Genomic DNA, 57478 nt, shown 5'->3' on the forward strand with positions numbered 1-57478 from the left:
CCCAGGCAGAGCGGCGAGAAGATATCGATGGCACGCACGCCGGTCTTGAAACCGGTTTCGACGCGCTTGCGCGTCATCGACGGCGGAGCCGTATTTGAGATTGGGCGTGCTTCCAGACCCGCTGTCAGCGGCCCCAGCCCATCGATCGGCTCGCCGAGCGAGTTGATCGTGCGGCCGCACCAGCTGTCATCGGGTGCGATACGGAAGGCGCCCTTGCGGATGATGGTATCCTGGATGCCGATCGGCTCGCCGGGTTCGATCGGACAGACATAGGTGAGATCCGGTTCGACGCGGACGACCTCGCCGAGGTGGATGCCCGTCTGCGACCGATGCGCAACGAAATCGCCGAGACGCACCTGCCTGGAAAGGCCGGCAACCGTATAGTGTCCGGCAGCGATGGTGCGCACATGACCACCATGGGCCACGGCATTCTCCGCCATCGCATATTGGCCCGTCAGAAGGGCCATATGCGAAAGCTTCGGCGATATTGCGCCCTCCGGCAACCGATCCTCGACCATGACAAGCCCTCTTTACTGGCTGCCGCCGAGGGTCTTGATGGCATCGGTGAGCGTGCCTTCACTGCTGCTGGTGAGCGTGCTGATATTGTCGAAGGCGCGGCTGACCTCGATCAGATTGGTCATTTCCCGCATGCCGTTGACGTTGGAATTTTCGAGATAGCCCTGGGCGATGCCGATGTTTGAGCGGTCGATGACAGCCTGTGGGGTATCGGTCGGCAGGATGCCGCTGTTTTCATAGCGCAGGAAGCCCTTGCTGACATCGGCACTATAGAGACCGATCTGGCCCATGCTGCGGCCGTTCTGCATGATGGTCCCGTTCGACGCGACACTCGGCGGACCACCGGCGGGGTCGAGCTGGATCGGCGCACCGCCAGGATCGAGGACCGGGAAGCCGCGCGTCGAAACCAGCGCGCCGCTTTCAGTCATGGTGAAGCGGCCGTCGCGTGTCAGCACCAGGCCGGCCGGCGTGTTCATGCCGAAATAGGCATCACCCTTGACAGCGAAATCAAAGAGATTGCCGGTGTTCTGAAGTTCGCCATTGTCAGTGGAGAGATAGTCGTTGCCTTGCGAGACGAAGGCGACCTTGGCGTTGAGCTTGTTTTGCGTATTGCTGAGGACCTGATCGAACTTGACCTCGGTACCGCGGAAGCCCGTCGTATTCACGTTGGCCAAATTGTCGGCGATCGTCGTCAGACGCCGCTCGAGCGCCATCTGGGACGACAGCGCGACATAAATACCAGACTGCATTTTCAACGCCCTCCGGACATTGGAGAATAACGGGAAAGGAAACGCCGCCGGCGCTCCTACATTTCGTTAGCGGGGCATGGATGCCCTTACCCGTCATCCTGCAGGGCTTGGCTTGTGCGAAGCTGACAAGGCAAAAAGGATGTTCGGAGACCCATCGAACAGCCTCACGCAAGGCAGGTCCCCTAGTTCATCGTATGAAGCAACGTTCAGGTGTGGACCGACGATGAATATTATTATCGGATTTGTAGTGACCTGCGGCTGCATCATAGGCAGCTTCATGGCTATGGGCGGAGACGTAGGCGCGCTGTTCCAGCCCTTCGAATTTGTCATTATCGCAGGCGCCGGTCTCGGCGGCTTCATCATGGCCAATCCGATGAAGGTGGTGAAGGATTCGGGCAAGGCGCTCGGAGAGGCCTTCCGTCATGCGGTTCCCAAGGAGCGCGACTACCTCGACACGCTCGGCGTGCTCTATGCCCTGATGCGCGATCTGCGCACCAAGTCGCGCAACGAGATCGAAGCCCATATCGACAATCCCGACGAATCGACGATCTTCAAGGCCGCTCCGACGGTTCTGAAGAACAAGGATCTGACCGCCTTCATCTGCGATTATGTCCGCCTCATCATCATCGGCAACGCCCGCTCGCACGAGATCGAGGCGCTGATGGACGAAGAGCTCGACACGATGCAGCACGACAAGATGAAGCCCTATCATTCGATCACGATCATGGGCGATTCCTTCCCGGCGATCGGTATCGTCGCCGCCGTTCTCGGCGTCATCAAGGCGATGAGCCACATCAACGAATCACCGGAAGTGCTCGGCCACCTCATCGGCTCGGCGCTGGTCGGCACCTTCCTCGGCATCATCCTGTCCTATTCCGTTTGCGCACCGCTGGTTTCCCAGATCAAGGTCGTGCGCAACAAGCAGCATCGCCTCTACGTCATCGTGAAGCAGACGCTGCTTGCCTACATGAACGGATCGGTGCCGCAGGTCGCACTCGAATACGGCCGCAAGACCATCTCCTCCTATGAGCGCCCCTCGATCGACGCCGTCGAGCAGGAAATGATGAACCCCGGCGGTGAAAGCAAGGCAGCCTGACGATCATGAGCCAGCAATCCGCGCATAGGGCACAGACGATGGACCGCACCCTTTTTGCCAAGCTCACAGGCAATCTCGGCGATCAGGCGACGCTTGCGAAACTCGGCACCGCCTTCGCCCAGGTCTATGCCGAATTCCTGCCCGACATCATCAAGACCGAGACAGGCCTGGATATCAACGTCGCCTATGACGGCTGCCAGTCCGGCTCGATGAACGAGCTGATCGCCAAGCTGGGCGGCAACCACGCACTGGTCAACGGTTCGCTGCGCAACTGGGCCCCGAACTTCATTCTCGGCTGCGGCGCCGGCTTCATCATGACGCTGATGGAGCATATGCTTGGCGCGCGCGCCGAAGATATGGAAGCGCCGGTCGCGCGCCCGCTTTCGGTGATCGAACTCGATCTTTCCGTCATGGTGTTCGAAAAGATCGCCAAAGTGCTTCGCTCGGCGGTGAATGCTGCCGGCGGTTTCGAGCCCTACCTCGATCCGCCCTACAATATCGAGGATCGCCCGGTTGCCATCGGTGACAACGGTAACGACTTTGCCGCTGCGATCACGATGACGATCTCGCTCGGCAAATCGATTTCCCATATCGTCATCATCATACCGCAACGGGATCTGCTGCGCACCGTCGTCAGCACGCCTCGCGCCAAGAACCCGACCGCCGCTTCCCAGGCATGGTCGGAGCAGCTCAACGAGCAGGTCCGCCGCTCCCAGGTGACGCTTGAGGCGCGAATTCGGCTCGAATCGCTGACGCTCGACACCATTTCCAAGCTTGCGGTCGGCGATATCATTCCTTTCATGGACACGGGCGATGTCCGCGTCGAAGTCAGCGCCAACAGCAAAGACCTTTACATCTGCGAATTCGGCCGCTCTGGCGAAAATTATACGGTGCGCGTCAAGGACAACGTCAATTCCGACGACGAGCTTCTCAGACACTTGATGAATTGATCGGCTGGCGCGTGGCCCCGCACACGGCAGCTTGAGGCAAGTTTCAACTGGAATAGTGATTTCATGGCTACGAAGACGACACAGCAAAGCAGCGAGGAATCGCTGGAGATTTCAAACAGCGACGCCGCCTTGGATGAGGCCATCGATGGTCTGCGCGGCGTCCTGAAGAAAGACAATGAAGGCGGTCTGCCCGATTTCGAGGCCGACGCATTCGGCGCGCAAACAGGCACGGATCTCTCCACCTTCGGCGATTTCGGGGACGACAACTCCGCTCCAGCCTTCGATGACGGCGAGTTCGGCGGCGTGTCTGCGGCACCGGCTGCCCCCGGCAGCGCGCTCACTGCGAATATGGACCTGATCATGGATATCCCGATCGACGTCCAGATCGTGCTCGGCAGCAGCCGCATGCCGGTGTCCGGCCTGATGAACCTGGCCGAGGGCGCAATCATCGCACTGGACAAGAAGATCGGCGAACCGGTCGAAATTACCGTGAACGGCCGCAAGATCGGCCGGGGCGAGATTACCGTTCTGGAACATGACGACACCAGATTCGGCATCAAGCTCACTGAAATTTATAACGCGAAGAAAAGCTGAACCCGGCTCAGGATGAGCCCACTCCCCCTGGCGGGACGGAGACGAAGACCATGATGGACTTTGACGATTTCAGCGGCGCGATCGCCGAGAAACCGTTATCTCAGACTGAAAAGGCAGCCGCCGTCCTTCTCGCCATGGGCAAGCAAGTGGCGGGACGGCTGCTGAAATACTTCACGCAGGCCGAGCTGCAGATGATCATCGCCTCAGCGCAATCACTGCGGGTTATTCCGCCGGACGAGCTGGCACAGCTCGTCGCGGAATTCGAAGACCTCTTCACCGAGGGCGCCGGCCTCATGGACAACGCCAAGGCCATCGAGAGCATTCTCGAAGAGGGCCTGACACCGGACGAGGTCGACAGCCTGCTTGGCCGTCGCACGGCGTTCCAGGCCTACGAGACATCCATCTGGGATCGCCTGGGCGAGGCCGATCCGGTCTTCGTCGCCAAGTTCTTCCTGCGCGAGCATCCTCAGACGATCGCCTATGTGCTTTCCATGATGCCTTCGGCCTTCGGCGCGAAGATCCTGCTGCAGCTCCCCGAAGCCCAGCGCGCCGACATCATGAACCGCACCGTCAATATCAAGGACGTCAGCCCCAAGGCTGCCCAGATAATCGAAAACCGCGTTCTCGGGCTGATGGCTGAGATCGACGCCGAACGCAACGCGTCCGGTTCCACGAAGGTTGCCGATCTGATGAACGAACTCGACAAGCCGGTGGTCGATACGCTGCTGAGTTCGCTGGAATCGATCAACAAGGAATCGGTCGAGAAGGTTCGCCCGAAGATCTTCCTCTTCGACGATCTCACCCGTATGCCGCAGCCGAGCCGCGTCCTGCTGCTCAACGACATCGCCGCCGACATCCTGACGATGGCGCTGCGGGGATCCGGCAACGAGATCCGCGAGATCGTGCTGTCCTCGATCAGCCCGCGTCAGCGCCGCATGATCGAATCCGACCTGCAGATGGGCAATGCCGGCATAAACCCGCGCGAAATCGCGATTGCCCGGCGTGCCATCGCCCAGGAAGCCATTCGTCTGGCCAACTCCGGCCAGATCGAGCTCAAGACCAAGGAAAATACGCCTGTGGAAGAAGCGGCGTAAACGCGGCGCGACTCAGCTAAAACATCATAGACTGACAAGCTATGGGCCGCGCATGATGCGCGGCCTCTTTCCGTTTCGCAGAGGGCGGCTGCTTTGGCTGACGAAGACAAGGACAGTAAAACAGAAAAACCGACGGAGAAAAAACTCCGCGATACGATCGAGAAGGGCAATGTCCCTCACTCCAGGGAAGCAACGCTCTTTGCTTCCATGCTCGCGACCGTCATCTACGTTACCTTCTTTCTGCCCGAACGCATGGGCCGCATGGGCGAGGTTCTGCGCGATCTCTTCGAAAAGCCGGATCAATGGCAGCTGGAGACAGGCCCAGACGCCATCTCGCTGTTTACGCGCATAGGCTGGGAAGTCGGCAACATGGTGCTGCCGGCGGTCGTGCTCTTCTTCGTCTTCGGGATCGGCGCCTCGATTTTCCAGAACCTGCCTACCCCCGTTCTCGAACGAATCAGGCCACAGTTTTCACGCATATCGCCGGCGAAAGGTTTCACGCGCATCTTCAGCGCGACCGGCATGGTGGAATTCGGCAAATCCCTCGCAAAAATCGTGCTGGTCAGCATCGTCATGTTTTTCGTGCTGCGCAGCCAGTACTTCCATGCGATGGATTCGATGGTGTCCGACCCGCAGACCATCTTCGTGCGTCTGTCGACGATCGTTCAGCGCATCCTGATCATCGTGCTGATGGCGACCGTCGTCGTCGGTGTTGCCGACCTGTTGTGGAGCCGGCATCACTGGTTCGACCAATTGAAGATGACGAAGCAGGAGGTCAAGGACGAGCACAAGCAGTCGCAGGGCGACCCGATCGTCAAGTCTCGCCAGCGCTCGATCGCGCGCGACCGCGCCCGCCGCCGCATGATGAAGCAGGTGCCGCGCGCCACCCTCGTCATCGCCAACCCGACTCACTTCGCCGTCGCACTTCGCTATGTGCGCGAGGAAAACGACGCCCCTGTCGTCGTCGCCAAAGGCCAGGACCTGATTGCTCTGAAAATCAGGGAGATAGCCGAGGCCAACAATATTCCCGTTTTCGAAGACCCGCCGCTCGCGCGCTCCATGTTTGCGCAAGTCTCGGTTGATAGCGTCATACCGTCAGTATTTTACAAGGCTGTCGCAGAACTCATCCATCGGATCTATGCCGCACAGTCGAATAGAAAACGGGTACGATAAACCAAATGAAAAAATGCCCCTACTCTGCCCAGCGTGAACAAATACTAGCCGAAGCCATCAGCCCGGTCGCAAGCGAGCTGCGCCTCCTCGATGCCGCCGATCTGATCTCGCTGCTGCGCTTCGAACGATATGGCAACCTCGCTGACCTCGTCGCCTCGGCCGCCGAGCTCTATTTTCTTCCCGGCACGGTCAATTTCGGGCTCGGCGGCGACTACAAGCTCGATTGGGGCGGGCCGGCGGAAGTGACGCTCGATCTGGAGATCAAGCCGCGGGGCGTCACCATCTATGCCAAGCTTTCGCTGGCGGAGCACCATGCGGGCATCGAGATCAACCACATTGCCTTCGACAAGGCCTCCGTCGATCCCGACGAGAACACGGCGCTGCTCGCCCGCAGCCTAAGGGACGCGCGTTACGTCGTCCGCGGCGAGGCCGCACACGCATTCTGAGGAATTCCTTTTTCAAAGATCGGCAAAGTGATTCGCGAGAGCGGCGTGCATCCGGCAGAAACCGGAACGCCGCTCAATTCATTTGTTCAGCAAGGTGTCGCAGGTGATTTCGTCTTGCGGCAGTGCCCCAAGGCGCCGCTATCTCAGCTTATGTAGCCGAAGCGGATCGCCTTCGCGATGGCCTGGATGCGGTTGACGCTGTCGAGCTTGATCGTCGCCGATCCGAGATAAGCGTTGACGGTATGCACCGACAATCCAAGCTTGTCGGCAATCTCTTCGCTGATGCGCCCGTCGCCGGCAAGCTGCAGGCAGGCGATTTCGCGCTCGCTCAGCGCTTCGGCCGCCTGTGAACGGCGCTCGTCCAGCGACAGGAGCTGCATCATGATCTGGCAGCTGCGGCCGTGCAGCTCGACGATCATATCGCTCGAGAGATCCATGAACTTGGCCGTGAAGACGGTGTAGCCATTGCCGACGGCGCCGAGCCGCACGGGAAAGGCGGCGCCGGCAAAAGGCAGGAGATGCGGCTTCAGGCGCTGCGTGAAGACGGCAAAATCCGGCGTCTCGGCGGTGCTGTCGCTGTCGCGCCCGTTCCACATCAGCGGCAGCAGCGATTTGTCGATATGCTCGATCAGTGCTTCGCCATAGGCCTCCACAAAGGATTTGCCGACGACGGAGTTGGCCGAGCCCCAATTATCGAGTTCGCATACCAGGCGCTGCTTATGCGGCAGGCCGGAGCCGTGCAGGCGATAAACGGCAAAATGCTGCGCGTCGATCAGCTTTTGCATCGACACCAGCTTCGGGAACAGATCGGAGCGGCCGGAGATCCGCCCGGAACGGGTAAGCCGTGATTCGCCCGGCATATCCGTCGTCCTGTCTGGCTGATAGCGCATCCGGTCGGCCCTTAAACGAGATTATTGCGCACTGCAAAGGCGATAGCCTCCGAGCGGGTCTTGGTGGCGGTCTTGCGCATGACGCTGGTAATATAGTTGTTGATGGTATTGCGCGAGATCCCGAGGATCATCGCGATCTCATCGCTCGTCTTGCCTTCGGCGATCCAGAACAGGCATTCCAGCTCGCGCTCGGTCAGATCGAAATCGCGCTCCAGCTTGCCCTCGAAGCAACGCGTGGAACTGGCGAGATAGCCGGCCAGGAGGCCGACATCCCTCAACCGCTCGGGCAGAAGCACCGCCGCTTCGCTCGCCAGCAGCAGCAGGGAGAAGCGGGTGCGACCGACATTGAACGTCAAGGCATGATATTGCCGGCCCACACCGTCAGGCAGCGAGACATCATCGGGAAGCAGCGCCAGGCTTGGCTGAAACAGCGCCATGCACTTTTCAAGCTCGCCGATGCGGCCATAACCGCTTGTCAGCTCCGTTGCCAGACGCCGGACAAGATCGAAGGGCCAATCGGAGGAAATCACGAAGTCGAGCCCGCTTTCCTGGATGAGATCGGACCTGACAAGAAGATAATGGGAGGCGCCGGCGTAGCTCGCCAGGGCGTGAAGGCCGGCTTGAAGATAGGCAGGGCCTGAAACGGCATTCAGCTGCAGAATGAGCTGCTCGCGCGACATAGCTCCGGCGGACGCGATCGATCGCGCATCCCTATCGCCTTTGCTCATCTGCGATATCTGCATGTCCATACTTGCATTTCCTGCCGCTGTTGGACGATCGGCCGTCAACGAGAGCATTGTTCCGTCAGAACCCAATCCCTTCACCTCAGAGAATCGGCAGCGAATCTCGACGAGGCATCGAAGCCGGATCTTTCTCTACCGCGACTAAACACTTCCGGCGGATACGGATGGATGGGCGCATGTCTCATCCCTGAATTCGACACCCGCAATCGCACCGGCGCGCACTGCCGCAAGCACGATCTACGAATCATGAGCTAATTTCCCGCTCCGGAATCTACAAACTTAAAACATGCGAAACGCGGAAAACGATGGTCGATTCGCTCGGAATACACAGTTGTTACGCAATAGATACAGTATTTGTAAGTCGATTCTTTATACCCAGCAACCGTATATCCATTGAAATTCCATCTTACGAACACGTCAATTCGGCTAGCCGCGACTAATTGATCACAGGTGGCATCGACAATGATGCAAGTTCAAATGTCATCCCCTGGATAGAAAAAGGACCGGGAATTTCCCGGTCCTTTTGTCAGGCGGCCTGGTCGACGGCCCATTTCCTGAGGATCTTTGCAGCGCGTTCTTCGCTGATTTCCACCATGCGGGACAGGCGGCGCTCCGGCCCTTCCTTGACGCGGCGGTTGAAGGTTCCGCCATCGTCGCCCATCGTCAGCAGGTCGTCGGTGCTGTCGAAGCCGAAGTCCGAGCCGAAGCCGTCCATCAGTGCCGCGCCGGGGCCGCCGACCGCCGGCGCGAAATCCGGCAATTCCAGGCCCGCTGCTTCCGGAAGAGCCATGCTGCTGGACGAGCCGCCGAGCGAGCGGATCAGCGGACGGAAGCCCATCCAGACGATCAGGAAGGCGACCGCGACGAAGGCCAGCGAGTTGATGATGCCGGCCATGTTGCGGCTCAGCATATCGGTAATGCTAAAGCTGGAGGATGTGTCTTCAAGCAGCTGGTTGTCGAGGAAGTCCATCGCATTGACGGTAACGATGTCGCCGCGGGCCGGGTCGACACCCGCTGCCGTTGCGACGATCTTCTGCATTTCCGCAATATAGGCGTCGATCTTGGCCTGATCAGCGCCCTGGCCGACCATTTGCGCGATGCGGCCCTTATTGACCACCACGGCGACGGACAGTTTTTCGATCTTGTAGCTGGTGCGGGTCGTGGCCGTCGTCTTGCTGTTGATTTCGTAGTTGGTCTGTTCCTCGCGCTTGTCGGACTGATCGTTCGACGTCGGCGTGTTGCCGCCGGATTGCGGGGCCGCCTGCGGAATATTCTGCTCCACGGTCGCGGCGCTGTCGGGCTGGCTCTGCTGCGACTTCTGCGCTTCCTTCACGGTGCGGACGGAGCGTTCGACCTTCGAGTCCGGATCGTATGTGGTTTCCTGCACCTGCTGGCTGTCGGTATTCAGCTGTGCCGTCACGCTGGAGCGGAAATTATCCATGCCGAGGAAGGGCGCCAAGGCCTTGTCGATGTTGGATTCGACTTCGCTCTGCACGTTCTGCACGATGCCGAGATTGCGGCTGAGAGCGCCGTTGCCGGGATCGTCGCCCGATGCGAGCAACTGGCCCGTGGAGTCGAGGATCGTTACATCATCGACCTCCAGGCCGGGAACGGCTGACGCGACGAGGTGGCGGATAGCCGAAGCCGATTTGCGGGCAGCTTCCGCACTCGCGCGGATCATGACGGATGCCGTCGGCTTCTGATCCGCCTTCCGGAAATTGCCGACATCCTGCATGACGATATGGACGCGGGCGGCGCTGATGCCGGCGATCGAGGTGATGGTGCGGCTGATTTCGCCCTCGAGGGCACGGACGCGGGTGACTTCCTGCATGAAGGAGGTTAGACCGAGCGAACCGACATTGTCGAAGAGCTCATAGCCGGCCTTGCCGCTGGTGGGCAGGCCGCGTTCAGCAAGAAGCGCGCGGGCCTTGCCGGTCATGCCCGCCGGAACGGTCAGGCTGGAGCCATCCGTACCGACCTGGAAATTGATCTTGGCTTCCGCGAGCGCGATGCTGATCTGGTTGAGATCCGTCGCATCCAGGCCGACATACAATGTCTCCTGTGCGGGCTTATTGACATAGAGGGCTGCAAAAAGGATCAGCAGCATGGACACGGCGCCCACGCCCCCCAGGATCATCAGCCGCGTTCTCCCGAGATTCTGAAGATTCCGAAGCAGGGGAACTAATTGATTTAACAGATTCATTCTGTTCTCGCACGATTCGTCAAAGACCTGATGGCTTTGTGCTATGCGGCGAAAATAGAAATCGAAACTTGTGCGAACGTTTCGTCCGGCCAGAAGAGCCCAGGAAAAAGCCGGGAAGAAATGCAGGAGATTATATAAGAAAAACAGTATCTATTGCTGACGACGCGGTCAGAAGAAATCGAAATCGCCGGCAGCCTTTGCCATGGGTTGGGCCATGGTCTGCGAATGCGCGTGAAAACCGCCGCCGCCGAGCGCCTTTTGCATCTCCGTCAGCTTGACCAGGCTCAGCGCCGTCGCGAGATCCACCGTCCAGCCCTCGGGCATGGTGCCGGCAATGGTATCGATGAATTCGGCGATGCCGCGCGTCTTCTGCACGGCGAGATCAATACCCTGGACGACCTTCATGGCCTCCGGCGAGGCCAGTATATTGGCGTCGCTGATGTCAAGCAGCTGGGGCTCGATGCGTTCGATCAGATAGGCGATGTCATGCAATTCGGAAACGATGCGCAGAAGGATAGCCGGAAGCGTCTCCTCGATGGCAGCCGTCTCAACGCGCTGGAAGGGGGTCATGCGCTTGCCTCGTTGATCAGAAAAATTCGATCGTGTTGTCAACCGGCTTCGGAGCAATGACCGGACGCTGCTCCAGCGCCACGGTCTTCTGTGTCTCGGCGCCGGTCAGCGGATATTGCCTGGCCCTTCCGGAGATTGGCCAATATTCGATCTTGCGCCCGTGTTCGCCGCCGGTGCTGGAGCTGACGACCGGGATGCCTTCGTCTTTCAGAAATTGCATGGCAAAGACCGCGTTCTGCTCGCCGACATTGGAGAAGGTCGCGATCGTCTTGGCGCCACCGAAAACTTTCGCCTCGAGCCGGTCACGCCTTGCGCCCTTCTTCAGGAGGCCGTTGATCAGAAGTTCCATCAGGTGCACGCCGTAACGCGTCGCATCGCCGCCGCTCATCGGCGAGTTCGCCATTCCCGGAAGGAGGAAATGGTTCATCCCGCCAACGCCGGCGATGGGATCGCGCAGGCAAGCCGCCACGCAAGAGCCGAGAATGGTCGTCAGCACCACTTCGGGATCGCTGATGACCTTGTACTCGCCCTGAATAATATGCACGCGGCGGGCGCCACCTTCGACGATCATTTTAGAGCTCCGAAGACGGCCTCGATGGCAGCTTTCATCTTTTCGATGGTAAAGGGCTTGGCGAGCACGTTGTTGGCACCGAGCTGCGCCGCCTTCTGAACCAGCGCACGGTCGCCCTGCGCCGTCAGGATGATGAAGGCCGCCTTCTTGGTCGTCGGGTTGGTGCGCACCGCCTGCAGGAGGCCGAGCCCGTCCATCTTCGGCATGTTGAAATCGGAGATGACGAGATGATGCGGCTGCTGCTGCATGATCTTCATCCCCTGCTCACCGTCGCCGGCAGCCGTGATCTGCTTGAATCCGAGCTGCGTCAGCGCATCGCTCAGCAGCAGGCGGCTGGTGACCTGATCGTCAACGATCAGAACTTTGATTTTCTCCGCTAGAGACATTATTCGCTCCCTTCCTTTCGGGCGGCTGTGGCTTTCAAAATTTCCTCGCCAATGGCGTTCAGCGGAAACTGCTGTTCGACTGCACCAAGCTCGTGGGCGACCCTCGGCATACCGTAGACCACGCAGGTCTTCTCGTTCTGCCCGATGGTGCGCGCGCCGGCATGGCGCATCTTGAGGAGACCGGCGGCGCCGTCGCGCCCCATGCCGGTCAGGATCACGCCGACGGCATTGCGGCCTGCCAGTTCGGCAACCGAATCAAAAAGCACGTCGACGGAAGGGCGATGGCCGTTCACCGGCCCGCCGTCTACCAGACGGCAATGGGGGGCGGATGCATTGGCGACCCTGAGGTGCCTTTCGCCGCCCGGCGCCAGATAGATTTTGCCGATTTCGAGCCGCGCACCATCGGTCGCCTCCTGGACGACCGGGGCGCAGAGGCGATTCAGGCGCTCGGCGAAGCTGCGCGTGAAGGTCGGCGGCATATGCTGCGTGATGACCGTCGGCGGACAATTGACCGGGAACTTCTGCAAGACGTTGATCAGCGCCTCGACGCCGCCGGTGGAGGAACCGATCGCGACGATCTTGCGGCCCACACGGAAATCCGCGACGGCCGGCGGCTGCGCGCGCTGGGCGGCGGGCTTCACATATTGACGTTGAGAGCGGGCAGCCGCCTTTACCTTCTCTGCCAGATCGCCGAAGGGATGCGGCTCGCCCGGGGACGGCTTTCCGACGCAATCGAACGCACCGATTTCGAGCGCGGCAAGCGTCGCATCGGCGCCGCGATGGGTCATCGTGGAAACCATGATGACGGGCATGGGCCTGAGCGTCATGATCTTTTCCAGGAATTCGAGGCCGTTCATGTTCGGCATCTCGATATCGAGCGTGACGACATCCGGATTGAGCGCCTTGATGGCGGCGCGCGCTTCCATCGCATCGCCGGCCTGGCCGATGACATCGACCTCTGGATCGGCACGCAGGACGGCGGTGATCAGGCCGCGCATCGTCGGGGAGTCATCGACCACGAGAACACGAGCAGGAGAATTCATGGCTTCCTCCCCGCGGTCTTGCCGAGATAGCGATAGGTGGTGATGCCGATATTATCGAAGACGTGCTTGGCCTCGCCGGCGACCCGCTCGGAGTGGCCGATATAGAGATGGCCGGCATCCTGCAGCTGGCCGGCAAAGCGCGTCCAGATCTTCGTCTGCGTCGGCTCGTCGAAGTAGATGACGACGTTGCGGCAGAAGATGACGTCGAACAGGCCCTTGAAGGGCCATTGCCCGAGCAGGTTCAGCTCGTTGAAGGTAATGAGCCGCTTGACGCGATCGTCGATCTGGAATTTGCGGCGGCCCTGGACATTGACTTCCTGGAACCACTGCTTGCGCATGGCCGGAGAAACCGTTTCGAGAGAAGACTCGTCATAGGCACCAGCGCGGGCAAGCCCGAGGATCTTGGGGTCGATATCCGTTGCCAGGATCTTGAAATCGAAATCGGCGACATTCGGCATCAAGGCAAGCACCGTCAGCGCGATCGAGTAAGGCTCCTGCCCGTCAGAACAGGCGGCCGACCAGATGCGCACCCGGCCGCCAGCCTTGGCGCGCGCCAGGAGACCCGGCAGAACCTCGTCGCGCAGATGATCGAAATGATGGTTTTCGCGGAAGAAGCGGGTGAAATTGGTCGTCAGATGCGACAGCATCTCGCGACGCGCCGCACTTCCCGCGGGCGAAGACACCAGCTGGCAGTAGTCGCGGAAGCCGGAGAGCCCCAGCGCGCGGATATGCTTCGACAGCCTGGAATAGACGAGCGATGCCTTGCTCTCATTGAGAGAAATGCCCGCATCCGAATAGATCATGGCGGCGATTTCCGAGAGGTCGCGGCGCGTCAGCGGATATTCGCCGCTCGCCAGCACCTCATCGGGAGACGCCTTGAAATCCGTTGCTCCCATCACGCTCATGCAGCCTCGCTTTCGCTTTCAGGGAACAGGGCTTCCAGTTCGATCAGACAGATCATGCGGCGGTCGATCGCCACGATGCCGCGGGCAAACTGCCGCTCGTGATCGGAGGAGACTTCCGGCGTTGGCTGGATGCTGTCGTCGGTGATCGTCAGAATGTCCGATACGGCGTCAACAAGAAGACCGACCACCTTGCGCTTCACTTGCGCGACGATGATCACATGCCGAGCCGTCGGTTCCGCACGCTTCATGCCGAGCCGGGCGGAGAGATCGATGATCGGCAGCACGGCGCCGCGCAGGTTGATGACGCCGAGCATGTAACCGGGCGCATGCGGCATGGCCGTTGCCGGGGTCCAGCCGCGGATTTCACGAACCGACATGATGTCGACGCAGAATTCCTGGTCGCCGATGCGGAAGGCGATCAGCTCGCGATTGCCCTGGCTCAGGCTCTTGACGGCATAGGACATCAACTCACCCCACCGCCGCATAAGACATTTCAGGCTTCAGCGACTGGCCGCGCGAAGCGCCGACCACTGCATCGACGTCAAGGATCAGCGCCACGCGTCCATCGCCGAGGATGGTTGCCGCCGCAATGCCCGGGACATGCGTGTAGTTGGCCTCGAGGCTCTTGATGACGACTTGGCGCTGGCCCTGAATGGCATCGACCATGAGGGCGCGCTGACCGCCGCCTTCCGATTCCACCAGCAGCGCGACGCCTTCGACCGGATTGGCCTGCGTGGCACGGAAATTCAGGATGCGGCCGACATCGACCAGCGGGCAGAAGCTGTTGCGGATCGAGATCAGACGATGGTTCGCACCGAAGGAGTGGATAGCGGACGCTTCGGGCTGCAGCGTTTCGACGATCGCCGTCAGCGGCACGACGAGCGTCTGGCCGGCAACGGTGACCACCATGCCGTCGAGGACTGCGAGCGTCAGCGGCAGGCTCATCGTGAAGACAGAACCCTGCCCCGGCTTGGAGCTGATGTTGATGCGGCCGCCGAGCGCCTGGATCGAGCGCTTGACCACGTCCATGCCGACGCCTCGGCCTGAGATGTCAGAGATCTTGTCGGCGGTCGAGAAGCCCGGCAGGAAGATCAGGTTGTCGACTTCCTCATCCGAAAGATTGGCATCGGCTGCGATCAGGTCGTTATCGATCGCCTTCTGGCGGACTTTCTCGCGGTTGATGCCGGCCCCATCGTCGGCAAGCTCGATGAGGATGCGGCCGGAGCGATGCTTTGCCGTCAGGCGAACGGTGCCTTCCGGGTTCTTGCCGAGTGCCGCGCGTTTTTCCGGCGTTTCGACGCCATGGTCGACCGCATTGCGGATCATGTGGGTGAGCGGCTCGGCAAGCTTGTCGATGACGGTCTTGTCGACTTCGGTGTTCTCGCCCTCGGTGATCAGGCGGATCGACTTGCCGGTCATGTCGGCGATTTCGCGGACGATACGCGACATACGCTGGAAGACCGGCTTCACCGGCTGGGCGCGGATCGCCATGACGCTGTCCTGAATCTCGCGGGTGAGCTGCTGCAGCTCTTCGAGACCCATGTTGATGGAGGATGCGCCGTTGTTGTCGTTCTCGATGACGCTCTGGGAGAGCATCGCCTGATTGATGACAAGCTCGCCGACAAGGTTGATCAGGCGGTCGACACGATCGAGATCGACACGGATGGTCTGGCCGGCGGCGGCAGCGGCGGCACTGTTCTGCGCCGCGGCTGCATTGGAAGCGGCAGCGGCGGCAAGGGCGGCTTCCTTCTTTTCGACGCGTGCGGCAGCGGAGGCGAGCTGCGTGACGTTGCTTGCGGTTTCCGCAGCAGCCACGGCGGCAGCGACGTCGTTTCTCGGCGCGGATGTCTCCTCTATGGTTTCGGCAGCCGGTGCGGCGCCGTCATCGAGGATCGAGAGATCGAAGGGCACCGGTATCATCGGCAATTCTTCGCCACTCGAAGACCCGCCGCTTCCAGCCAGCTGGACATCGAGATCGCAGTCCCATTCAGCAAATTCGAAGACGGTGCGAATGGCGTCTTCGCCCTTGTCCGTCTTAATGGAGATCGCCCATTTGAAATAGGCGCCTTCGGGATCGAGATCGATAAGACCCGGCAGCGCATCCATATCGCAGAAGATATTCATCTCGCCGAGCCGCGAGAGATCGCGCAGCAGCAGCGTCGCATCATTGCCCTTGGCGTAGAGATCGGACCGCGGCTTGAAATTGACTTCATATTCCGGCCTGGCATCGACGGCAGGCTCATCGCTGCCGAAATCGTCGTCGAAGCTGAAGGGAATCGGCTGGAAACCGCTTTCGTCCGTGGGCGCAGGCGCGGCCACGACGGGCTTCGAAGCAACATCGGCAACCGCCGCTGCCGACGGCGCGGGAATATCGCCATTTGCCAGCGCTTCCAGTTCCTTGACGAGGCCGCGGCTGCGCGCCGGATCGACACTGCCGCCATCACGGGCGGCGTTGGTGAGATCCGCCAGCACGTCGGCCGCCTTGAGCATGACCTTCAGGACATCCTGGGTCGGCTCCAGCTTGTTGGATCGAACGCAATCGAGTGTGGTCTCGAAGACGTGGGCGAATGCGACCAGGTCGTCCAGACCGAAGGCCCCTGCCCCACCCTTGATGGAATGAACGGCGCGGAATACGGCATTGACGGTTTCCGGGTCACGGTCGCCATCATTCAATTTCAGGAGACCGGATTCCAGTTCAGCGAGCTGCTCTTCGCACTCCTGGAAGAAAATCTCTTTGATTTCGTTCATATCCATAAGGGGCGGATCCTGTTTAGGCGGTTACGCGCTCGATGGCATCGATCAGCTTGGCGGGATCGAACGGCTTGACGATCCAGCCGGTCGCGCCGGCCTGGCGGGCACGGTTCTTCTTTTCCGCATCACTCTCCGTCGTCAGCACGAGGATCGGCACGGCGCGGTATCTGTCGTTGCGGCGAACGCCCTCGATGAAGCCAAAGCCGTCAAGGCGCGGCATATTGATGTCGGTGACGATGACATCGGGATTGGCTTCTTCCAGAATTTCCAGGCCTTCGACACCGTCTTCGGCCTGAATGGTCTCGAAACCCGCATTGTTGAGAGTGACGAGAAGCATGTTTCGAATGGTCCGTGAATCATCCACGGTCAGCACTTTTTTCTTCATTGCCGGATCTCCTTGGCAAGCAGATGGGAGATATCCACCCCGATCACCTGCATCGTTTTTTGAAATGCATCCGACACCTTGGAGAAGGTGAAGGAGAGCTTGTCCTCATCCCAGGTCTTGGCGGCGGCCATGATGACCTGCACGCACAAGGTCCCGATCCTTTCGACGCCGGACGCATCGATCGCGACATTGCTGCCGCGCAACCCCATCAACGTGCCGCGAAGGGCGGAGGCCTCGTTGAGGTCCAGCACCGCGGCCAGACTGATTGTCTTTTCGCCTTTCCTGCTCGGCATCGCGTCATTCCCCGTTGTCTGAAATCAGGCCCGTCGGCCCGCATATGCATGAAACTGAAAGATCAATAGGCATTGCGATCGCCTCCCGCTGCGGTCCTGCGAAGCGGGAAGCCGAAATCGGCCATCTCCTCGTCATTCTGCGCAGCGCCGAATTCCTCGCGGGCGGGGAGCTGTCGCTGCTGCGCGGCTCTGACCGGCACGCCAGCGACGGCATGCCGCCGCTCGCGCTCGATGCGGAACTCGCGGATGGTTCGGCCGAGCTCGACGACGACGGTATGCAGGTGATCGGCATCTTGCTCGGAGCGGCTGGCATTGCTGCCGGCGGCGGCCGCCCGCTCGCTGTGGCCGCCGATATCCGATGTCAGCGCCTGAAGGCCGGCGACCTGTTCGTCGCTCGCAGCCGCAATTCCGGAAATGGCTTCGTTGATATCCGTCACCTGGCGCACAATGCTGCCGATCGCGTCCTGGGTGCGGCCGACCATCTGGACGCCCGCATCTACCTGCGCCTTGGTTCCCGTCACCAGCACCTTGATCTCGCGGGCCGCATCGGCGGAACGCTGGGCAAGCGCGCGAACTTCCTGCGCGACGACGGCAAAGCCGCGGCCACTGTCGCCGGCGCGGGCTGCCTCGATGCCGGCATTGAGTGCGAGAAGATTGGTCTGGAAGGCAATCTCATCGATGACGCCGATGATCTGGCCGATCTTTTCGGCTGACGTTTCGATATCGGCCATAGCGGAGATCGCCTGCCCGACGATCCTTCCGCTGTCTTCCGCCGCGATGCGGGTCGATGCCGTCACGCGCTCGGCAGAACGGGTGTTGGCCGCATTGCCGCGCACCTGATCGGCTAGCTCTGCAAGCTGCTTTGCGGAGGCCGCAAGTCCTCGCGACTGTTCGGACGATTTTTCAGCCAAGGATTTCGCGGAGCGGGAAATGGCGCCGCTCGTCGCTTCAGCCGCCTCCACACCACCGGACAGGGCCGAAAACTGCTGCTGAATGTCCTCCAGCGCCGCATTCAAAGCTTCCGCGACCTCGGCATAGGCTTCAGGACAATCCATTGGCACCCGGGTCGTCAGATCGCGATCGGCAAGGCCATTGGCAAGCTCGGTAATAAAAGCCGCAGCCTCGGCGCGATCGGTAGCCCGCTGTTCGGCCAGTGCCCGCTGGTGACCGACCCGCAATTCGTTGAACCGCAACGAGACAGCAATTTCGACATCGACCATCACCAGGCGCACGACCGATGTCACGAGTTCGCCCAATTCACGGGCGCGACGCTTGGCTCCGGGCAGGATGGCTCGGCTGCCCATGTCTTCGAGAAGGCCGGCAAGAAGATGCTCCAGCACGACCCCATGGCCCGCAACGTGCCAGCGTGGATCGAGCCCCATCTTGCTTTCGCTGTCGGACAGAACCTTGACGCGCTCGGCATAAAGGCTGTCGAAGCGTGCATCCGTCAGCACATCCCAATGGGAGGATTGCAGATCCTGAAGGCGTTCGAGCTGGCTTTCGCTCGAAAAATTGCGCGCGGCGTCCGGATAGGCCTGAAAGCGGTGGAAAAGATCGCGCAGGCCGGCTTTCAGATGCGCTTCGAGCATTGGCCGGTGACGGCGCAAGGTTTCGCATTGCCCGGCATCGAGACCAGCAAAACGCAAACGGTCGCGAAGGCTGCCAGCCTGCGCCCTGCGTGCCTGATCTGACGGCGAATCCTGCGCCAAAGTCGTCCCTGCCGAACTGCCGCGCATTCAAGCGCCGGCGAAACCGCTGATGATCCGCGCCAGGCGCAATGAGGAGGCGAGGAAAGGCAGCCGTAGCCGTCGATCATGTGATCGAGGCACCGAAGCTCGCTCGTTCATCAAAGTCTATTGCGGACCTGTTTGATGACATGGATACCGGATCGGACCCGGTACGACGGGGCGGCTTCATGCCTGCTGAGAACGAGTCACAATTTTCCCATTCCGACGTTCAGGCTCAATATTTATGGTTAATTCCTTGCCCGAAGGTTAATGACGGAAGAAGGCATGTCTCCTACTGATCTATACTAAATTAGCGATTACTTTCAGATATAGTTTGTCGCCGTGGAAGAACATCGATCGCAAGTCACGAGCAAGCTTCATCCCTTACTACCCAAGGGATAGACACTTCCGATGTCGCTACGGAGAGAGCAATGATTGTTCTTGGTTTGACCGCCTCGCTGATGGCCAGCTTGACGCTTGCGGCCTTCATGCTTCTGTCCCGCATCGAAGCGGCGCGCGGCAAAGCTACCCCTCGCATTCTCTAGGAGCTTTAACGGACATCTGATATCCGAAATCGGACATATGGCACTTCGCGGCCACACGATGCGAGCGCTGTAGTTCCCGCGGATGGCAGGAGCTAGCTTTGGCCTCAATAGTTCCGTATTAAGCCTCACGATCAGGCACCGAGACCCATCCTTTAATGCTCGACACGACCCATTCCCGAACAAATGCCCAGAAACTTTCGCTGGGCCTCGCCCTTGCGATCATCTTCGGAGTAACGCTCTGGCGCGTGCTCATGTTGCTCCTCAACAGGACGGACCTCTTCGTCGATGAGGCACAATATTGGTTCTGGGGCCAGAATCTGGATTTCGGCTATTATTCCAAGCCGCCGATGATTGCCTGGGTCATCCGCTTCTTCAATACGATCTCCGGCTCGGATTCGACCTTCTGGATCCGCATATCGGCGCCGCTCTTCCATCTTGCCACCGCCCTGATGCTGATGTGCACGACGCGGCGGCTGATCGACGACGAGACCGGACGCGAGATCGCGCCATGGGTCGGCGTCATCTTCATCACGCTGCCGGCTGCCTCGCTTTCCGCCGTGCTGGTATCGACGGACACGATCCAGATCCTGTTCGTAACCATCGCCATCTGGGCTTTTATCGGGCTGACCAGGCGTTCCTCGGTGCTGGAAGCTGTCATCCTCGGTGCCAGCCTCGGCATCGCCTTCCTGACGAAATATTCGGTGCTCTTCCTTCTGCCCGGTGTCGGCATTGCCATGCTGACGATGCGTTCGGCGCGTATCGCCTGGCGGGACGTTGCCATTGCCGCCATTATCGGGGCCATCGTCGTTTCCCCCAATCTCTGGTGGAATCTCACCCATGATGCGACGACCATAAAGCACACCGAAAACATCGCCCAATGGAGCAAGAGCGGCGGCGGCAACACCCTGCTGAAGCACATACTCAACGGGCTCAGCTTCTTCGGTGCCCAGTTCGGCGTCGTCGGCCCGGTCGTCTTCTACGCGCTTTTGTGGGCGACGTGGCGATTGATCCGCGGGCAGAGCGACGACCGGGAAAAGCTGCTGTTCTGGCTCTCTGTGCCTGTCGTGGCGCTGATCACGCTGCAGGCCCTCCTCGCCAAGGCCTATGCCAACTGGGCCGTCTCGGCTTATGCCGCAGGCACCATTCTCGCCGTCTGGCTGCTCTATCGCCTGACGAAAAAGGGGCTGAGCACCTCGCTTATCATAGGCGCCGTCGTCGCCTTCGTGATCCCGGTGCTGACGGTGTTTGCCTATGACATCAAGCTGCCGAACGGCGATCTTGTCATGAAGCGCTATGTCGGCCGCAGCGTCATCAGTGAAGAAATCGCCAATATCGCCACGGAGGCGAAACTGACTGAAATCGTTGCCCAGGACCGCGATATCCTCGCCGATCTCTACTACACGCTGAAAGGCAAGCCGTTCCACATCTATGCCCGCCACTTCGGCGGCTTCCCCGCGAATTATTACGAGCAGGATTTCTCCCTGCCGGTCAGCGTGACCGGTCCGGTCTTGTTCGTCGACAACGATCCGATCGATTGCCCGGAAGGCCAGGCCGAACTCATCAAGAGCTGGTCGCCACCCTATGGCGAGATGAAGGGCAAGACGCTTTATGCCTATCGCGTCCCGGCATCCTGCCTGGCGCCTAAATCGTCGGCAGCGGGTGCGACGGAAAATTAAGAAATCGAGCCGGGACTGTTGACCGGCTCGTGCAACTGCATCATGACAGGCCACACTAGGAAGACGCCAAGCGTCCTGTTATCATGACCGAACCGCTGGAGTTCGCTCCGGCAAAGGAATGAAGGCATTTTGGACCGTTGAGCCCGCTTGAATTCGGCGCCGCCGACAGCGAAGATAGAGACGACAGGACGCACCGCGCCGGAGCGCGCGTGATCGCCTCGCTGTTCGTCGCATTCTTCGCCTATATCGGATTGGCGCTTGGCGGTGGCATCAACCTTGCCGCGCGCGCCGATGCGGACGCGCTCTCCTCGGGCAAAGACACCCAGCCTCTCTATCTATCACTGCGTGACCCGGTCCGCGGAATCGTCGTTGCCGATCGGCTGGTGACGCCGAAAGCTACATGGCACGATATAGGGCCTGCAACGCTTGCTGCCCTCCCTACCCTCGGATATCCGGCAACCTCGTGGCAATCGTACCGCCCGGATGATGCCACACGGTTCGAATCCCTGGCGTTTCACGCCTATCTCGCACGTGCGCCTCCAGGCGCGCTCGCCTAAGCGTTTGGCGCAGACGCGCTGAATTTCCGACACGACCTCAAGTCCGCCTGCGGCCAGACCGTCGGCATAAGCCTATTTTCAAGGATAATACCCATGCGTACCTCACCATGGCTCGTGGCACTCTATACGGTGATCATCGTCATTGGCTTTCTGATCGCACTGCCGAACGCGCTGCCGCCGTCGGTTCTCAGCAAGATCCCATCCTGGCTGCCTCATAGCCAGGTTTCGCTCGGCCTCGACCTTCGCGGCGGCTCCTATCTCGTTCTCGAAGTCGACGAGAAGGACCTGACGAACGGCCGGCTGCAATCGCTGCAGCAGGACGCGCGCCGCGTGCTGCGCGACAAGAACATCCAGACCCGCTCGATCGTCCGCAATGGCGACCAGATCGTCGTGACGCTCAGCGACGCCTCGCAGAGCAGCGATGCCGTGACGCAGCTGCAGACGCTGGCCAATACGATCACGTCGGGCCTCTCGGCCGGCCAGTCCGATCTCAACATCAAGCCGAATGGCGCGACGATCGCGATGTCCTTCTCGCCGGCCGGTATTTCGGCCAACGTCGATTCCGCCGTTCAGCAGAGCCTTGAAGTTATCCGCAAGCGCGTCGACCAGGTGGGCGTTGCCGAGCCAACCATTCAGCGCGTCGGTCCGAACCGCGTTCTCGTCCAGCTTCCCGGCGCACAGGATCCGTCGCACCTGCGCGAGCTTCTCGGCTCGACCGCGAAGATGTCCTTCCATCTGCTGGCCGATAACGTCGACCCGAACAATCCCGGCCCCGGCGTCACCATCATGAAGGACGAGCAGGGCAACAGCTATCCGGTTCTCGACCGCATCGAACTGTCCGGCGACCGCCTGACGGATGCCCGCGTCAGCTTCGATCCGAACACGCACGAGCCGCTCGTCACCTTCCGCTTCGACAGCGCCGGCGCCAACCGGTTTGCCGAAATCACCCGCGAAAATGTCGGCAAGCCCTTCGCCATCGTCCTCGACAACAAGGTTCTGAGTGCGCCTAATATCCGCGAGCCGATCACCGGCGGCTCGGGCCAGATCTCCGGCAACTTCACCGCAGACAGCGCCACCACGCTTGCAGCCTTGCTGCGCGCCGGTGCCCTGCCGGCCAAGCTCACCGTCATCGAGGAGCGCACCGTCGGCGCCGACCTTGGTAGCGACGCGATCCAGAAGGGCATCTATAGCGGCCTGGTCGGCTTCGTTCTGGTTGCCGCCTTCATCTTCGTGCTCTATGGCGCCTGGGGGATTCTGGCGAATGTTGCCCTGCTCATCCACACGGTCCTGACCTTCTCGGCCCTGACGCTTGTCGGCGCCACGCTGACGCTGCCCGGCATCGCCGGCGTCGTCCTTGGTATCGGCCTCGCGGTTGATGCCAACGTTCTCATCAACGAGCGCATCCGCGAAGAAACCCGGAAGGGCCGCGGCGCCTTCGCCGCCATCGATAACGGTTTCAAGAAGGCTTATTCGACGATCATCGACGGCAACATGACGGCGCTGATTGCCGCCGCCATCCTGTTCTACTTCGGCTCCGGCCCGGTTCGCGGCTTTGCCGTGACCATGGGTCTCGGCCTCATCATCTCAATGTTCACCTCCGTCGCCTTCGTGCGTGTCGTGATGATCGCCATCACCCGTCGCCGCAAGCTGAAGGTGATCAACATCAGGCCGCTGATCCCCTTCAGCCCCTATGACAAGCACATCCAGTTCATGAAGGCCCGCTTCTTCGGCGTCACCGTCTCGGCGATCCTGTCGCTCGCCTCGGTGGTCCTGTTCATCCATCCGGGCCTCAACTACGGCGTTGATTTCCGCGGCGGTATCCAGATGTCGGTCAAGACCAAGGACGCGGCCGATCTGGCGACGTTCCGCGAGGGTCTGAACACGCTCGGCCTCGGCGAAATCGCACTGCAGTCCTTCGGCGACAATAACAGCCTCCTTGTCCGCGCCCAGCGCCAGGACGGCGGCGAAGAGGCGCAGACGGCGGCAGTGACCAAGCTTAAAGCCGAAATCGTCAAGATCGACCCGAGCGCGACCATCGAAGGCACCGATGTCATCGGTCCGAAGGTTTCGGGCGAGCTTGCCTGGGCCGGCATCCTGTCGGTCGTGATCGCCAGCCTGGCGATGCTGTTCTACATCTGGTATCGCTTCGAATGGCCGTTCGCGGTCGGCGCCATCGTGACGCTGGTGCTCGACGTCACCAAGGCGATCGGCTTCTTCGCGATCACCGGCCTCGATTTCAACCTGACGGCCATCGCCGCGATCCTGACGCTTGTGGGATATTCGGTGAACGACAAGGTCGTGGTCTATGACCGCATGCGTGAAAACATGCGGCTCTACAAGTCGATGCCGCTGCGCGACATCATCGACAAATCGATCAACGAGACCCTGGCGCGAAGCCTCTATACCAACGCCACTGCCTTCCTGGCGCTGGTGCCGATGGCAATCTGGGGCGGCAGCGCCGTCTCCAGCTTCGCGATCCCGATGGTGTTCGGCATCCTCGTTGCCGGCGCCTCGTCGGTCTTCATCGCCGCACCGATCCTGCTGTTCCTCGGCGACTGGCGCCGCCGTCATGCCAAGCCGGTTGCCAATGATACGGCATCGACAGACGGCAAATCCGGTAAGGACAACAAGCAGATTCCTGCGGCATAATAAATGAAAAGAGGACATGCCCGGCTTCGGGGCATGTCCTTCGCCGCCCTACGAAATCGGCGGCATATGCAAAGGCAAGCCCGGACGCGGCGCCGTAATCTTTTCCACGACACCGTTTTCCTGTTCGCTGACGAGCAGATGTTTGCCGTCGACGGTAAAAGCAATATTAGCTGGGCGCGCGCCGTCCGTGCGGATATGACCGGCCATTTTTCCCTCGGCGTCCACCATGGAAATTTCACCCAGGCCGTACATGGCGCAGTAAAGCATGCCGCTGCGATCAAAGGCGAGGCCGGCCGGCCCGCGCAGCGCGTTCACGGCGGGCGATGTCATCGACTGGACAAACATTTCCTGCCTGCCGCCAACGACCTGCCGATAGATTTTTCCAGTCAGTGTTTCACTATAATAGAGCAATCCATCGGCATCGAAGGCAATGCCGCTCGCAAAGAGCAGACCGGCTGCGAGGACACGGATGACCCGTCCCTCAGCCGGATCGATCTGATAGACGCAGCCATTGTAAGCCGCCTTGAAGAAATCGGGATGGATGTGGCCGCCTTCGAGAAGATTGGCAAGACGGATGCCAGAATCAGTCATGTAAAGCAGGCCGTCGGGTCCGAAAGCGAGTGCATTCGGATGCAGAAAGGGACCATCCGCGCTACCCTCGATGACTTGCAGGACGCGGCCTTGCGCCGATAATCTGACAAGAGAATTCTCCGGGCCGTTGGCTACCCAGAAACATCCGTCGCCATCGACCGCAATCCCCATCGGCCGGCCGCCGACCCGGCAAAGTTCCTGCGGTACGCCGCTTGTGTCGAAAAGTTTCAGACAGCGGCGACTGGCATCCATTTCCACGACCGCCAGGCGGCCGTCCGGCAAAGCCACGAGGCCGCTAGGCAGACGCAGCCCGGTGGCAATCGTTTCGTTCATGTTTTGAAACCTTCATTCTACGCATTACGAAGCCCCAAAAACTCAAAATGCTGCGCCGGAATGATACATAAGCACGAAGAAGATCCTTTTCGAGCCGGACGAGTGCAAATCCGGATAAGATTCTTGCGCCGGAGGTCACATCCGCGTGCAGGCCCTGTTCATCTTGACAGGCTTTGGCGATTCGGAACATCCATAGAACGTCCCTATATTTTCGCGCTTGCGATTCGCCGCATGCCGCGCTCCGCCTGCCGCCGGAGGTACTCAGGAGAGTCGATGACCGCCGCCTATCTGGAAAAGCTGAACCCGGAGCAACGGCTGGCGGTGGAACATGGCACGACGGCAGGCGACGGTCATATTGCCGGGCCGCTGCTCGTCATCGCCGGGGCCGGCTCCGGCAAGACGAATACGCTTGCCCATCGCGTCGCGCATCTAATCGTTAGAGGTGCGGACCCGCGCCGCATCCTGCTGATGACCTTTTCGCGCCGCGCTGCCGCCGAGATGGGCCGTCGCGTCGAGCGGATCTGCCGCGAGGTGCTGGGTGCGAATGCCGGCATTAACGCCGACGCGCTGGCATGGAGCGGCACGTTCCACGGCATCGGCGCACGTCTGCTCAGGGACTATGCCGAGCAGATCGGCATCGATGCGGCCTTCACGATCCACGACCGGGAAGATAGCGCCGACCTGATGAATCTTGCGCGCCATGATCTCGGCTTCTCGAAGACGGAGAACCGCTTCCCGACCAAGGCGACATGCCTTGCGATCTATTCGCGCTCCGTCAATGCGGAAGCGCCGCTCGACGGCGTGCTGCGGGATTACTTCCCGTGGTGCGCCATGTGGGAGCAGCAGCTGCGTGATCTCTTCGCCTCTTATGTCGAGGCGAAACAGGCGCAGAACGTGCTCGATTACGACGACTTGCTGCTCTATTGGGCGCATATGCTGCAAGAGCCGCTGATCGCCGAGGATATCGGCAGCCGCTTCGACCATGTGCTTGTCGACGAATATCAGGACACCAACCGGCTGCAGTCCTCCATTCTGCTGGCTCTCAAGCCCGATGGCCGCGGACTGACCGTCGTCGGTGACGATGCGCAGTCGATCTATTCCTTCCGCGCCGCGACCGTGCGCAACATTCTAGACTTCCCCAAGGCTTTCACGCCCTCGGCCGATATCGTCACGCTCGACCGCAATTACCGCTCGACGCAGCCGATCCTTGCTGCCGCCAACGCTGTAATCGATCTCGCCTCGGAGCGCTTCACCAAGAACCTGCGCACCGAACGGCAAAGCACGGAACGGCCGCGGCTGGTGACGGTGCGCGACGAGGCCGATCAGGCGCGCTACATCGCCGATCAGATACTGGAAAATCGTGAGGGCGGCGTAAGGCTGAAGCAACAGGCAGTGCTATTCCGCACCTCCAGCCATAGCGGCCCGCTGGAAGTGGAACTCACCCGGCGCAACATTCCCTTCGTCAAGTTCGGTGGGCTGAAGTTCCTCGATAGTGCTCATGTCAAGGACATGCTGGCGGCGCTTCGCTTCGCCCAGAACCCGCGCGATCGCGTCGCCGGCTTCCGCCTGATGCAGCTCTTGCCCGGCGTCGGTCCCTCCACGGCGCAGCGCGTGCTCGACCAGATCGGCGAAGAGGCAAGCCCGATTACCGCGCTCACCGAACTACCGCCACCGCCGCGCACGGGAGACGACTGGGCCGCTTTCGTCGAGACGATGCGCAAGGTCAAAAGCGGCAAGGCCGGCTGGCCGGCGGAAATCGGCCTCGTTCGCCAATGGTACGAGCCACATCTGGAACGCGCGCATGAGGATGCCGCGACCCGCCAGGCGGATCTCGTCCAGCTCGAACAGATCGCCGCGGGCTACGGCTCGCGCGAGCGCTTCCTCACGGAATTGACGCTTGATCCGCCTGACGCCACCAGCGATCAGGCCGGCGTGCCGCTGCTGGACGAGGACTACCTGATCCTGTCGACTATCCATTCCGCCAAGGGCCAGGAATGGACGAAGGTCTTCATCCTCAACGCCGTCGACGGCTGCATCCCCGCCGATCTCGCGGTCGGATCATCGGCCGAGATCGAGGAGGAACGGCGGCTGCTCTACGTCGCTATGACCAGGGCGAAGGACAATCTCGACCTCGTCATTCCGCAGCGCTTCTTCGTGCACGGCCAGCATGCGCAGGGCGACAAACATGTCTTTGCCTCGCGCACCCGTTTCATTCCCGCGACCTTGCTGCAGTTCTTCGAGATTTGCGGCTGGCCGCAGGCACGGCCTGAAAGTGCCGCCGCGATCCGGGCGCGGGAGGTACGCGTCGATGTGGGCGCGCGGATGCGGGGCATGTGGCGGTGAATTGGGGTTATTGAGGCCGGGCGGGTCAGGCATGTTCTTCGATGCCGCCTCCGCAAGTTCCTTCTCCCCTCGGGGAGAAGGTGGCCCGAAGGGTCGGATGAGGGGGTGACGGATTTGAATACGCGGGCTTTCGTGCTCTTGGCGGCCCCCTCATCCGCCTGTCGGCACCTTCTCCCCGAGGGGAGAAGGGGTGCGTAGCAACGACCTCATTTCATATGCGATTCCCCTGCCGCGGGCGGGGGGAGGGTCGGGTGAGGGGCAGCCCTGCACCCGGCTAACTATCCAGCCATCCTCACTTGGCCTCGCGAAACATCTCGATGATTGCCGAAAAATCGCGGCCGCCATTGCCGAGCTTTTCGAAGAGCGCGTAGAGCTGCGCCGCCTCTGCGCCCAGCGGTGTTGACGCGCCGCTGGAGAGTGCCGCTTCCTGAGATAGCCGTAGATCCTTGAGCATCAACGCCGCCGCAAAGCCGGGCTTGTAATCATTGTTGGCCGGAGATGTCGGCACGGGACCGGGCACCGGGCAATAAGTATTGATCGACCAGCATTGGCCGGAGGAAGTCGAGGCGACATCGAAGAGAGCCTGATGCGAGAGGCCGAGCTTTTCGCCAAGCACGAAGGCCTCGCAGACGCCGATCATCGAGATACCGAGAATCATGTTGTTGCAGATCTTCGCCGCCTGGCCGGCGCCGGCATCGCCGCAATGGACGATCTTCTTGCCCATCACCTCGAGCAACGGCTTGGCGGCAGTAAAGCTCTCCGTCGAGCCGCCCGCCATGAAAGTCAGCGTTCCCGCTGCGGCGCCGCCTGTGCCGCCGGAAACGGGCGCATCGAGCGAGAGGCAACCAGCATCACCGGCCATCGCATGCGCCTTGCGGGCGCTATCGACATCGATGGTGGAGCTGTCGATCAACAGGGTCCCCTTGGGCACGGAGCGCAGCACGTCGGTCCAGACGGTGAGGACATGCTGGCCCTTCGGCAGCATGGTCACGACCACCTCTGCATCCGCCAGGGCTTCGGTGAGCACGCTGGCAGGCTTTACCCCCGATGCTTCGGCTGCCTTCAGCACATCATGCGAAAGGTCGAATCCTGTGACGGCGTGGCTGGCCTTGACGAGATTGGCGGCCATCGGGCCCCCCATATTGCCGAGGCCGATGAAGGCGATCCGTGTCATGATGTTTTCCTCCCATGATCGGTTATTTTGCGAAAAGCGGTGGCTGCGCCGGTATGAAGAAGCGGTCGATGGCAGCCGCCGTCACTTCGGCAAGGCTCGCCGGCGACCATTTCGGATTGCGGTCCTTGTCGATGACGGCAGCACGCACGCCTTCGTAGAAATCGTGATTATACAATATGCCCTTGCAGGCGCCGAGTTCACGATTGAGGCATTCGGCAAGATCGGCGCTCCTTCGCCCTGCCCTGAGAAGCCGCAAGGTCAGCTTCAGGCTGGTCGGCGAGCGGCTGGCAATCACGCTTGCGGCTTCAGCGGCAAACTCTCCGGGCTCACCGGCCAAGGCCTTCAGAATCTCCTCCACCGTGTTTGCCGAAAACGCCCGGTCGATCACATCCCGATTTGCGGCAAGCCGGCTTTCGCCGGCGTCTACCGCCATCGTCCGGATCAGCGCATGCACGTCTGGTGCCGTGGCCGAGGTAGACAATGCCGCAATCGCATCGACCAGAGCCGGCAGTTGCGACGATACCACACAGTGATCGGCAAAGCCGGCATGGATGACATCGGCGGCGCCGATGGTCAGGCCTGTTAGGCCCATCCAGGTGCCGGCTTCCCCCGGTGCCTGCGGCAGCAGCCAGGTGGCGCCGACATCCGGGAAATAGCCGATGCCGGTTTCGGGCATGGCGAGGCGCGTACGCTCGGTGACGACCCGATGGCTGCCATGCGCCGAAAGTCCGACGCCGCCGCCCATGGTGATGCCATCCATCAGCACCACATAAGGTTTGGGATAGCGCGAGATGGCGTGGTTGAGCAGGAATTCCTCGCGCCAGAAGGTTTCCGCTTCATCGGAGCCGTCCTTGCCGCTCTGATGCAGCAGGCGGATATCGCCGCCGGCGCAGAAGCCGCGCTCCCCCTCGCCCAAAACGATGACGCTCGCAATGGCCGGATCGGCGGCGAAATCCTCCAGTGCCGGAGCGATGACCCGCACCATCGGCAATGTCAAGCTATTCAACGCCTTCGGCCGGTTGAGCCTGATAATCCCGGCCGACCCGCGCCGCTCGATGATGACTTCGTCCGTGCTATCCATGCAAATCTCCTGTCCTGCTGCCACCGATCCTCAGGGATTCATCTATTGTCGGCAAGGATCATTTCGGCTGCCTTTTCGGCGATCATGATGGTTGGCGAATTGGTGTTACCAGACGTGATCGACGGCATGACAGACGCATCGGCGATGCGCAGCCTTGCCAATGCCCTGAGCCGCAGGCGCGGATCAACGACGCTTTGCGCGTCACCGCCCATGCGGCATGTGCCGACCGGATGGAAAATCGTCGTGCCGATATCGCCGGCGGCGCGTTCCAGATCGGCGTCCGTCTCGTAGGTCGGCCCGGGCTTGAACTCCTCCGGTCTGAACCGGGCAAAGGAAGGCTGCGCCACAATCCGCCGCGTCAGGCGAATGGAGCGTACGGCGATCTCCCGATCTCGCGCAGCAGAAAGATAATTCGGGCTGATGGCCGGCTGCAGGGCGAAATCGGGGCTGCGCACATGCACCGAGCCGCGGCTTTCGGGTCGCAGATTGCAGACGCTGGCGGTGATGGCTGGAAAAGGGTGGACAGGATCGCCGAACTTGTCGAGCGAGACCGGCTGCACATGGTATTGCAGATCCGGCGTTTCCTTGTCCGGCCCCGAGCGGGTGAAGATACCGAGCTGGCTTGGCGCCATTGCCATAGGGCCTGAACGGCGAACCAGATATTCGAGGCCGATCGCAGCCTTGCCGATCAGCTTGGTCGCCTTCTCGTTCAACGTAGGGACGCCGGTCACCTTATAGGCAAGGCGCAGCTGCAGATGATCCTGCAGGTTCTCGCCGACGGACCGGACCTCGCGGACGACGTCGATACCGGCTTTGCTCAGCACCTCGCCGTTGCCGATGCCTGACAGCTCCAGAATATGCGGCGATCCGATGGAACCGGCCGATAGCACCGTCTCCTTGTTCGCATAGGCGCGCTTTGCCACGCCATCATGCTGGAACTCGACGCCGGTCACGGCATCGTCCTCGACGATCAGGCGACGGACCTGCGCCTTGGTATAGACGGTGAGATTGCCGCGCTTCATCGCCGGACGCAGGAAGGCTTTCGTGGTGTTCCAGCGGATGCCGGCGCGCTGGTTGACGTCGAAATAGCCGGAACCTTCGTTGTTGCCGCGATTGAAATCCGCCGTCTCGGGGATACCGGCCTCCTTGGCCGCGGCCTGGAAAGCGTCGAGCACGGCCCAGCGCACGCGGGCCTTCTCGACCCGCCATTCGCCGCCGGCGCCATGCATCTCATCCTTGCCGCGATAATGATCCTCGGACTTGATGAAATAGGGCAATACGTCGTCCCAACCCCAGCCGGCGCAGCCGAGTTGGCGCCAGAGATCGTAGTCGCGCGACTGGCCGCGCATGTAGATCATGCCGTTGATGGAGGAGCAGCCGCCGAGCACCTTGCCACGCGGATAGTTCAGCGATCGACCGTTGAGACCTGCTTCGGGGGACGTGGTGAAACACCAGTCGGTGCGGGGATTGTTGATGCAATAGAGATAGCCGACCGGGATGTGGATCCAGTGGTAATTATCTTTGCCGCCGGCTTCCAGCAGCAGCACCCTGTTGTTGTGATCGGCCGAAAGCCGATTGGCAAGCACGCATCCGGCACTGCCGGCACCGATGATGATGTAGTCGAAGCGGTCCATTGGCATGCCCCCTCACCCTAACCCTCTCCCCGAGGGGGAGAGGGGACTATTTCGGCATTTGCCTCGGCCCCGTATCCGATGATCGTCAAAGACAGTTCCCCCTCTCCCCTCGGGGCAGGGGTATCGCATATGAGCGGAGATCGCCGCCGTCCCCCTTCTCCCCATCGGGGAGAAGGTGCCGACAGGCGGATGAGGGGGTGCCTGCCAAGACCACCAAAATCCATGAATTCAAATCGATAACCCCCTCGTCCGACCCTTCGGGCCACCTTCTCCCCAAGGGGAGAAGAAGCTTATGGTGCTCGTCCGCCTCCATATGCGATAGCCCTGCCGCAAGCGGGGAGAGGGCTGGGGTGAGGGGGTGCACAACAAGTACGCATAGGTTTGATCATTACCGCCGATATTCAAACCCCAGCTTCCGTCCCAGCCGCGAGGCATAGAATTCGCCGATAACCCCGCGGCGGAAGAGCAAGACGCAGACCATGAAGACGATGCCGGTGATGATGGTGACGGGGAATTCCGAGGTGGCGAGATAGTTTTCCAGCGTCGCCACGAACCCCGCGCCAAAAATCGGGCCGATCAACGTGCCGATGCCGCCAAGCAAGGTCATGAGAATGACTTCGCCGGACATCTGCCAGGCGACGTCCGTCAGCGTCGCGAACTGGAAGACCAGCGCCTTGACCGCTCCGGCCAGCCCCGCAAGTGCCGCCGACATGACGAAGGCGCCGAGCTTATAATGCGCGACGGAATAGCCAAGCGAAATCGCCCGCTGCTCGTTCTCGCGGATCGATTTCAGGATCATGCCGAAGGGCGAATTGATGAAACGCCAGATGATCAGCACGCCGATCAGGAAGATCGCGAGGACGAAATAGTACATGTTGAAGGAGTTGTTGAGATCGAGGACGCCTAGGAGGTAGCCGCGCGGCACCGACTGAATGCCATCCTCGCCATGGGTAAATGCCGCCTGCAGGCAGAAGAAATAGAACATGTAGGAGAGCGCCAGCGTGATCATGGCGAAATAGATGCCCTGCCTGCGGATGGCGACGAAGCCCATGACGAGGCCGAGCAGCGACGCGCCGGCGACGCCGATCAGGATGCCGAGTTCGGGCGGAAGCCCCCACTCCTTCACCGCATGGGCGGTGAAATAAGCGGCCCCGCCGAAGAAGGTGGCATGGCCGAAGGAGAGCAGACCGGCATAGCCGAGCAGCAGATTGAAGGCGCAAGCGAACAGCGCGAAGCAGAGCACCTTCATGACGAAGATCGGGTAGATGAAGAACGGCGCCCAGATCAGGCCAACGAGGCCGAGGATCAGCAACAGCTTCCGCACCGAAAGCTTCGGACGCTCCTTGGAACTCAAGCTGATCAATCCAGCCATATCACGCCTCCCGACCGAAGAGACCCGCGGGCCTCAGAAGCAGCACGATTGCCATGATGACAAAGATGACGATGTTGGAAGCTTCCGGATAGAAGACCTTGGTCAGGCCCTCGGCAATCCCAAGCATATAGCCTGTCACGATCGCCCCCATGATCGAGCCCATGCCGCCGACGACCACGACGGCGAAGACGATGATGATCATGTTCGACCCCATCAGCGGCGAAACCTGATAGATCGGTGCTGCGAGCACCCCGGCGAAGGCGGCAAGCGCGACGCCGAAACCATAGGTCAGCGTCAGGAGCACCGGCACGTTGACGCCGAAAACCTGGACGAGCGTGGAATTCTCGGTCGCGGCGCGCAGATAAGCGCCAAGCTTGGTCTTTTCGATCAGCAGCCAAGTGCCGATGCAGACGACAAGCGAGGCAATAACCACCCAGCCGCGATAGACGGGCAGGAACATGAAGCCGATATTTTTTGCTCCCGCCAATTCCGTCGGGACGGCATAGGGCTGGCCGGAGGAGCCGTAGAGATAGCGGAAGGTCCCTTCGATGGTCAGCGCCATGCCGAAGGTGAAGAGCAAGCCATAGAGCGGGTCGACCCTGTAGAGCCGACGCAGGCAGAACCGCTCGACCAGCGCGCCAAACAGGCCGACAGTCAGCGGTGCCAAAACGAGGGCCGGCCAATAGCCGATGCCTGTATAGGCGAGCAGCAGATAGGCGGTGAAGGCGCCGAGCATATAGAGCGCGCCATGGGCGAAATTGATGACCCTGAGCATGCCGAAGATGATCGCGAGGCCAAGGCTCAGCAAGGCGTAGAAGGAGCCGTTGATCAGCCCGATCAGCAATTGACCGAGAAGAGCCTGGGCGGGGATGCCGAATATCGTCGTCATGCTCAGACCCCCAGAACCTTGTGCAGCATATCCATGCGCTCGGAGAGTTCGTCGACCGGGAATTCCGAGACCATCTGGCCGTGATCCATCACATAGAAGCGATCGGCGATGCGGCTGGCAAAGCGGAAATTCTGCTCGACGAGCAATATGGTCATGCCGCGGCCTTTCAGCTTCTGCAGGACTTCGCCGATGCGCTGAACGATGACCGGGGCAAGGCCCTCGGTCGGTTCGTCAAGCAGCAGCATACGGACGCCGGTGCGCAGGATGCGGGCCATGGCGAGCATCTGCTGCTCGCCGCCGGAGAGCCTTGTACCGATACTATTGCGCCGCTCATGCAGGTTTGGAAATAGCTCGAAGATCTCGTCGAGCGTCATGCCGCCTGCCGCCACGACCGGCGGCAGCATCAGGTTTTCATAGACGCTGAGCGTGGAAAATATGCCGCGCTCTTCCGGCACGAAGCCGATACCCTGATGTGCCGTCTTGTGCAGCGGCACCTGCATCATGTCCTTGCCGGCAAAGGTGACCCTGCCCTTGCGGGCGCGGACGATGCCGACGATGGTGCGCAATGTCGTCGTCTTGCCGACGCCGTTGCGGCCGAGGATGGTAACGGTTTCCCCCTCGCCCACACGCATGTCGACGCCATGCAGGATGTGACTTTCACCATACCAGGCATTGAGGTCCTGAACGTCCAGAAGCGGCGCCATCGTCAAGCCTCCTCCGTGCCCATATAGGCTTCGCGGACGCGCGGGTCTTTGCTGACCGTCGCATAATCGCCCTGGGCCAGGATTTCGCCGCGCTGCAGCACGGTGACATGATGGCAGATATCGGCAACGACCGAGAGATTGTGCTCCACCATGAGCACAGCCCTGTCGCGCGCCACATCTCGGATGATGGCGGAAACGGTGTTTACGTCCTCCAGCCCCATGCCGGCCATCGGCTCGTCGAGCAGCAGCACCTTCGGGTCGAGCGCAAGCGTCGTCGCGATCTCCAGCACGCGCTTGCGGCCATAGGAAAGATCGGCTGCTACGGCATCACGCTCCTTCGAGAGACCCACTGAGGCGATGAGCTGTTCGGCGCGGGCATTGAGGCTATCGAGAGCGGATAGCGGCCGCCAGAACTGGTGGGCGAGATTGTTCGGCCGCTGCAAGGCAACACGAACATTGTCCAGCACCGTCAGATGCGGGAAGACGGCGGAAATCTGGAAGGAGCGCACGAGACCCATGCGCGCGACCTTGTCGGGCCTCGTCTTGGTGATATCGGTGCCGAGTAGCGTGATCGTGCCGTGCGTCGGCTGCAGGAACTTGGTGAGCAAGTTGAACACCGTCGTCTTGCCAGCGCCGTTCGGGCCGATCAGCGCGTGGACCTGGGCGTGATGTACGTCGAGATCAACATTCTTGACGGCGGTAAAGCCGCCGAAATCGCGGCGCAGTCCCCGGGCGGACAAAACCACCCGGGGCTCTTCATGCGGATATGTCGCGGACATCGCCATGAGCTGTTCCAAGCCCTATTGCTTGACGAGGTCGCAGCCGCTCTTGGCGGGATCGATATAGGCTTCCTTACCCGGGATCGTCGCCAGCACGTTGAAGTAATCCCACGGCTCCTTGCTCTCTTCGGGCTTCTTGACCTGCAGCAGATACATGTCGTGGATCATGCGGCCGTTGGCGCCGACCGTACCGCCGCGGCCGAAGAAATCATCAACCGGCATCTCATGCAGCTGCTTGGCAACGGCCTCGGTGTCATCCGTGCCGGCCTTCTGCACGGCCTTCAGATATTGCATCACGGCGGAATAGGTGCCGGCATGGATCATGTTCGGCATCTTGCCGGTGCGGGCAAAGAAGCGCTTGCCGAATTCGCGGCTCTTGTCGTCGAGGTTCCAGTAATAGCCTTCGGTCAGCGTCAGCCCTTGCGCCGCCTGCAGGCCGAGGCCGTGGACTTCAGCGAGCGTGAAGAGCAGCGCCGCCAGATGCTGGCCGCCCTGGGTGATGCCGAATTCCGAGGCCTGCTTGATGGCATTCGAGGTGTCGAGGCCGGCATTGGCAAGGCCGATGACCTTGGCGCCAGACGACTGTGCCTGCAGCAGGAAAGACGAGAAATCATTGGTCGACAGCGGATGGCGGACGGAGCCAAGCACCTTACCGCCGCTTGCCTTGACGAAATCGCTGGTCTGCTGCTCGAGCGAGTAGCCGAAAGCATAGTCCGCCGTCAGGAAGAACCATGTGTCGCCACCCTGCTTGACGAGCGCGCCGCCGGTACCGACGGCCAGGGCATGCGTGTCATAGGCCCAGTGGAAGCCATAGGGCGAGCATTGCTTGCCGGTGAGATCGGTGGTCGCGGCGCCGGTGACGATATCGATCTTCTTCTTTTCCTTGGCGACCGCCTGCACGGCGAGCGCGACCGACGAGGTCGTCAGCTCCATGATGGCATCGACCTTGTCCTGGTCGTACCATTGGCGGGCGATGTTGGAGGCGATATCGGGCTTGTTCTGGTGGTCGGCATCGACGATCTCGATCGGCACACCTAGAACCTTGCCGCCGAAATCCTCGGCGGCCATCTTGGCGGCCGCTACCGACGACTTGCCGCCGAAATCCGCATAGACTCCGGACTGATCGTTCAGAATGCCGATCTTGACGACACCATCGGATGGGCCGGCGGCGAAGGCCGCGGTGCCGGCTGCAAGCAGAAATGCAAGGGATGCAATAAGACTCTTTCGCATATCCTCTCCTCCCAGAGATTTGGCAAAAACGAATCTGTTCAAAATTGGCCAGCCGTTTTCCTCAAAACGGCTTTTCCCGATAGGCAAGATCACGGAATTCGCGCGTTGACGCAAGTCGCGATTGCAACTAATTCCAAACAAGGTCTGTTCATTTTTGAACAGAGGGGGAGGCATGAAGCGCACGCCGCATTTTACCTGGGACGATCTGCAGTTCTTCCTCGCCGTTGCGCGAACGGGGCAACTTTCGACTGCGGCGCGACAGCTGCGTACCAGCCATGCCACGGTCTCGCGCCGTATCGACCGGCTGGAATTCGCCTTGAAGGTCAAGCTCTTCGAGCGCAATCCGCGCGGCTACATGCTGACCGGAATGGGGCAGCGCTTCGTCGACACGGCCGAAAGAATGGAGCAGGAAACCGAGCGTCTGCGGACCGACCTTTCGACGGGATCGGCAGCCCAAGGCGGCGTGGTGCGCATCAGTGCGCCGGAGGGATTTTCCAATTTCTTCTTCACCGGCGTTCTGCCGGAATTCACTGCGAAACATCCGAACATTTCGCTGGAGCTAATCACCATCCAGCAGATCATGTCGCTCTCGCGCAAGGAAGCCGACATCGTCGTGGTGCTCGACCCGCCAAAGGCGGGACCCTACTTCACCGAAAAACTGACAGACTATCATCTGCAGGTCTACGGATCGCGCGATTACCTTGCCCGCCATCCGCCGATCGAAAGCCGCGACGATCTGCCTGACTTCACCTTCATCGGCTATATCGAGGATATGATCTTTGCGCCGGGCCTGGACTATCTCGATGACGTCCATCCGCGCATCAGGCCGCAATTCCAGAGCTCGAGCATCTTTGCGCAGTTGACGGCGACGAAGAATGGCCAGGGGCTGTGCGTACTGCCGTTCTTCATCGCCGGCAAACATCCGGATCTGCAGGTCGTGCTACCACATGAGGTGGATCTCAGGCGCCACTACTGGATCACCTGCCACCGCGATCTGCGCCAATCGCCACGCGTGCGCACCGTCATTGACTTCCTGGCGGAAGCCGTGCGCAAGAATGCTTCAGCCTTTCTGGGTCCCTGGAGAAAAACCGAGAACTGAGATCGCTTCAGGCTATAGCGTGCTCGGGGCAGCATAGATCTTGCCGAGCCCGGCAGCATCGAAGCTCGCCCGCTCGACGAGGCGAAGCTCCCAATCCAGCGACGAACGCACGATCGTTTCCAAGCTGTCGTGTTTTGGAACCCAGCCCAGTTCGCGACGAGCAAGCGTCGCGTCCGCGACAATGCTCGCCATATCGCCGGCCCGGCGCGGAGCGATATGGATGCGGAAGGAACGGCCATGGATGCGCATGACCATGTTGAGCACGTCAAGCACGGAGTAACCGTGGCCATAGCCACAATTGGCAACCAGCGAGCGGCCGCCATCGCGCAGATGGCGCAAGGCCACGAGATGCGCCTCAACAAGATCGCTCACGTGGATGTAGTCGCGCACGCCGGTGCCGTCATGTGTCGCGTAATCCGTGCCATAGATATCCACTTGACGGCGGCGGCCGAGGGCCGCTTCGCAGGCGACCTTGATGAGGTGGGTGGCGCCGTCGGTCGACTGACCTGCCCGCCCTTCGGGATCCGCGCCGGCGACATTGAAATAACGCAGCGCCACATAGCGGAAATCATAGGCCGCGGCGGCATCGCGCAGCATCAGCTCGGACATGAGCTTGGATTGACCATAGGGGGATTCAGGCCGCAACGGCACATCTTCGCTAACCGGTCGATCCGCGGGCTGCTGACCATAGACGGCAGCGGTGGACGAAAAGACGAAATAGCGGATGCCGGCCCTGACGGCGGCGCTCATCAGGGCGCGGGTCTTGCCGGTGTTGTTTTCGTAATAGGCAAGAGGGTCCTCGATCGACATCGGCACGACGGCAGAGCCAGCGAAATGGATGATGGCTTCTATATCGTTCTCGGCGAAAATCGTTTTGAGCAGCGCCTCGTCAGCGACATCGCCGAGATAGAAGCGGGCCGCGGGGGGCACTGCCCAGCGAAAGCCCGTGGAAAGGCAATCGAGAACAACAACGTCCTCGCCTGCGTCAAGCAATCTCCAGACCATGTGGCTGCCGATATAGCCGGCTCCGCCCGTCACCAAGACAGTCATTCTTCGCGTCCCCGCCAAGTCTTATCGGCGATATATGAGGCCGCTTCCCCTGCGAAATTGATTAAAAGCCGGAGGTGGGGCGGGAAAGATTGCGGGAATGGTTAGAGGGGGCTTTCGCAGTTTGATTGGATTTTATGGATTGGGTGTGCGACGGCAATTTTTGTGGACTTGGAGAGTATTCACCCCCCTCTGTCACTTCGTGACATCTCCCCCACAAGGGGGGAGATTGGTAACCTGTAGCACCAACCTACCTTAAACCAACTTCGTATCCGCAGAGAGTGAAGCGGATTGTATTGTTAAGGGCGGCTGCAAACTCCCAACGATCTCCACCCTTGTGGGGGAGATGTCGCGATAGCGACAGAGGGGGGTATCAAAGGTGAGGCAAGCGAGAGGATGCCTTTCGATCGTGGAGCCGGTCGAAGCGAAGCCCTCACAAACTCAAAATATACTGGCTCAACCTTTCCGCGGCATCCGCCACCTGCACCGGATCGCGCAGGAAGCAGGCGCGCATGAACAGCTCTCCGCCCAAACCGAAGGCCGTTCCGGGTGCTAGGCCGACGCCGGTCTTATCGACGATGTCAATGGCGGCCTTGCGGCTGTCGGTGACGCCGTCGATCCTGAGGAAGGAATAGAGCGCGCCATCCGGCTTCAGCGTCTGCACGCGATTGGTGGCGATCAGCGCGTCGCAGAGGATCTCGCGCGAGCGAGTGGCCTTTTCGATATTGGAGCGAACGAAATCATCGCCCTCGTTCAGCGCTGCAACCGCGCCTCTCTGCATGAACTGCGCGACGCCCGAGGTCGAATATTGCACGAGGTTTTCGATCACCTGCCCGAGCTCGGCCGGTGCGACGATCCAGCCGACACGCCAGCCGGTCATTGACCAGTTCTTCGAGAAGGAATTGACGAAGAGGATCTTGTCGTCGGCTTCCTTGACATCCAGGAAGCTCGGCGCGCGTCCGCCGGCATAGTAATAGAGCGCATAGATTTCATCGGCCATGATCCAGAGATCATGCTTGCGCGCCAGGGCGAGGATATCGCGAAGATCCTGATGGGTCGCCGTCCAGCCTGTGGGGTTGGATGGGGTATTGATGAAGAGGCCCTTGGTCTTCGGCGTAATCGCCCCTTCCAGCCGGTTGAGATCGAGCGACCATTTGCCGTGCTCAAACTGTAAGGGTACGGCGACGGAACGGGCGCCTGCGATCTCGAGCGCCGCAGCAATGTTCGGCCAGGCGGGCGACAGATAGACCATCTCGTCGCCGGGAGCGGTGATCGCCTGCACGGACAGCTGGATCGCCTGCATGCCGGAGCCGACGACATAGAAATTCTCCATCGGCAGCGAGGTGCCGAAATGCCGGCCATAATAATCGGCGAGCGCCTGACGCAGCTCGGGAATACCGCGCTGCCAGGTGTAAAAGGTTTCGCCGGCGTTGAGCGAGGCCATGGCGGCGCGGTTGATGAAATCCGGCGTCGGCAGATCGCCCTCACCGACCCAGAGTGGCAGCAGGCCCTCACGGCCGCGGGCATAGTTGACAACTTCCACGATCCCGCTTTCGGGTGCTGCGAGCGCGCGTGGGCTGAGGCTATCTAGTATCGACATGCAAAGTCTCCGGTTTCTGCCTTCATAAAGCAGAGCGGCGGACAAATCCCATGACTTTGCCTTAGTGACCGATCGATTTTGGTGATGAATAAAGCCCCGGTCCTCGCCTGGACGGGGGCTTCGAAAGAAGTTGAATTGGACCTATCACCGTTTGGCGAGAAGATCGCGGATTTCGGTGAGCAACTGAACGTCGGCCGGCGGCGGAGCTGCCTCGGCAACCTTCTCTTCCTTGCGCTCGAGCTGGGCACGTAGCGTATTCACGCCCTTGACCATCAGGAAGATGATCCAGGCGAGGATGAGGAAGTTAATGAGGACGGTGATGAAGTTGCCGTAAGCGAAGACCGCCCCCTGGGCACGGGCGGCTGCCAGCGTCGGCGCGTTGACCGCCGAAGAAAGGCCGATGAAATAGTTCGAAAAATCGAAGCCGCCGAAAATCGCGCCGACGATCGGCATGATGATATCGTCAACCAGCGATTTCACGATGCCGCCGAAAGCGCCGCCGATGATCACGCCGACTGCGAGATCCATGACATTGCCGCGGGCGATAAATGCCTTGAATTCATTTAGCATTGAGCAGTCCCCTTCGCGTTGCCGTTGAATTCACTGATGATAATTAGCACCATCTTTTTCCTTATTTTTCAACAGCAAATTGACCAGGAGCCTTGTCCAGGCATGAATATCCCATGATAATTTCGCCGCATTGGCAACTTTAGGGTGCATATATTCGGCAGCTTGTTCGTCAGTTGCGAGCAACCAAGCCGAGGTCCCAGAATGTACATCAGGGATCTCGGGTGAGTCGTTCGGCATAGTCAGCCGCGCTTCAAGCGCTGACTGCACTCTCCCGCATCACCTTCGCGACGAGCTTGCGAACGTAGTCAGGAGCGGGCGCCTGGTCGAAGAGAATGCGATAGATGATCGGCGAGATGACGTGATCCATCAGCTCCACCAAAGTCGGAAAGGGCTCGCCAGCCGCCTCCGCCCGCGCAATAAATACGCTTAGTTGGCAGCGTGTATAGGTGCAGCATTTTTCCGCATTTGCGCTATCGGGTACCGCGAGAACATCGCGCAGCAGTTGCCGTCCGACTCCCGAGGCCATTTCATCGGCATATTGCTCGACCCAGGCCTCCAGGTCCTCCCGGGCGCTGCCAATCCTAGCGGGCTCGCCTTCAGGCTGCAGGCGTGAGGCGGCAACATCCGCCAGAAGCTTTTGAAGGTCGCCCCAGCGGCGATAGATCGTCGACGGCGTGACATTGGCGCGCTGCGCGATCAGCGGGATCGTCACATTGGCGCGATCCATCGTCGCCAGCATGTCGCGGACGGATTGATGCACGGCCGCTTGCACTCTGGCGCTGCGCCCGCCGGGGCGGGGATTTTCTCTGTAGCCCATAAGCCCTTGCCAATTTTTCCCGTTTTGCGGATCGTGAATGATCCGTGGACATTCACTAACGCAAATTATTTGTTTTTATACATCAGGCGCCCTATATGCGTCTAACGCAATCTTTTAGCTTTAGGTAGGATATAGTCGATGACCGAACTCGATTCCACCGGCAGCGCTCCGATTTCACCAGCCAGACGCCTGGCGCCTTTCTATTATGCCGCAACCAGCGCGCTGTTTTTGGCTGCCTCGTCCGTACCGACGCCTCTCTATCGCCTTTATCAGCAGGCCTTTGCCTTTTCGCCGGTGCTGCTTACGGTGATCTTCGCCGTCTATGCCTTCTCCCTTCTCGCCGCGCTCCTCATCGTCGGCTCGATCTCCGACCATCTCGGCCGTCGGCCTGTGATCTTTGCTTCGATCCTCCTCAATATGGTGGCGATAGTATTGTTTTTAATGGCCAGGGGTTCGGATTGGCTGATTGCCGCCCGCATCGTGCAGGGCTTCGCGACGGGCACTGCCGTCAGTTCCGTCGGTGCCGCGCTTGTCGATCTCGATCCGATCAGAGGATCGATCACCAACAGCCTTGCCCCGCTTGTGGGCATGGCGATCGGCGCGATCGGTACGAGCCTGCTGATCCAGTTCGCGCCGGCCCCGACCGTGCTCGTCTATATCGTCACGCTTGCCCTGCTGGCGCTGCAAGCCGCGCTGCTATGGCTGATGCCGGAGACTACGAGCCGAAGGACCGGCGTGCTCGCATCGCTGAAGCCGGAAGTCGCCGTTCCCCAGCAGGCGCGGCGGACGCTGCTAGCGCTGACGCCGATCAATATCGCCGTCTGGGCGCTCGCCGGCTTCTATCTGTCGCTGGTGCCCTCGCTGGTCAGCGCCACGACCGGCAGCACGGCGCCGCTGGTCGGCGGTTCTGTAGTCGGGGCATTGACGATCAGCGGTGCGGCCGCGGTGTTCCTGTTGCGTAAGCGATCCACCGCCGCGATCATGAAGTTCGGCATACCAACCATGTGCCTCGGCATACTGACCATCATCGCCGGCATGCATGCAGCTGAAGTGTCGATCCTCGCCCTGGGAACTGTGATTGCCGGCTCGGGCTTCGGGGCGGTTTTCCTCGGCACGGTCAGAAGCATCATGCCACTGGCAAAGCCCGACGAACGCGCCGGGCTGCTCTCCGCCTTCTACATCCAGAGCTACCTCGCCTTCAGCGTCCCTGCCATCCTCGCCGGCTTCCTGTCGAAAGCGCTCGGCTTTGCCGAGGCTGCCGATATCTATGCGGCGGCGATCCTTCTACTCATCGGCTGGGGCGTCGTTGCGCTGAGGGCGGGGCAAGAGAAGCCATTGAGCAACGCGTAAGCAAAATCTTACGTATTCGCCATTGATCTAGGCTGAACCAATCAACAAAAAAGGGCCGCTCCTGACAGGGGCGGCCCATGATTTGTCGCGAGCAATAGCTCTCCGGTTCAGGCCGCCTTCTTGGCGCCATAGGGATCGAAGCGGCCGTAGAAGGTCTCGCCCTTTGCGGCCATATCCTTCAGAAGCGCTGTGGGCTGGAAATGCGGGCCGTAGGGGGCCGCCAGCTTTTCGCAGAGCTCCACGAAAGCCTTCACACCCATGCCATCGATGTAGGACAGCGCACCGCCGGTATAGGGAGCGAAGCCGAAGCCGAGGATGGAGCCGACATCGGCTTCGCGCGGATCGGTGACTATGCCTTCTTCGATGGTGCGGGCAGCTTCCAGCGCGATCGTGACGAGGAAGCGTTGCTTTAGCACGTTGACATCGATCTCATCGGCCTTCTTCTGCGGATAGAGATCCTTGAGGCCTGGCCAGAGCGACTTCTTCGCCGGCTTCGGCGGGTAATCGTAGAAGCCTTTGGAGTTCTTCCGTCCTAAACGACCCTCGCCTTCGACGAGACCGCTGATCAGCTGCATATGACGCGGGTCGACGGCTTTCTCGCCGAGATCGGCAACCGTCGCCTTCAGGATCTTGTAGGACAGATCGATGGCGACTTCGTCGTTCAGCGCCAGAGGCCCGACCGGCATGCCGGCCATCTTGGCGGCGTTTTCGATCATAGCCGCGGGCACGCCCTCGATCAGCATGTCATAGGCTTCGTGGATATAGCGGAAGACGCAGCGATTGACGAAGAAGCCACGGGTATCATTGACGACGATCGGCGTCTTCTTGATGGCGGCGACATAGTCGAGCGCAACCGCCAGCGCATGGTCGCCGGTTTCCTTCCCGAGGATGACTTCAGTCAGCATCATCTTCTCGACCGGCGAGAAGAAGTGGACGCCGATGAAATCGGCCGGCCGCTTGGAATTCTTCGCAAGGCCCGTGATCGGCAGCGTCGAGGTATTGGAGGCGAAGACGGCGCCCGCGGGCAGCACGGCTTCGACGGCCTCGATAACGGCCTTCTTGACGTCGCGATCCTCGAACACGGCTTCGATGACGAGATCGGCATCCTTCAGATCGGCATAATCCGCCGACGGCGTGATGCGGGAGAGCAGAGCAGCGCCTTCGTCCTGCGTCAGCCTTCCCTTACCGATCGAATCCTTGACCAGCCCCTCGCCGACGCTCTTGCCCTTGGTTGCGGCTTCGATATCGCGGTCGATAAGCGTGACCGGGATGCCGGCTGCTGCGGTGACATAGGCGATGGACGCGCCCATGAAGCCGGCGCCGACGACGCCGACCTTCTTCAGCTCCGTCTTCGGCTGGCCGGCCGGGCGTCGGGCACCCTTGCCGAGTTCCTGCATGGAGATGAACAGCGAGCGGATCATCGAATAGGCTTCGGTGGTCTGCAGCACATGCGTGAAATAGCGCTGCTCGATCTTCAGGCCGGTATCGAAGGGAACCTGCAGGCCTTCATAGACGCATTTGAGGATGGCGAGCGCTGCCGGATAATTGCCCGATGTCTCACGGCGCAGGATGGCCGGGGCTGCCGGCCAAAGCTGAGCTGCGGCCGGCGTCCAGATGCCGCCGCCTGGTGCCTTGAAGCCCTTTTCGTCCCAGGGAGCTACCGGCTTCAGGCCATCCTTGATCATCTGCTTGGCTGCCGGGATAAGCTGATCCGGCTCGACCACCTGATGCACCAGGTTCATCGCTTTGGCGCGTGCTGCCGTCAGCGACTGGCCCGTCGTCATCATCTGCAGGGCGGATTGTGCATCCGTCAGGCGCGAGACGCGCTGCGTGCCGCCGGCGCCGGGGAAGATGCCGACCTTGACTTCGGGCAGCGCGATCTTGACGCTCTTGGCACTGGACGCGACGCGGCCGTGGCAGGCGAGCGACAGCTCGAAAGCGCCACCCATGCAGGTGCCGTTGATGGCCGAAACCCAGGGCTTGCCGCAGGTTTCGAGCTTGCGGAACAGGCCCGTCATGCGTCCCACCAGATCGAAGAGCTTCTGCGTGGCAGCGGCCGGATCCTTCGCCTTTTCCTCCTGATAGAAGGAAAACATCGACTTGATCATCGAGAGATCGGCGCCGCCGGAGAAGGAGGACTTGCCAGAGGTGAAGACCACGCCCTTGACGGCCGCATCGGCAACCGTGGCATCGATGATAGCGTTCAGCTCTTCCAGGATCTCGGCGGTGAAGACGTTCATGGACTTGTCGGGCATGTCCCACGTAACGAGGGCGATGCCGTCTGCGTCGGTTTCGACGGTGAAATTCGTGTAAGCCATTGGTTTCCCCTCCTCAGACGCGTTCGATGATCGTGGCCGTGCCCATACCGGCACCGATGCAGAGCGTAACCAGCGCCGTGTTGAGGTCGCGGCGTTCCAGCTCATCGAGCACGGTGCCGAGGATCATAGCGCCGGTGGCACCGAGCGGATGGCCCATGGCAATCGCGCCGCCATTGACGTTGATCTTGTCGTGCTCGATATCGAAAGCTTGCATGTAGCGCAGCACGACGGCGGCAAAGGCTTCGTTGAGTTCGAAGAGATCAATATCGGCAAGCGTCAAGCCGCTGCGCTTCAAGAGCTTTTCGGTAACGTCGACCGGGCCGGTCAGCATCAGCGCCGGGTCGGAGCCGATATTGGCGAAGGCCTTGATGCGGCCACGCGGCTTCAGCCCCATGCTTTCACCGCCCGCCTTGGAGCCGAGCAGCACAGCAGCGGCGCCATCGACGATGCCGGAAGAGTTGCCGGCATGGTGGACGTAGTTGATGCGTTCGACTTCCGGATGAGCCTGAATGCCGACAGCTTCGAAGCCTCCCATCTCGCCGGGCATCTGGAAGGACGGATTGAGCGAGGCGAGCGCCTGCATGTCCGTGCCGGGACGCATGTGCTCATCGCGGTCGAGAATGGTCAGGCCGTTAACATCCTTCACCGGAATGACGGAATTCTTGAAGTAGCCCTTCTCCCAGGCATTGGCGGCGCGCTTCTGGCTTTCGACGGCATAGGCATCGACGTCATCGCGCGAGAAACCGTATTTGGTGGCGATGAGATCGGCCGATACGCCCTGCGGCATGAAATAGGCCGGGAAGTTGACGGAGGGGTCCATGAACCAGGCACCACCCGACATGCCCAAGCCGACGCGCGACATGCTTTCTACACCACCGGCGATGACGATGTCATCAGCCCCTTGCGCGATCTTGGCCGCGCCGAAATTCACGGCGTCAAGGCCCGAGGCGCAGAAGCGGGAAATTTGCATGCCAGGCGCCTTGGTGGAATAGCCGGCTTCGAAGGCAGCGCCCCTCGGGATAACGGCGCCTGCTTCCATGACAGGATCGACGCAGCCCATAATGATGTCGTCAACCGTTTCGGTATCGAGGCCGTTGCGGTCGCGGATCGCCTCCAGCGTTTTCGCAGCGAGGCGAACGGAGGGCACTTCGTGCAGCGCCCCATCCTTCTTGCCCCGCCCGCGCGGCGTGCGCACGTGGTCGTAAATGAAAACCTCGGTCATGTCTCATCTCCCTGCAGCGGCTGGCGCCGCCTTGATCAAAAGGCTTCCGCCGCCAGTTCCATCATCGTGTCGGCACCGGTTTCGATGCGCGCCTTGCGCAGCGCCGTTTCCGGCATGATGCGCTCCATGTAGAACCGTGCCGTGACAAGCTTGTTCTTCAGATAATCCTCGCGCGCACTGTCGCCAGCCGCAAGGCCTGCCTGCGCCGCCTTGGCCATCTTCGCCCACATGTAGCCAAGAACGACGAGGCCAAAGAGGTGCATGTAATCGGTCGAGCCGGCACCGGCATTGTCGGGCTTGGCCATGGCATTCTGCATGAACCACATGGTCGCGGCCTGTACATCGTTCAAGCCCTTCTTCAGATGCTTGGTGAAGAAGGCCATCTGCTCGTCGCTGCGGTTTTCCTCGCAGAAATCGCCGATTTCCTTGAAGAGTGCCATGACGGCGCGGCCGCCGTTCAGCGCCAGCTTGCGGCCCACGAGATCGAGCGCCTGAATGCCGTTGGCGCCTTCATAGATCATGGTGATGCGGGCATCGCGGACATACTGGCTCATGCCGTGCTCTTCGATATAGCCGTGACCACCGAAGACCTGCTGTGCCATGACGGCATGCTCGAAGCCCTTGTCGGTCAGGACGCCCTTCAGGATCGGCGTCGCCAGACCCAGGATATCGTCAGCTGCCTGGCGGTCCTTCTCATCCGGGGAGCGATGGGCGATATCTGATTTCAGCGCCGTCCAGAGCAGGAAGGCGCGGCCCGCCTCGTTGAAGGCGCGGATCGTCATCAGCGAGCGACGGATATCCGGATGGACGATGATCGGGTCCGCCTTCTTGTCGGGCTCCTTCGGGCCGGAGAGCGAGCGGCCCTGGATGCGCTCGCGGGCATAATTGGCCGCGTTCTGATAGGCGATCTCGGCGATGGAGAGACCCTGCAGGCCGACGCCGAGGCGAGCCTCGTTCATCATCACGAACATGGCGTTGAGGCCCTTGTTCTCCGCACCGATCAGGAAGCCTGTGGCCTCATCATAGTTCATGACGCAAGTGGCATTGCCGTGGATGCCCATCTTGTGCTCGATCGCGCCGCAGGAGACAGGGTTGCGATCACCGAGCGAACCATCATCCTTGACGAGGAACTTCGGCACGATGAAGAGTGAGATGCCCTTGGTGCCTTCGGGTGCACCTTCGATGCGGGCAAGGACGAGATGGACGATATTATCCGTCATGTCGTGCTCGCCGGCGGAAATGAAGATCTTCTGGCCTGATATCTTGTAGCTGCCGTCGGCTTGCGGAACCGCCTTGGTGCGCAGCAAGCCGAGATCGGTGCCGCAATGCGGTTCGGTGAGGTTCATGGTGCCGGACCAGCTGCCCTCGACCATCTTCGGCAGATAGGTCTGCTTCTGCGCGTCCGAGCCATGGACGAGGATCGCCGCGATCGCGCCCTGCGTCAGGCCCGGATACATCATCAGCGACATGTTGGCGGCGGAGGTATATTCGCCGACGGCGCAGTGCAGCACATAGGGAAGCCCCTGCCCGCCGAATTCTTCCGGCACGGCAAGACCCAGCCAGCCGCCTTCGCGATAGGCGCGATAGGCTTCCTTGAAGCCCTTCGGCGTGGAGACGGTGCCGTCGTCATGGCGCACGCAACCCTCCTGATCGCCGGAATAATTGAGCGGGAAAAGCACCTCTTCCGACATCTTGGCCGCTTCGCCGACGATCGCCTCGATCATGTCAGGCGTGGCATCGGCATAACCCGGAAGATTGTTGTAGCGCTCCAGCCCAAGCACATCGTTCAGGACGAAGAGCGTATCGTTCACCGGGGCCTTGTAGACTGGCATTTCTCGAATTCCTCCAATTCGCCGCCGGACCTTGAGATTCCAGCCACTGTCATACTCTTACAAAATATTGACGTTTGCGTAAACGTCAAATTCGTGTCTCGCGGTGAAATTTTAGTGAAGCCGGTGAGGGAGAGCATTCCGCATGTCGCCGATACCTCCCCTGCCCAAGCAAACTGCTGCTGCCTCAGCGCAAGAATATCAGGCGGCGGTACAGCAGAACCAAAATAAAAGGTTAAGACACCAGGCAAACTTAACGAGTTGTTTACCACGTTTCGTAAATTGTACGAGTTGAGCAGCAGTGCTTCGCGTTTCTTCAACTTATGCTTGGAAATCGCGCTGTCTATGCCGCTCTGTTTGAGGAAAGCCAATAGATTTATCCCTTTCCGAACGGCGGGATGCAGACAGCAAGGCGATGCAGCAACGTCTTCTTTCGTCAGCATGACAGCCTGGTGGTCCACAGTTCGAGGCGAGCAAGAGATATGAGCGGATCGCGATCAAATCATACCGGAACCAGCGACTGGACGTCGCTGGATGCTCTGAGCCGCACAATCGAGGGGCTGGAGGCACGCATCGAAGGGCTGATGGGAACCGCCGCCGCGCGCGATACGCGCCAGCGCGTCACCGCCGGCTATGCGCCTGCTCCCGAACGAGCCGCACCCGAGCGGATGCCGCCCCGCCCCGAACGCGAACAATATGTCAGCCGCGCTTACGAGCGCCCGCTGCGCAACGAACGCCATGAGAGCGACTTTCGCTCCGATCCGCTTGCCGAAATCCGTCAGCGTCAACGCACGCTGGAAGCAAACCGCGAACGTCTGCAGCCACGGCGTGAGGAAATCGCGCATGCAGAACTGCAGCCGGCACGACGTCCGATCGACAGCTATCCCCAGCGCCAGCCGATGCGGGCCGCTGCCGCCGACGCACCGGTCGATATCGCCCAGGCGCTCGTCAACCTTCGCCAGGATCTGAAGCGCGACATCGCCGATAGCGTGAGCCGCGAAGTCACCGCCTTGCGCGCCGAAATCCGCGATATCCGCGAAAACGCCGAGGACAAGCATTTCGTCGCCGATGTCCGCCAGGACATGGCCAGGCTTGCCGACAGCATCAACCAGCTCGCCGGTCAGCCGGAGACTGCCGGACTGAAAGCGGAATTCGATGAGCTGCGTTCGCTGATGGACGGCCTCGCCCGCGAAGAGTCGCTTCACCATGTCGAGCGCCAGGTGAAGGCGATCGACACGTCGGGCCTGCAGGACGAGCTCGTCTCGCTGGCCTATCGCCTCGATGACATCAAGCAGCATCTCGGCGGCATGAACGACAGCCCGGCCGTGCATGCGCTGGAAACGAAGCTGCTGACGATCGCAACCGCGATGGAAAGCCTCGGCTCGATGATGCAGCCGCAGGACCAGGCCATGCAGCGGCTGGAAGGCCGCCTCAGCGGCCTTGCCGACCAGATCGACATGATAAGCCGCGATGCGGGCCGGCGTCAGCCTGCCGACGACCTTTCCGGTCGTCTCGAAGCGCTCGCCATGCGCATCGACGAACTCGGCAGCGCCAAGGCCGTCGCCCGCCTCGAAGAGCGCCTGGACCAGCTTTCGCATCTGATGGAGCGTTCGCAGAAGGCCACGCCGCAGCCGGAGCTCGTCACCTATCTCGCCGACATCTCCCATAAGATCGATGCGCTGGAACATGGGTCTGTCGGCAACGCACTGGCCGACCGGCTGGATTATCTCGCTCGCCGCATCGACGAGATCGATTTCCATCCGTCCGCGCCAGCCGCAAGCCTCGACGACAGCATGGCGCGTCGCCTCGAAGGCCGCCTCTCCGACATCGCGGCCCGGCTGGAAGCGAGCACTGCCGCTCCGCCGACGGATACGCAGGCGCTGCGCAGTCTCGAAGAGCAGATCGCCCATCTCTCGACATTGCTGACGGCCGAGCCTCGCGCCGGCGGCGATCATCTGCCTCCAGATTTCGATCGCCGCATGAGCGCGATCGAGGACTATATGGCGACCAACGACGAATATATCATCGAAGCGGCCCGCCATGCGGCGGAAACCGTCGTCGAAGCCTATTCGCGCGAAGGCGCAATGGGTCATGGTGCACAGGCGGCCGATATGGCGGCATTGACGGCACTTGCCGAAGACCTTCGTCATCTTGAGGACCTCAGCCGCGCCAGCGACGAGCGCACGCACCGCACCTTCGAGGCTCTGCACGATACCCTGCTGCAGATCGCCGACCGTCTCGATCACATGGAACAGCGCAAGCCGGCGCCCGCCATGCCGGCCGCGACATTCGAAAGCGACGTCTTTGCCGAAGAGGATGCTCCGGCGCTGAGGCCGCCAATGGCCGCGCAGCAGAAGGCGGGTCCGATCATCCGCACGATGGCGCCTGCCGAAGCCTCGGTTTCAGCCGAAGTCGCGGTCGCGCAGGCGATCGACGCCAACACGAAGGCTGAAATCAAGGCGGCAGCCAAGAAGAGCGGCAAGACCAGCCTGTTTGCCAGCCTCGGCAAGCGCTTCTTCATGCCAGAAAAGGCCGAACCGATCTTTCTGCCGGACCGCCCGGTCATCGAGCAGGCGCCGTCGATCGATCCCGCCGACGTGATGCCCGGCGAAGAGGCCAACGAACTGCTGGAGCCGGGCTCCGGCGCGCCTGACATCAAGAAGATCCTCGAGCGCGTGCGCGCCAGCCAGAACACGTCGCGCAGCGGAAACGCCCGCCAGCCGAGCGAGAACGAACGGGCCGATTATATCGCGGCCGCCCGCCGTGCCGCACAGGCCGCGGCCATGGAAGTCGACCAGACGCAGCGCTCGGCTCCTGCTTCCAAGAAAGATGCCAAGAAGGGCGGCGCGTTCTCACGCTTCCGCCGGCCTATCCTGCTTGCGCTGGGTGCAGTCATGCTCGCCATCATGGCTTATCCGCTGGCGAACACGCTGACACGCGGCCAGAAGGCGCCGGCACCGGCCCAGGTATCGACAATGGTCGCGCCTGCCGATAGTACCGCGATCAATACCGTCGCTGCCAACACGAACCCGGCCGCCAGCAATCAGCAGCCTGCTGCAAACCAGGCCGCCGCACCCTCGATTTCCACGACGGAGACGGCGGAAGTCCAGCCTGCACCCACGGCCACCGATCCCGCCGCCGCACCCGCGAATGATCACCTGACGGCAGCTACGCCGCTCGACGGCAACCAGACGGCAAGCGAAGAGTTGGCTCCTGCCGGCAGCGCACCTGCACAGCAGGCCACCGCCTTCGTTCAGACTGAGAACACATCCGCTGCCTCTCCCGCCACCACGCCGGCAGCGCCGGAAATCGCGGTACCCGACGGCATCCAGCCGCCATCGCTCGTCGCTGCCGCTAAATCGGCCGATCCGGTGGCGCTCTTCGAAATCGGCGCACGCTATACGGATGGCCGCGGCGTTGCTGCCGATATGAAGCAGGCTGCAACCTGGTATCAGCTTTCGGCCGACAAGGGTTATGCCCCGGCCCAGTATCGCCTCGCCAGCATGTATGAGAAGGGCAACGGCGTCGATCGCGACCTCGTCAAAGCCAAGCAGTATTACGAACAGGCCGCCAATCAGGGCAATGCCAGCGCCATGCACAATCTCGCGGTTCTCTACGCCTCGGGCACAGTAGGACCGCAGGATTATGATAGCGCGGCGAACTGGTTCGTCCGCGCCGCCAACCTCGGCGTCTCCGACAGCCAGTTCAACCTCGCAATCCTCTATGCGCGCGGCAACGGCGTGAAACAGGACCTGCAGGAATCCTACAAATGGTTCGCGATCGCCGCCAAGAGCGGTGACAAGGACGCCGCGCAGAAGCGTGACGAAGTGGCCAACGCCATGAAACCGGCCGATCTCGAAAGTGCGCGTGCCAAGGTCGATCTCTGGAAAGTGCAGCCGGCCGATCCGAAGGCCAACGGCACCGACATCCCCGACGAATGGACCACCGGCAAGGGCGTGAACACGGCTTCGATCGACATGAAGAAGGCGATCCGCAACATTCAGGCCATCCTCAACAAGAATGGCTTCGACGCCGGTGCACCCGACGGCACCATGGGAGACAAGACGGTAGCCGCCCTGAAGAGCTTCCAGAAATCTGTCGGCTTGCCGGCGGATGGACGGGTCACCGATCAGGTGGTCAAGGAGCTTCTCGCCCGCAACAAGTAGCTTCGGGCTGTCGTGCGAAAACGATCAACCAAAATGCCGGCGTCAGCACGCCGGCATTTTGTTTAGGTAGCTCAAAGCTGCCGCATCCCCTGCCAGCACCCACCATTCCGCTATACAGCGTCACAGAAAAGTGGAAAAAGCCGGGTTAGGGTGAATGCGGCAATTCGAAAACTGGGGCAGCTCGGCCTTTCCTAAGGCTCTGGCAATGATTTCAGATTAGAATCCGCCATTTAAGGGGAAATGGGCTTCGGTCACCGCGCCGAAAAGCCCGCAAATGGGAACAAGGCGTGACGATCTATCTGCCGATCGCAGAATTGTCGGTGAATATTTTGATTATTCTCGGCATGGGAGCAGCCGTAGGGTTTCTCTCCGGCATGTTTGGCGTCGGCGGCGGCTTCCTCATCACGCCTCTTCTGATTTTCTACAACATCCCGCCTGTTGTTGCCGTCGCCACCGGCTCCAATCAGGTCGTCGCCTCCTCGGTTTCGGGAGCGCTCAGCCATTTCCGCCGTGGCTCGCTCGACCTGAAACTGGGCTCGATCCTGCTGGCCGGCGGTCTCGCGGGGGCGACGTTCGGCCTCTGGCTATTCGTGCTCTTGCGAAGGCTCGGCCAGATCGACCTGATCATTTCCCTGATCTACGTGATTCTCCTCGGCACCGTAGGCTCGCTGATGCTATGGGAAAGCGTGCGAGCCATGCGCCGCGCAGCCGGCAAACTGCCCCCGGCAACCGGCAAGCCGCGCCATCACAACTGGGTACAGCGGCTGCCGTTGAAACTGCGGTTCAAGAAATCCAAGCTCTATCTCAGCGCCATTCCGGTCATCGGTCTTGGTTTCTTCGTCGGCATGCTGACGCCGATGGGTATCGGCGGCGGCTTCATTCTTGTGCCCGCCATGATCTATCTGCTGCGCGTGCCCACAAATGTCGTTGTCGGCACCTCGTTGTTCCAGGTCATTTTCGTGACGGCCTTTACGACAATCGTCCAGGCAGCCACCAACTATTCCGTCGATATCATCCTGGCCTTCCTCTTGATGGTGGCGGGCGTCGTCGGCGCGCAATACGGCGTGCGTGTCGGCCAGAAGCTGCGCGGCGAGCAATTGCGCGCACTCCTCGGCCTCCTCGTCCTGGCCGTCGGCCTTCGCCTCGTCATCACTCTCGTGGTGACGCCGGCGGACGTTTACTCCGTCGTCATGGAAGGGGTGAGCCGATGAGAGGATTCGGACTGCTCCTTGCCGCCGCATTGCTGCTCACTCCGTTCACCGCGCCGGCGCAAGTGCTGCTCGATCAGCCGACGACCTCGACCACGGCGCGGGAGACGATGGAGATCGGCACATCGACGAGCGAAATCGCCATCACCTCGGACTTCACCGGCGCCGATCTGACGATCTTCGGCGCCCTTTCCAACACCGACCAGCTGCTTCTGGCAATCGGCCAGTACGATATCGTCGTCGTGCTGGAGGGGCCGCGCGAGAATGCAACGGTTCGCAGGAAAGAGCGCGTCTTCGGCATATGGGTCAACACCCGCTCGATGACGTTCGAGCATGTGCCGGAAGCCTATTCGCTCTCGAGCACGCGTGCGGTCGACAATATCACCACGCCGCTCGAACTCAGCGACCGCGGCATTGGCGTCGACCATCTTCCGCTGACGCCGGTCGGCTTCGTCGGCAATGTTGGCGATGTCCCGGAATTCCGCAACGCCTTCCGACGCCTGCAGAAAGCCGGCGGGCTCTATGAAAGCGACCCCGCCGGCGTTCGCTTCGTCAGCTCCTCGCTCTTCAAGGCAACGCTCAGGGTTCCAGCCGATGTGCCGAATGGGGTGCATACAGTGCGCGCCTATCTTTTCAAGAGCGGCAAGTTCCTGAGCGAGAAATCGCTGCCGCTGCGCGTCATCAAGACGGGTATAGAGCAGACGATTACGGATGCGGCGCATCAGCGGCCGATCACCTATGGCATTTTCTCGGTGCTGCTCGCCCTCGTCACCGGCTGGGGCGCAAGCTTCATCTTCCGGAAGAACTGATCAACCGCTTTTCCGGCGATTGGCGACCTCGATATACGCTTCGGTCAACCGGCCGAGCACCGAGGGCGTGCCCGGGAGCAGCACCTTGCCGAGATGCTTGGCACGCAACTCCTCCATGAAATCATCCCAGAGTTTTGGGCCGCCATCCTCCAGGAGTTCGGCCCGGATCGACAGCTCCTCGGAAACCGGCAGATGCTTGCGGCCCCAGGCACCCATATGGGCAAAAATGGGCACGAGGTCGATCGACATTTCCGTCAGGCTGTAGACGGCCTTCTGCTTGTGAGTGGGATCGCTTTCGCGGGTCAGCAGACCACGTTCCACCAGCCGCTTCAGCCGATCGGCGAGAATATTGGAAGCAATCCTCTCCTGCGAATTCTGCAGCAACTCGCGAAAATGCCGGCGATTGCCGAACATGATGTCCCTGATGACGATCAGGCTCCAGCGATCACCGAGGATTTCCAGGGTCAAATTGATCGGGCAGCCGGAACGATGCACTGCGTCCATAAGGGCCTCCAAAAGACCGCTTGCATTTTGCTATCAGTACGATTAATTTGCAACTACTTTCTTTTAGCAACTAGTTTTGATTATGGTACGGTTATCACAATGGAGGAAGTGATGAGGAAGCTCGTTATCTGGAATCTCATGACGCTCGACGGCTATTTCGAGGGAACCAAGCCGTGGGACCTTGATTTTCATATGCTCGCCTGGGGCGATGAGCTGGAATATTATGCGACCGAGCTCGGCAAGGAAGGCGATCTGCTGATCTTCGGCCGCAAAACCTATGAAGGCATGGCCGCCTATTGGCCGACCGCGACGGAAGCGCCCGACATCGCCGCCTACATGAACGGTATCGCCAAGATTGCAGCCTCGCGGACGCTCGACAAGGCGGAGTGGAACAATACCCGCGTCGTTGGTGACATCGTCGCTGAGGTGAAAAAGCTGAAGCAAGAACCCGGCAAGACCATGTTCGTCTTCGGCAGCGCTGAAGTGACCGATGCATTGCTCAAGGCGGGGCTGGTCGATGAGCTCAGGATCTGCCTCGTTCCTGTCGTCCTCGGTGCCGGCAATCCGCATTTTAAACCGGCAGCCGACCAGCGCCCGATGAAGCTCATCGGCTCCACGCCCCTCAAAACCGGGGCTGTCATCCTGCGTTACGAACCGGCGAACGCGGCCTAGGCCGAGAGATTGCCGAACCGCACGGAGTAGATGCGGTCGCGGCCCAGCAGGTGCGCGATCAAGCTCTCGCGCTCGAAAAGGCCGGCCATGGCCTTGTGGCGAAGATCGAGGCCGCCGGTCATCACGCCGAAGGCGGGCATCAGCAGGCGGGCGCCATCGGTGGCAAAGCACGGGCGGCGCACCGATTTCTCGCGACGCCGAACGGTGGCCGAGGGATGCAGGTGGCCGGCGATCTCGCCGGCCTGCAACCCGGCCTTTGGCTCATGGCGGAACGTTAAACCACCGTAATGCATCTCATCAACCGAATGGCCGGGGAGATCGACGGTGCCATCCGGATCATGATTGCCGTTGATCCAGATCCATTCGCGGCCGCGCGCCATGTTAACGATCAGGCTGCGAAACTCTTCCGGCAAGTGCTGCGAACCGATCCGATCGTGGAAATTGTCGCCCAGCGACACCACGAGTTTCGGATCATAGCGGGAGATGACGGCGGAGAGGACCGTCAGGGTCGCCAGCGTATCGTAGGGCGGCAGCATCATGCCTCGGCGGGCAAAGGCCGCGCCCTTTTCCAGATGCAGATCGGAGACGACGAGAATGCCCGCATCCGGCAGATAGAGCGCGCCGAGCGGATCGCAGACGGCGGCGACGCCATGAATGACGGCCTCGACACCCAGCGCACTGGTTGCGCCGTTGCCTTCATTCATATCTCGCGCTAGCGCCAGGCGGTTCATCACCGTAACAATCTACCTTCGTCGTCTGCTTTGCAGCATCCCTATTCCATCGCTTCGCGGATCAGGTCGTCAGCCGCTTCCGCAAGCAGAGAATCGTGAGCCTCGCCCGGTACCGGCACCTTGCCGATTTCCAGCATCACCGGAACGGCGAGCGGAGAAATATGGTCCAGCGCGCGATGGGTGATATGGCCCCTGATTCGCTTCAGCATATCCGCAAGACGGCCAATATCCAAAAGTCCGGTCGCGGCATCCTGCCTCGTTGCCTGCAGCAGGATATGATCGGGCTCGTGGCTGCGCAGCACGTCGTAGATCAGATCGGCCGAGACGGTCACCTGCCGGCCGGTCTTTTCCTTGCCCGGATGCCGGCGCTCGATCAAGCCTGCAATCACGGCGCAATTGCGGAAGGTCCGCTTCAGCAGGAAAGATTCATCGAGCCAGGCTTCGAGATCGTCGCCGAGCATATCCTCGTCGAAGAGATCGGAGAGGCTGAGGCGCCCGTTGGCGATCATCAGTCCCATATCTTCAAGGCCCCAAATGCCGAGAGAATAATCGGTCGCGACGAAGCCCATGGGCTTGGCGCCGGCGCGCTCCAGCCTTCGGGTCAGCAGCATGCCGAGCGTCTGGTGCGCCAGCCTTCCCTCGAAAGGATAGGCAACCATGTAGGCGCGGCTGCCGCGCGGGAAGGTTTCGATCAGAAACTCGTCGCGCTTCGGCAGCAGCGACTTCTCGTTCTGAATTTCCAGCCAATCGCGCACCTGATCCGGCAGGCGGTGCCGCCGGTCGGGATCGGCTATCATCGCCCGCACCTGATCGGCCAGGTAGGTGGACAGCGGGAACTTGCCGCCGGCATAGGAGGGAATTTTCGGATCCAGCGAGAAGGCCTGCGACGCGAGG

Annotated in this window: 52 protein-coding genes (2 of these 52 running past the window's edge); 16 read left to right on the forward strand and 36 right to left on the reverse strand. The window is 60.9% G+C overall.

The annotated features are described in order from the left end of the window. Positions 1-518: the 5' portion of a flagellar protein export ATPase FliI gene (gene fliI / locus GDN47_RS15410; protein WP_113332079.1), read on the reverse strand. Its footprint begins 868 nt before the window's first position; 518 of the gene's 1386 nt are visible here — the first part of the coding sequence; it begins with the start codon at positions 516-518; the stop codon falls past the left edge of the window. Between the two features lie 12 nt (positions 519-530). Continuing rightward, the gene (flgF, locus tag GDN47_RS15415; RefSeq protein ID WP_069611306.1) at positions 531-1265 is read right to left on the reverse strand and encodes a flagellar basal-body rod protein FlgF; all 735 of its coding nucleotides are present in this window, start codon (positions 1263-1265) and stop codon (positions 531-533) included. 223 nt (positions 1266-1488) lie between these two features. On the opposite strand from flgF, the gene motA reads away from it, so the two are divergent. The 6 genes from motA to GDN47_RS15445 all read left to right on the forward strand — a co-directional run bounded on the left by motA (position 1489) and on the right by GDN47_RS15445 (position 6618). Then, the gene (gene motA / locus GDN47_RS15420) at positions 1489-2361 is read left to right on the forward strand and encodes a flagellar motor stator protein MotA (protein WP_069611305.1); all 873 of its coding nucleotides are present in this window, start codon (positions 1489-1491) and stop codon (positions 2359-2361) included. Positions 2362-2363: 2 nt separating this feature from the next. Next, positions 2364-3311, forward strand: coding sequence for a FliM/FliN family flagellar motor switch protein (locus GDN47_RS15425; RefSeq protein ID WP_371865515.1), 948 nt, complete (start codon positions 2364-2366; stop codon positions 3309-3311). Positions 3312-3374: 63 nt separating this feature from the next. After that, a complete protein-coding gene (gene fliN, locus GDN47_RS15430; RefSeq protein WP_113332076.1) occupies positions 3375-3905 on the forward strand; it encodes a flagellar motor switch protein FliN in 531 nt (176 codons plus the stop codon). 50 nt (positions 3906-3955) lie between these two features. Further along, positions 3956-4999 carry a flagellar motor switch protein FliG gene (gene fliG / locus GDN47_RS15435; RefSeq protein ID WP_069611302.1) on the forward strand — a complete coding sequence of 348 codons (1044 nt, stop codon included), beginning with the start codon at positions 3956-3958 and terminating at the stop codon, positions 4997-4999. Positions 5000-5092: 93 nt separating this feature from the next. Next, entirely contained in the window at positions 5093-6172 is a 1080-nt protein-coding gene (gene flhB / locus GDN47_RS15440) for a flagellar biosynthesis protein FlhB (RefSeq protein WP_113332074.1), read from the forward strand. A gap of 5 nt (positions 6173-6177) precedes the next feature. Next, positions 6178-6618, forward strand: coding sequence for a BspJ family T4SS effector nucleomodulin (locus GDN47_RS15445; RefSeq protein WP_092709076.1), 441 nt, complete (start codon positions 6178-6180; stop codon positions 6616-6618). Between the two features lie 143 nt (positions 6619-6761). Here the strand turns inward: GDN47_RS15445 and visR are convergent, their stop codons facing one another. From visR to GDN47_RS15510, 13 genes are all read right to left on the reverse strand, one after another. After that, positions 6762-7508 carry a transcriptional regulator VisR gene (visR, locus tag GDN47_RS15450; protein WP_371864866.1) on the reverse strand — a complete coding sequence of 249 codons (747 nt, stop codon included), beginning with the start codon at positions 7506-7508 and terminating at the stop codon, positions 6762-6764. An 11-nt stretch (positions 7509-7519) separates the two neighbouring features. Next, the gene (gene visN, locus GDN47_RS15455) at positions 7520-8257 is read right to left on the reverse strand and encodes a transcriptional regulator VisN (RefSeq protein WP_113332073.1); all 738 of its coding nucleotides are present in this window, start codon (positions 8255-8257) and stop codon (positions 7520-7522) included. A gap of 520 nt (positions 8258-8777) precedes the next feature. Further along, positions 8778-10454 carry a flagellar basal-body MS-ring/collar protein FliF gene (fliF, locus tag GDN47_RS15460; protein WP_152093715.1) on the reverse strand — a complete coding sequence of 559 codons (1677 nt, stop codon included), beginning with the start codon at positions 10452-10454 and terminating at the stop codon, positions 8778-8780. Positions 10455-10622: 168 nt separating this feature from the next. Continuing rightward, on the reverse strand, positions 10623-11024 hold the full coding sequence (gene cheT, locus GDN47_RS15465) for a chemotaxis protein CheT (RefSeq protein ID WP_113332071.1): 402 nt from the start codon (positions 11022-11024) through the stop codon (positions 10623-10625). Positions 11025-11040: 16 nt separating this feature from the next. Next, entirely contained in the window at positions 11041-11595 is a 555-nt protein-coding gene (gene cheD, locus GDN47_RS15470; RefSeq protein WP_152093716.1) for a chemoreceptor glutamine deamidase CheD, read from the reverse strand. Then, positions 11592-11981 (reverse strand): response regulator, encoded by a 390-nt coding sequence (locus tag GDN47_RS15475; protein ID WP_095433933.1) that lies wholly within the window; start codon positions 11979-11981, stop codon positions 11592-11594. The genes cheD and GDN47_RS15475 overlap by 4 nt, the downstream gene beginning before the upstream one ends. Continuing rightward, positions 11981-13024 (reverse strand): protein-glutamate O-methylesterase CheB, encoded by a 1044-nt coding sequence (cheB, locus tag GDN47_RS15480; protein WP_113332070.1) that lies wholly within the window; start codon positions 13022-13024, stop codon positions 11981-11983. Before cheB ends, GDN47_RS15475 begins: the two co-directional genes overlap by 1 nt. After that, positions 13021-13929, reverse strand: coding sequence for a protein-glutamate O-methyltransferase CheR (cheR, locus tag GDN47_RS15485; protein ID WP_152093717.1), 909 nt, complete (start codon positions 13927-13929; stop codon positions 13021-13023). Before cheR ends, cheB begins: the two co-directional genes overlap by 4 nt. Further along, on the reverse strand, positions 13926-14393 hold the full coding sequence (locus GDN47_RS15490) for a chemotaxis protein CheW (protein ID WP_113332068.1): 468 nt from the start codon (positions 14391-14393) through the stop codon (positions 13926-13928). Before GDN47_RS15490 ends, cheR begins: the two co-directional genes overlap by 4 nt. A gap of 4 nt (positions 14394-14397) precedes the next feature. Continuing rightward, a complete protein-coding gene (locus GDN47_RS15495; protein WP_113332067.1) occupies positions 14398-16683 on the reverse strand; it encodes a chemotaxis protein CheA in 2286 nt (761 codons plus the stop codon). Positions 16684-16699: 16 nt separating this feature from the next. Further along, on the reverse strand, positions 16700-17065 hold the full coding sequence (gene cheY1, locus GDN47_RS15500; protein ID WP_004128526.1) for a chemotaxis response regulator CheY1: 366 nt from the start codon (positions 17063-17065) through the stop codon (positions 16700-16702). Continuing rightward, on the reverse strand, positions 17062-17358 hold the full coding sequence (locus tag GDN47_RS15505; RefSeq protein ID WP_069611290.1) for an STAS domain-containing protein: 297 nt from the start codon (positions 17356-17358) through the stop codon (positions 17062-17064). Before GDN47_RS15505 ends, cheY1 begins: the two co-directional genes overlap by 4 nt. A 62-nt stretch (positions 17359-17420) precedes the next feature. Next, on the reverse strand, positions 17421-19067 hold the full coding sequence (locus tag GDN47_RS15510) for a globin-coupled sensor protein (RefSeq protein ID WP_145633921.1): 1647 nt from the start codon (positions 19065-19067) through the stop codon (positions 17421-17423). Between the two features lie 718 nt (positions 19068-19785). On the opposite strand from GDN47_RS15510, the gene GDN47_RS15515 reads away from it, so the two are divergent. The 3 genes from GDN47_RS15515 (at position 19786) to secD (ending at position 24512) form a co-directional block, all read left to right on the forward strand. Continuing rightward, the gene (locus tag GDN47_RS15515; RefSeq protein WP_145633341.1) at positions 19786-21306 is read left to right on the forward strand and encodes an ArnT family glycosyltransferase; all 1521 of its coding nucleotides are present in this window, start codon (positions 19786-19788) and stop codon (positions 21304-21306) included. Positions 21307-21443: 137 nt separating this feature from the next. Beyond that, positions 21444-21863, forward strand: a complete 420-nt coding sequence (locus tag GDN47_RS15520) for a hypothetical protein (protein WP_145633344.1) — start codon at positions 21444-21446, stop codon at positions 21861-21863. 93 nt (positions 21864-21956) lie between these two features. Next, positions 21957-24512, forward strand: coding sequence for a protein translocase subunit SecD (gene secD, locus GDN47_RS15525; protein ID WP_113351218.1), 2556 nt, complete (start codon positions 21957-21959; stop codon positions 24510-24512). Between the two features lie 48 nt (positions 24513-24560). Here the strand turns inward: secD and GDN47_RS15530 are convergent, their stop codons facing one another. After that, positions 24561-25436 carry an SMP-30/gluconolactonase/LRE family protein gene (locus GDN47_RS15530; RefSeq protein ID WP_113332063.1) on the reverse strand — a complete coding sequence of 292 codons (876 nt, stop codon included), beginning with the start codon at positions 25434-25436 and terminating at the stop codon, positions 24561-24563. 273 nt (positions 25437-25709) lie between these two features. Between GDN47_RS15530 and GDN47_RS15535 the strand changes: the two genes are divergently transcribed. Next, positions 25710-27779, forward strand: coding sequence for an ATP-dependent helicase (locus tag GDN47_RS15535; protein ID WP_152093718.1), 2070 nt, complete (start codon positions 25710-25712; stop codon positions 27777-27779). A 292-nt stretch (positions 27780-28071) separates the two neighbouring features. On the opposite strand, the gene mmsB is transcribed toward GDN47_RS15535, so the two are convergent. The 8 genes from mmsB to GDN47_RS15575 all read right to left on the reverse strand — a co-directional run bounded on the left by mmsB (position 28072) and on the right by GDN47_RS15575 (position 36642). Next, positions 28072-28953, reverse strand: a complete 882-nt coding sequence (mmsB, locus tag GDN47_RS15540; protein WP_145633354.1) for a 3-hydroxyisobutyrate dehydrogenase — start codon at positions 28951-28953, stop codon at positions 28072-28074. Positions 28954-28975: 22 nt separating this feature from the next. Then, positions 28976-30034 carry an enoyl-CoA hydratase/isomerase family protein gene (locus GDN47_RS15545; protein WP_145633357.1) on the reverse strand — a complete coding sequence of 353 codons (1059 nt, stop codon included), beginning with the start codon at positions 30032-30034 and terminating at the stop codon, positions 28976-28978. A 38-nt stretch (positions 30035-30072) separates the two neighbouring features. Then, on the reverse strand, positions 30073-31668 hold the full coding sequence (locus GDN47_RS15550) for a GMC family oxidoreductase (RefSeq protein ID WP_145633361.1): 1596 nt from the start codon (positions 31666-31668) through the stop codon (positions 30073-30075). A gap of 388 nt (positions 31669-32056) precedes the next feature. After that, positions 32057-33040 carry a branched-chain amino acid ABC transporter permease gene (locus GDN47_RS15555; RefSeq protein WP_113332058.1) on the reverse strand — a complete coding sequence of 328 codons (984 nt, stop codon included), beginning with the start codon at positions 33038-33040 and terminating at the stop codon, positions 32057-32059. A 1-nt stretch (position 33041) separates the two neighbouring features. Continuing rightward, entirely contained in the window at positions 33042-33929 is an 888-nt protein-coding gene (locus tag GDN47_RS15560) for a branched-chain amino acid ABC transporter permease (RefSeq protein ID WP_113332057.1), read from the reverse strand. 2 nt (positions 33930-33931) lie between these two features. Continuing rightward, positions 33932-34633, reverse strand: coding sequence for an ABC transporter ATP-binding protein (locus tag GDN47_RS15565; RefSeq protein ID WP_152093719.1), 702 nt, complete (start codon positions 34631-34633; stop codon positions 33932-33934). Positions 34634-34635: 2 nt separating this feature from the next. Continuing rightward, positions 34636-35418, reverse strand: coding sequence for an ABC transporter ATP-binding protein (locus GDN47_RS15570; protein WP_152093720.1), 783 nt, complete (start codon positions 35416-35418; stop codon positions 34636-34638). 15 nt (positions 35419-35433) lie between these two features. Then, positions 35434-36642, reverse strand: coding sequence for an ABC transporter substrate-binding protein (locus GDN47_RS15575; RefSeq protein ID WP_112724524.1), 1209 nt, complete (start codon positions 36640-36642; stop codon positions 35434-35436). Between the two features lie 172 nt (positions 36643-36814). On the opposite strand from GDN47_RS15575, the gene GDN47_RS15580 reads away from it, so the two are divergent. Continuing rightward, positions 36815-37741 carry a LysR family transcriptional regulator gene (locus GDN47_RS15580; RefSeq protein ID WP_152093721.1) on the forward strand — a complete coding sequence of 309 codons (927 nt, stop codon included), beginning with the start codon at positions 36815-36817 and terminating at the stop codon, positions 37739-37741. Positions 37742-37753: 12 nt separating this feature from the next. On the opposite strand, the gene galE is transcribed toward GDN47_RS15580, so the two are convergent. The 5 genes from galE to GDN47_RS15605 all read right to left on the reverse strand — a co-directional run bounded on the left by galE (position 37754) and on the right by GDN47_RS15605 (position 41775). Further along, positions 37754-38791: a UDP-glucose 4-epimerase GalE gene (galE, locus tag GDN47_RS15585; protein ID WP_152093722.1), complete on the reverse strand. Its 1038-nt coding sequence runs from the start codon at positions 38789-38791 to the stop codon at positions 37754-37756. Between the two features lie 430 nt (positions 38792-39221). Continuing rightward, entirely contained in the window at positions 39222-40388 is a 1167-nt protein-coding gene (locus GDN47_RS15590; protein ID WP_152093723.1) for a pyridoxal phosphate-dependent aminotransferase, read from the reverse strand. A 144-nt stretch (positions 40389-40532) separates the two neighbouring features. Continuing rightward, complete coding sequence (gene mscL, locus GDN47_RS15595) at positions 40533-40958, reverse strand: large conductance mechanosensitive channel protein MscL (protein ID WP_069611273.1); 426 nt, start codon at positions 40956-40958, stop codon at positions 40533-40535. A gap of 30 nt (positions 40959-40988) precedes the next feature. After that, the gene (locus GDN47_RS15600) at positions 40989-41225 is read right to left on the reverse strand and encodes a hypothetical protein (protein WP_152093724.1); all 237 of its coding nucleotides are present in this window, start codon (positions 41223-41225) and stop codon (positions 40989-40991) included. Further along, positions 41209-41775 carry a TetR/AcrR family transcriptional regulator gene (locus GDN47_RS15605; RefSeq protein ID WP_152093725.1) on the reverse strand — a complete coding sequence of 189 codons (567 nt, stop codon included), beginning with the start codon at positions 41773-41775 and terminating at the stop codon, positions 41209-41211. Before GDN47_RS15605 ends, GDN47_RS15600 begins: the two co-directional genes overlap by 17 nt. A gap of 138 nt (positions 41776-41913) precedes the next feature. Between GDN47_RS15605 and GDN47_RS15610 the strand changes: the two genes are divergently transcribed. After that, positions 41914-43125 (forward strand): MFS transporter, encoded by a 1212-nt coding sequence (locus GDN47_RS15610; protein ID WP_152093726.1) that lies wholly within the window; start codon positions 41914-41916, stop codon positions 43123-43125. Between the two features lie 107 nt (positions 43126-43232). Here GDN47_RS15610 and GDN47_RS15615 read toward each other — a convergent pair whose 3' ends face one another. From GDN47_RS15615 to GDN47_RS15630, 4 genes are read right to left on the reverse strand one after another with little or no spacing between them, the layout of a single operon-like run. Further along, complete coding sequence (locus GDN47_RS15615) at positions 43233-45443, reverse strand: 3-hydroxyacyl-CoA dehydrogenase NAD-binding domain-containing protein (RefSeq protein WP_152093727.1); 2211 nt, start codon at positions 45441-45443, stop codon at positions 43233-43235. Between the two features lie 13 nt (positions 45444-45456). Further along, positions 45457-46665: an acetyl-CoA C-acetyltransferase gene (locus GDN47_RS15620; protein ID WP_113332047.1), complete on the reverse strand. Its 1209-nt coding sequence runs from the start codon at positions 46663-46665 to the stop codon at positions 45457-45459. A 35-nt stretch (positions 46666-46700) separates the two neighbouring features. Further along, positions 46701-48497 (reverse strand): acyl-CoA dehydrogenase C-terminal domain-containing protein, encoded by a 1797-nt coding sequence (locus tag GDN47_RS15625; RefSeq protein ID WP_152093728.1) that lies wholly within the window; start codon positions 48495-48497, stop codon positions 46701-46703. Beyond that, entirely contained in the window at positions 48473-48937 is a 465-nt protein-coding gene (locus GDN47_RS15630; RefSeq protein ID WP_152093729.1) for a hypothetical protein, read from the reverse strand. Before GDN47_RS15630 ends, GDN47_RS15625 begins: the two co-directional genes overlap by 25 nt. A 39-nt stretch (positions 48938-48976) precedes the next feature. On the opposite strand from GDN47_RS15630, the gene GDN47_RS15635 reads away from it, so the two are divergent. From GDN47_RS15635 to GDN47_RS15645, 3 genes are all read left to right on the forward strand, one after another. Beyond that, a complete protein-coding gene (locus GDN47_RS15635) occupies positions 48977-52660 on the forward strand; it encodes a peptidoglycan-binding protein (protein WP_152093730.1) in 3684 nt (1227 codons plus the stop codon). Positions 52661-52947: 287 nt separating this feature from the next. Next, positions 52948-53871, forward strand: a complete 924-nt coding sequence (locus tag GDN47_RS15640) for a sulfite exporter TauE/SafE family protein (RefSeq protein WP_113332044.1) — start codon at positions 52948-52950, stop codon at positions 53869-53871. Continuing rightward, entirely contained in the window at positions 53868-54677 is an 810-nt protein-coding gene (locus tag GDN47_RS15645) for a TIGR02186 family protein (RefSeq protein ID WP_145633394.1), read from the forward strand. The genes GDN47_RS15640 and GDN47_RS15645 overlap by 4 nt, the downstream gene beginning before the upstream one ends. Here the strand turns inward: GDN47_RS15645 and GDN47_RS15650 are convergent, their stop codons facing one another. After that, positions 54678-55181, reverse strand: a complete 504-nt coding sequence (locus GDN47_RS15650) for a winged helix-turn-helix transcriptional regulator (protein WP_113351237.1) — start codon at positions 55179-55181, stop codon at positions 54678-54680. Between the two features lie 111 nt (positions 55182-55292). On the opposite strand from GDN47_RS15650, the gene GDN47_RS15655 reads away from it, so the two are divergent. Continuing rightward, positions 55293-55853 carry a dihydrofolate reductase family protein gene (locus GDN47_RS15655; protein ID WP_145633397.1) on the forward strand — a complete coding sequence of 187 codons (561 nt, stop codon included), beginning with the start codon at positions 55293-55295 and terminating at the stop codon, positions 55851-55853. Here the strand turns inward: GDN47_RS15655 and pdeM are convergent. Both pdeM and GDN47_RS15665 read right to left on the reverse strand, forming a co-directional pair. Then, positions 55850-56584 carry a ligase-associated DNA damage response endonuclease PdeM gene (pdeM, locus tag GDN47_RS15660; protein WP_113332040.1) on the reverse strand — a complete coding sequence of 245 codons (735 nt, stop codon included), beginning with the start codon at positions 56582-56584 and terminating at the stop codon, positions 55850-55852. The two genes, GDN47_RS15655 and pdeM, sit on opposite strands and share 4 nt — an antisense overlap. Positions 56585-56625: 41 nt before the next feature. After that, on the reverse strand, positions 56626-57478 hold the 3' end of the coding sequence (locus tag GDN47_RS15665) for a ligase-associated DNA damage response DEXH box helicase (protein WP_145633400.1). The gene runs 1658 nt beyond the window's last position; 853 of the gene's 2511 nt are visible here — the last part of the coding sequence; its start codon lies beyond the right edge, outside the window; it ends in the stop codon at positions 56626-56628.

It is taken from the genome of Martinezella dioscoreae (assembly GCF_009176305.1).
Taxonomy (GTDB): Bacteria; Pseudomonadota; Alphaproteobacteria; order Rhizobiales; family Rhizobiaceae; genus Rhizobium; species Rhizobium dioscoreae.

What these genes read in the sequence shown, in the direction of transcription:
- flgF (WP_069611306.1), bottom strand. Translation starts at nt 1,265, where the DNA reads ATGCAGTCTGGTATTTATGTCGCGCTGTCGTCCCAGATGGCGCTCGAG.
- motA (WP_069611305.1), top strand. Translation starts at nt 1,489, where the DNA reads ATGAATATTATTATCGGATTTGTAGTGACCTGCGGCTGCATCATAGGC.
- fliN (WP_113332076.1), top strand. Translation starts at nt 3,375, where the DNA reads ATGGCTACGAAGACGACACAGCAAAGCAGCGAGGAATCGCTGGAGATT.
- fliG (WP_069611302.1), top strand. Translation starts at nt 3,956, where the DNA reads ATGATGGACTTTGACGATTTCAGCGGCGCGATCGCCGAGAAACCGTTA.
- GDN47_RS15445 (WP_092709076.1), top strand. Translation starts at nt 6,178, where the DNA reads ATGAAAAAATGCCCCTACTCTGCCCAGCGTGAACAAATACTAGCCGAA.
- visR (WP_371864866.1), bottom strand. Translation starts at nt 7,508, where the DNA reads ATGCGCTATCAGCCAGACAGGACGACGGATATGCCGGGCGAATCACGG.
- visN (WP_113332073.1), bottom strand. Translation starts at nt 8,257, where the DNA reads ATGGACATGCAGATATCGCAGATGAGCAAAGGCGATAGGGATGCGCGA.
- fliF (WP_152093715.1), bottom strand. Translation starts at nt 10,454, where the DNA reads ATGAATCTGTTAAATCAATTAGTTCCCCTGCTTCGGAATCTTCAGAAT.
- cheT (WP_113332071.1), bottom strand. Translation starts at nt 11,024, where the DNA reads ATGACCCCCTTCCAGCGCGTTGAGACGGCTGCCATCGAGGAGACGCTT.
- cheD (WP_152093716.1), bottom strand. Translation starts at nt 11,595, where the DNA reads ATGATCGTCGAAGGTGGCGCCCGCCGCGTGCATATTATTCAGGGCGAG.
- GDN47_RS15475 (WP_095433933.1), bottom strand. Translation starts at nt 11,981, where the DNA reads ATGTCTCTAGCGGAGAAAATCAAAGTTCTGATCGTTGACGATCAGGTC.
- cheB (WP_113332070.1), bottom strand. Translation starts at nt 13,024, where the DNA reads ATGAATTCTCCTGCTCGTGTTCTCGTGGTCGATGACTCCCCGACGATG.
- cheR (WP_152093717.1), bottom strand. Translation starts at nt 13,929, where the DNA reads ATGAGCGTGATGGGAGCAACGGATTTCAAGGCGTCTCCCGATGAGGTG.
- GDN47_RS15490 (WP_113332068.1), bottom strand. Translation starts at nt 14,393, where the DNA reads ATGTCCTATGCCGTCAAGAGCCTGAGCCAGGGCAATCGCGAGCTGATC.
- GDN47_RS15495 (WP_113332067.1), bottom strand. Translation starts at nt 16,683, where the DNA reads ATGGATATGAACGAAATCAAAGAGATTTTCTTCCAGGAGTGCGAAGAG.
- cheY1 (WP_004128526.1), bottom strand. Translation starts at nt 17,065, where the DNA reads ATGAAGAAAAAAGTGCTGACCGTGGATGATTCACGGACCATTCGAAAC.
- GDN47_RS15505 (WP_069611290.1), bottom strand. Translation starts at nt 17,358, where the DNA reads ATGCCGAGCAGGAAAGGCGAAAAGACAATCAGTCTGGCCGCGGTGCTG.
- GDN47_RS15515 (WP_145633341.1), top strand. Translation starts at nt 19,786, where the DNA reads ATGCTCGACACGACCCATTCCCGAACAAATGCCCAGAAACTTTCGCTG.
- secD (WP_113351218.1), top strand. Translation starts at nt 21,957, where the DNA reads ATGCGTACCTCACCATGGCTCGTGGCACTCTATACGGTGATCATCGTC.
- GDN47_RS15530 (WP_113332063.1), bottom strand. Translation starts at nt 25,436, where the DNA reads ATGAACGAAACGATTGCCACCGGGCTGCGTCTGCCTAGCGGCCTCGTG.
- GDN47_RS15535 (WP_152093718.1), top strand. Translation starts at nt 25,710, where the DNA reads ATGACCGCCGCCTATCTGGAAAAGCTGAACCCGGAGCAACGGCTGGCG.
- mmsB (WP_145633354.1), bottom strand. Translation starts at nt 28,953, where the DNA reads ATGACACGGATCGCCTTCATCGGCCTCGGCAATATGGGGGGCCCGATG.
- GDN47_RS15545 (WP_145633357.1), bottom strand. Translation starts at nt 30,034, where the DNA reads ATGGATAGCACGGACGAAGTCATCATCGAGCGGCGCGGGTCGGCCGGG.
- GDN47_RS15550 (WP_145633361.1), bottom strand. Translation starts at nt 31,668, where the DNA reads ATGGACCGCTTCGACTACATCATCATCGGTGCCGGCAGTGCCGGATGC.
- GDN47_RS15555 (WP_113332058.1), bottom strand. Translation starts at nt 33,040, where the DNA reads ATGGCTGGATTGATCAGCTTGAGTTCCAAGGAGCGTCCGAAGCTTTCG.
- GDN47_RS15560 (WP_113332057.1), bottom strand. Translation starts at nt 33,929, where the DNA reads ATGACGACGATATTCGGCATCCCCGCCCAGGCTCTTCTCGGTCAATTG.
- GDN47_RS15565 (WP_152093719.1), bottom strand. Translation starts at nt 34,633, where the DNA reads ATGGCGCCGCTTCTGGACGTTCAGGACCTCAATGCCTGGTATGGTGAA.
- GDN47_RS15570 (WP_152093720.1), bottom strand. Translation starts at nt 35,418, where the DNA reads ATGGCGATGTCCGCGACATATCCGCATGAAGAGCCCCGGGTGGTTTTG.
- GDN47_RS15575 (WP_112724524.1), bottom strand. Translation starts at nt 36,642, where the DNA reads ATGCGAAAGAGTCTTATTGCATCCCTTGCATTTCTGCTTGCAGCCGGC.
- GDN47_RS15580 (WP_152093721.1), top strand. Translation starts at nt 36,815, where the DNA reads ATGAAGCGCACGCCGCATTTTACCTGGGACGATCTGCAGTTCTTCCTC.
- galE (WP_152093722.1), bottom strand. Translation starts at nt 38,791, where the DNA reads ATGACTGTCTTGGTGACGGGCGGAGCCGGCTATATCGGCAGCCACATG.
- GDN47_RS15590 (WP_152093723.1), bottom strand. Translation starts at nt 40,388, where the DNA reads ATGTCGATACTAGATAGCCTCAGCCCACGCGCGCTCGCAGCACCCGAA.
- mscL (WP_069611273.1), bottom strand. Translation starts at nt 40,958, where the DNA reads ATGCTAAATGAATTCAAGGCATTTATCGCCCGCGGCAATGTCATGGAT.
- GDN47_RS15605 (WP_152093725.1), bottom strand. Translation starts at nt 41,775, where the DNA reads ATGGGCTACAGAGAAAATCCCCGCCCCGGCGGGCGCAGCGCCAGAGTG.
- GDN47_RS15610 (WP_152093726.1), top strand. Translation starts at nt 41,914, where the DNA reads ATGACCGAACTCGATTCCACCGGCAGCGCTCCGATTTCACCAGCCAGA.
- GDN47_RS15615 (WP_152093727.1), bottom strand. Translation starts at nt 45,443, where the DNA reads ATGGCTTACACGAATTTCACCGTCGAAACCGACGCAGACGGCATCGCC.
- GDN47_RS15620 (WP_113332047.1), bottom strand. Translation starts at nt 46,665, where the DNA reads ATGACCGAGGTTTTCATTTACGACCACGTGCGCACGCCGCGCGGGCGG.
- GDN47_RS15625 (WP_152093728.1), bottom strand. Translation starts at nt 48,497, where the DNA reads ATGCCAGTCTACAAGGCCCCGGTGAACGATACGCTCTTCGTCCTGAAC.
- GDN47_RS15630 (WP_152093729.1), bottom strand. Translation starts at nt 48,937, where the DNA reads ATGCTGACGAAAGAAGACGTTGCTGCATCGCCTTGCTGTCTGCATCCC.
- GDN47_RS15635 (WP_152093730.1), top strand. Translation starts at nt 48,977, where the DNA reads ATGAGCGGATCGCGATCAAATCATACCGGAACCAGCGACTGGACGTCG.
- GDN47_RS15645 (WP_145633394.1), top strand. Translation starts at nt 53,868, where the DNA reads ATGAGAGGATTCGGACTGCTCCTTGCCGCCGCATTGCTGCTCACTCCG.
- GDN47_RS15650 (WP_113351237.1), bottom strand. Translation starts at nt 55,181, where the DNA reads ATGGACGCAGTGCATCGTTCCGGCTGCCCGATCAATTTGACCCTGGAA.
- GDN47_RS15655 (WP_145633397.1), top strand. Translation starts at nt 55,293, where the DNA reads ATGAGGAAGCTCGTTATCTGGAATCTCATGACGCTCGACGGCTATTTC.
- pdeM (WP_113332040.1), bottom strand. Translation starts at nt 56,584, where the DNA reads ATGAACCGCCTGGCGCTAGCGCGAGATATGAATGAAGGCAACGGCGCA.